The organism is Bartonella sp. AC10YNML, assembly GCF_042196825.1.
In the GTDB taxonomy this organism is placed as follows: domain Bacteria; phylum Pseudomonadota; class Alphaproteobacteria; order Rhizobiales; family Rhizobiaceae; genus Bartonella.
The window spans coordinates 1-56,553 of record NZ_JBHIRA010000012.1 but is presented as its reverse complement, the minus strand read 5'-3'; the positions used below and the strand labels follow the sequence as shown (position 1 = coordinate 56,553).

Below are 56,553 nucleotides of genomic sequence, written 5' to 3'. Positions count from 1 at the left end.
TTCTTATACAGTTTTTACCCACACGCCAGCTTCGCTTGTGACGTGCAAGCGAATGGTTTTGATTGATTCAAGATAAACAGATTTGAAATGAGACAATCTTACGATATTCGGGATTCTTATTCAATATGAATAACGATTAACTATCATTAAAATCAATATATTATATGATATTACACAAAGTAACTTTGAGAATAGAGATAATTTTTTTGCCTTTTAAAGGGGGGTATAAGCTTACCTATAAGAAAGAAGAGAAAGGCTTTGGTGAAGAGCCATTGATGTCTCAATTTGTGCTGCATTTTATAAGGTTTAGGTTTGAAAGTTTATCTCTGAACAGTAGCAAAAAAGAGAAACGTTTTTTAAAGAATAAAAAGTTTTTACACGGTATGCATCAATATAAATGTGTATGGTTATTAATGGATTTTTATGCTGAAGTTTCTTATAGAAGAGAGCAGTATTATTTGGATAATATGCTCTCTTTGATTGGTAATCTTTTGTGTTAAAAGATATAGGTGAGGTGCGATGGATCATTTTTATGTTGTGGAGAAGGATTGATGAGTTTTTTTCGTTGTATTGGCCGTTCTGCCTTATTTATGTTGGATCCAGAGCAAGCACACGGTTTAGCGATTCTCGGGCTGAAAAGTGGATTAAATGGCTGTCAAAAGGTTATCGATAAACGTTTGTGTATAACTGTTGCTGGGCTTGAGTTTGAAAATTTTATTGGTCTTGCTGCGGGGTTTGATAAAAATGCAGAGGTTGTGGATGGTGTTTTTCGTTTAGGATTTGGTTTTACAGAAATTGGGACAGTGACACCAAAGCCTCAGATTGGAAATTCTAAACCACGACTCTTTCGTTTAAAAGAAGATGAAGCAATTATTAATAGAATGGGTTTTAATAATGATGGACATCAAGTTGTTTACAACAGATTGCGCGCGTGTAAAAAAACTGGTGTTGTAGGCGTTAACATTGGAGCCAATAAGGATACGGTTAATAAGATTGGTGATTATACTGTTGGTATTGCTCATTTTTATGATGTTGCTGATTATTTTACGGTTAATATTTCTTCTCCTAATACACCAGGCTTACGTGATTTACAGGCCCGTGACAGTTTGCATCTTTTGTTGAGTGCAATTTCGCAAGTGCGAAATGAGCAAGAGAAAAAGCATGGATTCTCCATTCCCATTTTTTTAAAAATTGCTCCTGATTTATCAGAGAAAGAATTAGATGATGTTGCTGAAGAAATAAAGCTTTCTAATTTTAATGGGCTGATTGTTTCTAACACAACTCTTTCACGCCAGGGGCTTAGCAATAGTCACCTCAGCAATGAAGAGGGAGGGCTTTCTGGACGTCCACTTTTTGAACGTTCTACTATTGTGCTTGCAAAAATGCGTCAAAAGTTAGGGAAGGAGATTGCAATTATCGGTGTTGGCGGTGTAAAGGACGCACAAACTGCTTTGGAAAAAGTAAAAGCTGGTGCAGATTTGATTCAATTATACAGTGGGATGGTTTATGAAGGTCCAGATCTTGTCATAACTATTCTGCAAGAGATTTTGCAGATGATGCAACAAGATGGAGTTGATAACATAAAAAGCTATCGTGATCATAGTCTTGAGCATTGGGCAAAATTTCCTTTGTAAAAAACGCTTTTTTCTTCACAAAAAATTGCGAGATTTTTTTAAAGGGGCTTGCAAACTTTGTTGATTTTCCTTATGTCACATAAGCAAAGGATAAATGCTTACAAAATCGTGAACAGTTATGGTACATTTTCTTTTTATGCGGTTGTAGCTCAGTTGGTTAGAGCGCTGGTTTGTGGCACCAGAGGTCGTAGGTTCAAATCCCACCAACCGTACCAAAAAATTTTATTGGAAATACTGAAAATGGATGTGCAAGACGAACAAACGCTTGCTAAGAGTATTGTATCACCGACTGTAACTGCTTGGGGGTATAATGTTGTACAAAAAACGCATGGCATTCCAAAAAAAACAATAAGGCGCATTGCGCTTCTCCTCTTACCTTAATGCGTTTTCATTATGCATCTTTTACACAAGATTTGCGATGGAAAGATTTTACGGAACAAATCAATTGTTTTGTTTAAAAGATCCGAGCTTCATACACTTTTCAATATGGAAGGGTATTCACAATGTTTGTTGTGATGAAGCAATTGCTATCTCTTGGCATGCCACTGGCTGTTGGGTTTATCTCTCAGATGATGATTTCCTTCACAGAAGCAGCGCTTGTAGCGCATTTAGGCGTGCAAGCCTTGAGTGGTACAATGTTAGCTCTGAGTATATTTAGTTTTGTTATGTTGTTTGGGCTAGGTATTATTACCGCGGTTGCACCAAAACTTGCGGAAAGTTTTCGTAGACAAGATAGATATGCATTAAAGGCATGGTTTGATCAAGGAATAGGGCTTTCCCTTTTGATTGGAACGGTGAGTGCGATCATTTTACTCAACACGAGGAATATTTTGTGTTTTCTCGGCCAAGATGGGACAATTGCCAATATAGCGCAGGAATATAATAGTGGTGCTGCTATAGGAGTGGTGTTTTTTTATCTTTATGTGAATAGCCGGGGATTGCTGTCAGCAATTGGTAATCCACAGCCTTTAACCTGGGTTATGCTTGCAGCTATCATCGTGAATTTTTTTATCTCTTGGCCGCTTATTTTTGGTATAGGTTCTGCGAGCGGATTAGGTGTCTTTGGTGCTGGAGTTGCGAGCAGTTTGATCCGTATTTTAATTGTTATCGCTGCGGCAATAATTTTGTCCCGCAATTCTGCTTTTCATTCTTTTCGCTTTAATTATTTGAGACCAAAGTTAGAGATTTCACGAATAATAAAATTGCTGCGAGTAGGGCTACCCATTGGTATACGTATTCTTATTGCGGAAGGCTTTCCTTCGGTCATTGCATTTATGATTACGGCTTATGGGGTCGAATCTTTGGCTGCACATACGATAGGGATGCGTATCGATATGCTTATTTCTGTGGTGGCTTTGGGAATTTCCAGCGCAGCTGCGACAATAGCAGCGTGGTATAGAGCAGATAGGAATAATATGGCTCTAAAACAGTTGCGTATAAGTGTCACAGTTTTTGCTGTAGCTTATGTCTTATTTTTATCAGTGGTTGTTTATCTCTCTTATGAATTTATCCTTACAACTATCTTTAATATTTCTTCAGAACGCGTTATTGTTTTCTCTTGGGAGTTGCTTCCATTCATCTTATTGTCTTTTGCTTTTGGCACTTTAGGAGCTATGCTCAATGGCATACTTGTGGGTTTGCTTGATACGTTTTGGTCAATAATTGTTGTAGCAATAAGTTATTGGGGGTTAGGCCTATTGGGGGGAGCGCTAATGGCGCATTTTTTTGAATATGACTTTATTGGCTATTGGCTTGGCATGATTGGTGCAAGCTTAATCGTTTCTATCTTTAATTATATGCGCGTGGGTTATTTAATAAAATGCAATCCTATGTTTGGGGTAGAGTGAGTGTTATAAAAGCGCTTGTAAAGCACTAGCTGTGAAGGCATAGCTATTCACCGTCCATAGAGGATGTTTTACTTCTATGGAGATAACAATATAGGTTACAAAACTTGCTTAATATTGAAAAGAAGTGCCTTTGATTGTAGCCTCAATATTCTTTATTGAATTTTAAAATAATATGGATTTATTAAAATCATTCGGCTTCAATTTAAGAGTAAGTTCGGTAGATTGGAAGAGTTTAATACCTTAAAAAATGACGAGAAAAAATGTGTTTATATTCATACGCCGTTGAGGAGGCATTTAAAAAAGTTGTTGTTTTTATAAGTTATTACAATACAATCAGCGGTGCTGAAGTGCATGCATTTGTTAAAACAATTGCAGTCGCTAACGGTGTTATTTTTGCAAATCCTGTTTATTACAGGTCTTATTCAGAGACTTTGAAGAATGCTCTTGATAATTTAGATTATGATGCTTTTTGGATAAAGCTTTTGGTCTTCTCTCTCATGACAATACAACCAAAAATGCGCACTGCCCTGTGTATATTTGGTACTAGTTGTGCATATGCTTTATGGACAGGCACTGCAATATCAAGTTGCTTCAGCTAAAGATGGTTTTGCGTTTGAGAATGAAAACCGTACATGGAGACTTAGCAGCGTAAATGTACGGGCTCGCTGCGCACATCTTGTTGATGAGATATATATTTTTAAACAATAAGGGTGGAGGATATGATCAAAAATGATAGGAAATACCGTTATTTAGTCGTTGGTGGTGCAGGACTGTTGGCTTCCGTGTGCCGGTCATTAGGGCTAAATAACGTGATTATTGCAGCGCGTTTTCGTTCTCATCAATCCAAAATCGAGTTATTTCAGATAAGGGCTAAATGTGTATCTTGGAGATTATTATAAGCCATAGGTACAATTTTTAAAAGGGGTACCACTATGGACGTGCTTGAAATATTGCATATTATGGGGGCATTCGCCTGCACATGCATTTTCGTGTAGGTTGAGATTGAGCTTTTGGCCTTCTTACCGAAGCCGCTTGCGTATTGTTTATGTTTTTGGTTCTAATGCAGAGGATAAAATAATCTCTGGATGTGCGCATCACAATAAGATTGATTCCACATCTGTAAAATTAGGTCAGAAAAGGCGATCATATGGCCGGCGGTGGTCAATGAGAAAAGTCTTTATGATCATGTGATTTGTGAGAGCCGTATTGAGAAAGAGTTTGCGCAAAATCTCGATAACGACTCTGATGTAAGATTGTTTTTTAAACTGCAAAGAAGTTTTAAAATAGCTACTCCCATTGGCTCTTACACGCCTGATTGGACGTTTTTTTTAGAGCGGGATGGCGAACAAAAGCTTTACTTTGTGCTGGAAACAAAAGGAACGAATAGCGAGTTTGATTTGCGTCTTAAAGAAATGCTGAAGATTAAATGCGGCAAGGCGCATTTTACCGCCCTTGAGACTGGTGTGGTGTTTAACGAGGCACCGGTGATGAGTTGGCGCGATTCTAAGCGGGGGATGGTAGTAGAGAGAGTAGGGGGGCTGTGGTAGGAGTGGGCGGTACGAATGAGGCTGTCTTTAGTTGCGTACCGACAAGCTAATTTTGTGCTTTGCGAAATTCGCCAAGGCTTTTGGACGTACCGCGTTTATCGCGTAATAAAATCTTATGAATATCATGCAGAAGGCGCGCAGAAACGGGTGATTGCGTGTCTAGCTTCCCAATGCCGTAATTAAGTACAGCCACATAATGAGATAGCTCTTCAATATCATCAGTCGTACTGATACTTTTTTTTTATTTTCAAACAATAATAGGTCAGATGGTAACGATTATGTCCTTTTTATCTGAGAAAAGAGTAGCACCGCTTGCGTATATGTACGAGTAAAAGTCAATCAACATTGGTCTGAGGTAAAAACCGCCAATTATTTCTAATACACCTAAGGATTTCATAGCTTGCTCTAACGGTTTATATAAAACCGCCCTTTTAAAAGATGGATTGGGCGGCAAATTTATTGGGATATAGGCTTTATGAATCTCTCGAACTAAGCTTTCTACTATGCAGGTCCTAAGGCGTGATTGCATATATGGTCGTATCTGTTGCTGCGTTGTGTAGGCAGAGATCCTAAATTAGGAAAGGAGGGCTGCTCTTTTAATTACAAAGGAAGAATACGGCGCGTAAGTGAAGCAAAATGTATTTTGAGGAGCAGTAAAGGGGTGAGGCATTTGATGTCCAGCGGGTGATGGATTAACTGGAGTATACGTAGGCATTGCTAGGGCGGAGTTTTTAGTTAAGAATTGCACTTCGTACGCTATAAGCTCTCTGCATCCTTCATATAGGCGTTGGATCATCGCCCAATGCAACGTAAAGGGGCTGTTTTGTCTTTAGCGTTTGTTTGGCTGCTTCTATAGTGCCGCTGGCTCTATCAGCCATTATGGTGATAATTTTCTCGTCCAAAGAATAAATCAATCGATTGCGTAATAGGGTATGTGTGCCTTTTTTGACCGTGTCTTTTTTTAAAAGCAGCTGTTACCTCGTGGCAGGGTTGGGGGTGTTTATATGATCAGCCTGCCAAAGAAATGGAAGCGTTATCGCGATAGCCACCAATAGTAGTCCAGCGATAAAGGTGGCAGCAAACTGCAATGATATAAAAGAACCAAGGACGCCGACCAAAAAGCTTCCGACCGGCGTTCCAGCATAGCCTATCACCCGAAAAGCAGAATTAGCTCGCCCGAGAAGTTGCTTTGGTGTGAGGCGCTGCCTGAAGGCGGTAACACCAATAAACCATAAGCTTGCTCCAATGCCAGCGATAAAGGTGACGCCCCATACGACGACAGCACTTTTTGAAAAGGCTGGAATCAGCAGCAAGACAACCGTTCCTAAACCGTCAGTGAGAACAGCTAGGCGCACCGGAGCATAGCGTATACGCGGCGCAAATAGGGCACCTGCCATTGTTCCAAGTGCGTAGGCTGCAAACATCACGCCATATTGGCTGCTATGTAGGCCCAGATACCGACTGTCGGTAACGAAGAAGATGAATGAGGTTAGGAATGCTCCAAATACCACCGATAGAAAGAATGTGAGTAATGTAAGGGAGGTAAGATGCCGATTTGAAAAAATGAAACGAAAGCCGGCAATGATATAACGGAAAGTGATGTTTTCTTTATCAGGTGTTGGCGATGTCGGAACAGCATGGCGAGCGGTAAAAATCAATGCGATAAAAAGCACGATTAACAGGCCGAGAAATAGCAGTGTGCTATGCGCTAAAATGCTGCTTGTTATGACAGGGGCAAGAAAATAGGAGACCCCGAAATCTAAAAACAAGACAATAGAGTAGAAGGTCATCAATCGCTCTCCCTCCATGATAAGTGGTGGAATCGTCATTATATAAGCTTCGGCAGAAACGACGATGAATCCAGCAATGGTTGCATAGAAGAAAATTTGTTCGGCTGGAGTAATCTGTATCATGAGCAGTATGAACAGGACAATATGCAGTAGCATGAAGATGAAGAGAGCTGAGGTGGCAAGTTTTATTTTGTCGCAGCGATCAAGTAAAACGCCTGCAAGGATGCCGAAAATTGGCCACGCTAATGAGAAGAGACCTTGCGCCCAACTTACTCCGACTACGCCATATCCAGATTGTCTTGCTAATAGCGGGATGGCAGTGCGCAAAGCACCGCTGAGTAAGGCGAGCAGACTAACGGTTAGGCAAAAATAGCGTATGTTCTTGTTGGAAAAAAGCGTGAACATTCTGTTCTCCTTAAGATGCCACACAGGTTTCCGCTGGTCCATCAAGTACGGCGGTTGTATTCAGCATGTTTGCGACATAGCCGTCCAAGATATTCCTATCTGCCTGAGGGAGAAGAAAATACATAAGGTTGGAATACCATTGCCAACCACGCTGAGTGAGCTGGAGATCGTTATCACTTTCTGCGATGAGACCTGCATCTATGAGCTGTTGTAGGTTATTGTATACAAAAGAGGGGAGTGCGGTCCAGTCAATTCTTTCTTTTTTTGCATAGCCGTTATAAGGTAGCCGCATACACAAAGCCTTGGAGGCTTGTTGCTCCGCTGATACCCAATTGTAGTATACTTTGGATTTGCCTTTAAGTTGTATGTCGGTAATGTATTCGCTTCGACTGGGATTGGCGCGTGTGACGAGTGAGCCGAGAATCGACAGTGCTGACGCCCCAAAGCCAACCACATAATCATCATGATAACCATGCAAATATTTGTGATAGCGGAAATGATTAGCTGAACTCGTTTTAGCGAGCGTTAGAGGAGTGTTATTGGAAATTTTGATATAGGAATGCCCATTACACGGCGCATAGCCGCAGCTGCGCATAACGATGTCGCTAAATAATCGAAGCATCTGTCGATGCTGTAGGCTGGACGGTTTCAACCCTTTTTGTGCGTAAGACTTATGCAGTTGCGACGTGATAGCCAGATTGTTGATTGCATAGAGGTTGATGGTTTCAGGGTGAAGCTCGCTTGCTTGCTTCAAATCGTATAATAGTTCTTCGGCTTGTTGGCTGTGCATGCCATATAGTAGGTCTAAACCGACATGTCCAATTATCTCTTGTGACCAAGCTACGGTATTGTTGATTTGTTCACGTGTTGAGGTGAGGTTAAACAATGATCGGAAACGCTCAATGAAACTCTGTATACCGAAGCTGATCCGGTTAACGCCGATCTCACGGGCAGCATAAAGTTTATCACGTGTGACGCTTTTCGGTTCGCTTTCCAGTGTAAGCTCAGTTAAGGAAGAGAGCTCAAATTCGGCATGCAATACTTTTCCGATGTGGCGGATATTATCTGCAGACAAAAGCGACGGTGTGCCGCCCCCTATATAGATGCTGCGGATGGGCCCTTTAAGCGAGCGAATGAAATTTCCTTTGTTTCTGATCTCTGTGGTAAGCGCTGACATATAAGATTCGATTTGCTTAACGTGCTTGTAGGCCCCTTTCTGAAAGGGACAGAAGGAACAGATGGTTTCACAAAAGGGAATATGCAAATAAAGAGAAATGGTACGCGCTTGTGGAATCTGCTTACTTTGCGCTAGCTTATTAAAGTCTAGGTAATTGTAAAATTCATTTGAAATAGTGCGAAATAGCGGATATATGAAGTTGTAAATCGGCTTGGGTTGATTGAATTTCACAAAAGGATGATCCACGAGTTGCATAGCTTATCTCCCCCAATTTCTTAACTCGCACTATATTATTGACGGGCGACTAGTGATCCAATCGCTTGAGTGTATTACCAAAGATTTTCACGGAACATAATGAATCCTCCTTTTGTAGAAGTTATATATATTATACATATAACTTGTTATATGAACAGGATAGCTTGTTTAAGAGGCAATGGAAAGATAAAAAATGTCTATTTATAAAAGAACTTTCTCTTGCAGTCTTATGGTCTGATATTGTAATTGGTACCCTGTTTTACGTGGTCGGGCTATGAATGCCTAGAGCGAGAAAAAGCAGGGTATTTTAATGGACGTGCGGGACATCATTGTTATGTTGCTGGGTCTTGGAATTTGCGTCTGGTTATGAAATATCATTAGCGCAAAAAGATGGTTTTAAAGGTAGAGATTTTAATATCTCTGTAAAACTTCGAGAAGAGATAGAATTATCTATTAGAAAACATATAAATGTCCAGTGTGATAATATTATCGAATGACATGACATCATCGCTCTTGCTCGCCATTTTGACATATTACCTAAAATCTCATTGAGATTGTGTCATGTACTGGCAAACGGGGATAGATCGCGTTTTGGTATGACTGCGACGAAGTTACGTGCTGCATTGTCTTTGCTAGAATCCAATAGGATTAGGCTTAATAGGATGCATTTGCATGGGGGCGTGTGCTCGGTCTGCACAGTATCACGAGATCATAAGTCAAAGTATGTGAAAGCAACTGATACAAAAAAGATTTTACGATGGTGGAAGATCGACGATGAAGGACGTTAGTTCAAAGAAAATTGATATTATTGTGTTTTCATATCCTGATTTTTGGGCTTTTGAGATATAAATAACACACCTCTTAGTGGGCTGGAGATTATCAAATGTTGAATCACGCATGGCGCAATTAGCAAAAAATCCTATCTATTGGATTTGGTATGCTCTACTGGATTCTTAGCTCTAAATATTGTGTGCGAAGTGCAATGTCAAGCGGTGGGAATTGATATAAGTGCAGAGTCGTACCATCCGCTCAGAACAAGGTTGATAGCTCTGTTATGCAGGCGATGGTTAAGTTTTATGTCGGAAATGTTGAGCGTATGACTTATCCTGAAAATACATTTACGCATATTATGGCGGGGTGAGTGTTTGTAAGCACTAGCTGTAAAGGCTACTCACCATCCTAGAGTGTTTACTTCTATGTGGATAACAATAGAGTTACAAAACTTGCTTCATATTAAAAAAGTTTCTTTTCTTTTAATTAAGCATTGCTACAACCAAAAGGAAATTAAATATCTCGTCTTTATTATTCTCGCCAATGTTTGCTTGTATATGATTATTTGAATCGGAATTAGGTTATGTTCCCTATGGTATTTCGCACTGTTTTATATAAGGAGAAGGTTCGACCGATGTATCGCGTGCAGTACCAATTTTCACTATGGTGATAGGATAGCTTGATGGTGATAGGATAGCTTGTTGAGCGTAAAATTCTTTTACCTTGATGAATCTTATAGTATTCTTCAAAAATATCAGTTGATAAATTTTTTTTGTGTCGTTTATGCATGGGCTGATACAATAAAAATAGGACTTAATTGTTTTTAAAGTTGGTATGTTATGGCTGTAAAAAATGTTAAACAAACGAAAAGTAAGAATTTTAAACCTGTCTCTCGTTTTCTCAAAAGTTTACGTGGTGTGAATAATTGGGAACAGGTTTCACAATGGCTTTCTTTTCGTAAGGTAGAGGATATTGAATGTATTACGCCTGATCAAGCGGGAGTTCCACGGGGTAAGATGATGCTTTCTAAAAAATTTACATCGGAAACATCATTGGCATTGCCTTCAGCAGTTTTTATGGCAACAATTTCAGGGGATTATCCTGAAGATGGTCATGGTTTTGAATATCCTAAAGCAGATGGTGATTTACGCCTTGAGCCTGATCTTTCTACGTTAAGCATTGTGCCATGGGAAGATGCTCCTACGGCACAGGTGATTTGTGATCTTGTGTATCAAAATGGTCAGGTTGTGGATTATACACCACGCAATGTTTTACGAACGGTGGTTCATTTTTACACAAAAATGGGTTTAAAACCAGTTGTTTCACCAGAAATTGAGTTTTATTTGGTACAAAAAAATCCCGATCCTGATTACCCTTTAGTTTCACCGGTTGGTCGTTCTGGGCGTTCAATTGGTGGAGGGCAAGGCTATTCAATTGCTGGTGTGAATGAATTTGATGATTTGATTGATGATATTTATCATTTTTCAGAGGCACAAGGATTGGAAATTGATACACTCATTCATGAAGAAGGAGCAGGTCAGTTTGAAATCAATTTACGTCATGGTGATCCTATTGAATTAGCGGATCAAGTTTTTATGTTTAAACGAACAATTCGTGAAGCAGCACTGAAACATAATATGTATGCGACATTTATGGCAAAACCCATTCAGGGGCAGCCAGGTTCTGCGATGCATATTCACCAATCGGTCGTTGATAAGAAAACGGGTATGAACATTTTTACACAGGAGAATGGTGAAGAAAGTGTCTGTTTTCGGCATTTTATTGGTGGATTGCAAAAACATATGCCAGGGGTTCTTGTGATGCTTGCGCCTTACGTGAATTCTTATCGACGTCTTGTACCTGATAATTCGGCTCCTGTTAATTTGCGGTGGGGATATGATAATCGGACGACAGCTTTTCGTGTTCCTCGTTCTGCTCCTCAAGCGCGGCGTGTCGAGAATAGGCTTCCTTCATCAGATGCGAATCCTTATTTAGCTCTTGCAGCTTCTTTAGCGTGTGGTCTCATTGGTTTACAGCAAAAAATTGAGCCAGATGAGCCAACGACAAATAATGTGAATGCTGATAATATTGAGTTACCGCGTGGACTCATTGAGGCAGTTAATTTGTTTGAACAAGATACAGCAATACATGCTATTTTAGGGGATGTGTTTGTCAGTACTTATGCTGCAATCAAACGACAAGAGTTTGAAACTTTTATGGAAGTAATTAGTCCGTGGGAGCGTGAATATCTCCTGCTGAATGTTTAAATTTTATGACAACGATTGATGATAATCCAATTTCTCCAGGAATTTCTTGGTATGAAGATACTTTAAAAGAGCGCCCCTCTTATCCATGTTTTGATGAATACAGACAGTGTGATGTGGTCATTATCGGAGGTGGATTTACGGGACTTTCAGCTGCTTATCATTTAGCCAAAGCTGGAGTGGATGTTGTTTTGTTTGAAGCATCACGTTTTGGTGATGGCGCTTCAGGGCGCAATGGTGGTCAATTAGGAACGGGGCAACGGCAGTGGGTAGAAACATTAGAGAAAAAATATGGTTTTGAGCGCAGTAAGGTTCTGTTTGATTTAGCAGAAGAAGCTAAAAAAGATATTTTATCGTTATGCGCGATGCCTGATTGTCAGTGTGATTTGATAGTAGGACAACTTTCTGTGACCCATAAAAGGCGTGATCTTCTCTCTTATCAACGGCATATTGAGGTGATGCAACGTTACGGTTATCAGGCTCTTACTTTTATGGATAGGGCTGAAACATCTAGGCGACTTGGATCGCTTTTTTATTGTGGTGGTATTTATGATGCGGATACCGGCCATATAAATCCCTTAAAATTGGTTGTTGGATTGGCAAAAAAAGCCCAAGATGCTGGTGCTAAGCTTTATGAGAAATCACAAGTAACGACCATAAGGCGCAAGCAAGCCCATTGGAAAGTGATAACAGAAAAAGGCAGTGTAACAGCAGAACATGTTTTACTTGCAACAAATGGGTATAAACTTGGTCTGGAGCGTTTTATTGAAAAAAATATTGTTTCTATTCGCTCTTATATTGGAGCAACGGATCCATTACCAAAGCATAGTTCAATTCTTATAGGGGGGGAATCGGTTGATGATTCCCGTTTTATGGTTCGCTATTTTCGCAAAAGCATTGATAATCGTCTCTTATTTGGTGGTGTAGAAAGTTATGATAATAAGCATCCTCTAAATTTAGATGAACGTATAAAACGGCAAATTGTTGAAATTTATCCTCAATTACATTCTATCAATTTAAGCCATCGGTGGGGAGCAACGGTAGCGATTACAGTTGAGCGCATGCCCTATGTTCGCCAACTTTTCTCAAGGATAACTTATTGTGGTGGTTATTCAGGGCATGGCGTTATGTTGGCTCCTTTCGTGGGAAAATTATACGCAGAATGGTTAACTGGAAAATATGAACGTTTTTCCTATTTCCAAGACTTAAAGATTTCATCTTTTCCGGGGGGACGCGTTTTGCGTTATCCGCTTATATTTTTAGCAATGCGTTGGTTTTCTTTAATGGATCGCCTTTAATGGAAACATTGCTTGAAATGAAGAAAATTAATGGCTTATTTAGTATCTGTCTGCTTTAATGATGAAAGCTTTTATAAGTGATATGGGATTTCATAATCGAATGGAAAATAAACAAGTTCATGGTGCGTAAAATTATTCCAGTTTCTTCCTTTGATTGTATTGTTTTTGGTGGCAATGGTGATCTGGCGTCGCGCAAGCTTTTGCCGGCTTTGTATCATTGTCAGTGTGCTGGGCAATTCAATGAGCCAACACGTATTATTGGGGTTTCGCGCACTTCCCTAAGTCGTGAAGAATATCAAAATTTTGTCCGCATTTCTTTAGAAAAACATATCCATCCAAAAGATCTAAATTCAACAGAACTCAATCGTTTTCTTGCACGTTTAAGCTATGTTTCTGTTGATGTTTCCTCGAACCGAGGATGGGAGGATTTAGCCCTCCTTCTGTCACAAGATTCAGCGGATATTCGAGCTTTTTATTTGGCTGTTGGTTCGTCACTTTTTACTGATATTGCGATGAAGTTGGGAAAAAATAATTTGGTGACAGCACAAACACGGATTATCATTGAAAAACCAATTGGTTGCGATGTAAAAACAGCTATTTCACTTAATGATGTATTTGCAAGCGCCTTTAATGAAGAGCAGATCTTTCGCATTGATCATTATCTTGGGAAGGAAACTGTTCAAAATTTAATGGCATTGCGGTTTGTTAATACACTTTATGAACCGCTATGGAACTCCAATTATATTGATCATGTTCAAATAACCGTTGCTGAATCTTTAGGGTTAGAGGGGCGTACAGAATACTATGAAAGCACTGGTGCTCTACGCGATATGGTTCAAAACCATATGCTACAGTTACTTTGTTTGGTTGCGATGGAAATACCATTTACCAACAGTGCTAATGCTGTGCGCGATGAAAAACTTAAAGTTTTACATTCTTTGACACCGCTTGATGTCCATAATGTAGGGCAGCATACTGTACGTGGGCAGTATCTTTCTGGTCTATCAAATGGTATATCTGTAGAGTCTTATTTTGATGATCTGGGAAGAGCGAGTGAGAGCGAAACATTTGTTGCGCTTAAGGTTAAGATTGATAACTGGCGCTGGGCCAATACGCCTTTTTATTTACGAACAGGTAAGCGTATGTTCACGCGAATGTCTGAAATTGTTGTCGTTTTTAAACCTATTCCTCATAATATTTTTAATGTGGATTTAGATGAAATTTTTTCTAATCGGCTTGTAATTCGTCTCCAACCTGATGAAGGTGTAAAACAATGGTTGATGATTAAGGATCCAAGTTATGGCGGTATGCGGTTTCGTCACATTCCATTAGACATGAGTTTTGCTTCCGCATTTTCTGAACGTAATCCTGATGCTTATGAACGTTTATTAATGGATGTTATTCGTGGAGATCAAACACTGTTTATGCGTCGTGATGAAGTTGAGGCTGCTTGGCGTTGGATTGATCCAATCATTGAGGGATGGGAAACAATAAAACAGCCTGTTCACAGTTATAACGCTGGTTCGTGGGGGCCGTCTGCTTCGATGAGCCTCATAGAACGTGATGGACGTATATGGAACAATTTAGTTTAGAGCAATAAGTATGTATAGAATGAATATTGATCGTTTAGACTTTGAAACCCCTCAGACTTTAGCTTTGGCATTAGCAGATCGAGTAGCCGCAGAGCTTAGTATATCTGTTCTTGAGCGTAATAGAGCAGTTTTAGCGGTGTCTGGTGGTAAAACACCAGAATTGTTTTTTCATTATTTGTCAAAAGCGGATATTGATTGGCAAAAGATCATTATCACTTTGGTCGATGAACGTTTTGTCCCTACACACGATGAACGTTCAAATGAACATATGGTACGGTGTCATTTGTTACAAAATTTTGCAGAAAAAGCACGTTTTGTAGGGCTTTATCATAAAGCAATTACTGCTGAACTTGCTGCTTTTTCAGCGGCGAGTCGTGTTAATACTTTGCCTAAACCCTTTGATGTTGTTGTTTTAGGAATGGGGGAGGATGGACATACGGCTTCTTTTTTTCCTGATGCTGATCGTTTAAAGCAAGCGCTTGATTTACGAACACAAGCACTTGTTTTACCCCTTCATGCTAAGAGTGCTGTTGAACCAAGACTCTCACTAACTTTGCCAGTTATTATGCAATCTCGTTGCATTATTCTCCATTTCGAGGGTCTTCAGAAACGCGATTGTTTTGAGGAAGCTTGTCAAGATGGGGCTGAAACAGAAATGCCTATTCGGGCAATTTTGCGTAATTCCCCTCATCTCGTTCAGGTTTATTGGTCGCCTGCAGAAAATGAAATAAGTGAATCAAAATATGCGACACAAGGTGAATAAAACGTAATCTCTCTCAATGAATGAGGGGAAGAAACAATGAAAGGGGGAGAGAAATATGGCACTTTCCAAGACAATTGCCACAGTTACACGAAGGATTTATGAACGTTCTCGATCAACACGAGAAATTTACTTAGATCGTATTGCAAAAGCACAAGTTCATCGCCCCAAACGGAGTTTTTTAGGATGTGCCAATCAGGCTCATGGCTTTGCTGCTTGTGGTGCAATAGATAAAGAGCGTTTGAAGGGAAATATCGTTGGGAATATTGGCATTATCACGGCATATAATGATATACTTTCAGCACATCAACCTTTTGAAAAATTTCCTCACTTAATTAAAGAGTCGGCCCGTACGGTTGGTGGTGTTGCACAAGTTGCAGGGGGTGTTCCCGCGATGTGCGATGGTGTTACGCAGGGAAATGCGGGGATGGAGCTTTCCCTTTTTTCGCGTGAAGTAATTGCAATGGCAACAGCTATAAGCTTATCACACGATGTCTTTGATGCAGCATTGTATCTTGGGGTGTGTGATAAAATTGTGCCAGGTTTATTGATTGGTGCCCTAACATTTGGTCATTTACCAGGAATTTTTATAGCTGCTGGTCCTATGACAAGTGGTCAAGGTAATGATGAAAAAGCGAAGATACGTCAACTTTACGCCGAAAATAAAATAGATCGTCAAACACTTCTAGCATCAGAAGCACGTTCTTATCATGGACCAGGAACATGTACATTTTATGGAACAGCTAACTCTAATCAGGTGATACTGGAGATGATGGGGCTTCATATGCCGGGAGCTTCTTTTATTAATGCGAATACACCGTTGCGTGATGCTTTAACAAAAGAAGCCACGGAACGTGTACTTGAAATGACAGATCTTGGTGATCATTATAGTCCACTTGGTATGATCATTGATGAGCGTTCTTTTGTGAATGCCATTGTAGGGTTAAATGCAACAGGGGGATCTACCAATCATACGATTCATTTGATTGCTATAGCTGCGGCTTGCGGTATTCAGTTGACATGGCATGATATTGCAGAAATTTCATCCGTTGTGCCTCTTTTAGCGCGAATTTATCCGAATGGTTTGGCTGATATCAATCATTTTTATGCAGCAGGGGGGATAGGATTTATTATCCGCGAGCTTATCGAGGCAGGTTTAGTGCATGAAGATGTTTCTACGGTTTGTGGTCAAGATCTCAATGCTTATGCAATTGAAGTGAAGCTTTCTGCTGATGGACGTGTGGTGCGTGAAGCTGCTCTCAAGGAAAGTGGTGATCATAAGGTGTTAGCAGGATGGAGAAAACCATTCCAGCCTGAAGGGGGTATTCGCGTTTTATCGGGAGATTTGGGAACAGCTATTATAAAAGTTTCCTCTGTTAAACCAGAGTATTGGCAGATTAAAGCACCAGTCTTTGTTTTTAATGATCAAGAAGAACTACAAAAATCTTTTAAATCTGGAGCGTTGCATGATAAAGATTTTATCGCTGTTATTCGCTATCAAGGACCAAAAGCCAATGGTATGCCAGAGCTTCATAAGTTAACGACCATTTTAGGCGTTTTACAAGATCGCGGTCAAAAGGTAGCATTGATAACCGATGGTCGTATGTCAGGGGCATCAGGAAAAATTCCTGCTGCTCTCCATGTGACACCAGAAGCAGTGGATAATGGCCCCATTGCACGTTTGCAGGATGGTGACATTGTTTTCCTTGATGTTCATGGGGGTAAATTAACTCTTTTGGAAGATTTAGCAAAATTTAACGCGCGAACAACCACGCCTCCTGATCTTTCAAAAAATGAACATGGTGTTGGACGCGAACTTTTTCATGTGTTTCGTCAATCCGTTAATCGTGCAGATCAAGGGGCATCTGTTTTTATGACATGACGAATGTAAAAATGGTAAATCATGTGCAATGAAACCATGCAAAATGAATTGTTACAATTCTTAGAATTTTGGTATAGGAAGATTGTGTGATCGCGCAGCGGCTTTGAGTGTATTAACCATAAGCATGGCAATTGTCATTGGTCCAACGCCTCCTGGAACAGGGGTGATCGCAGCAGCTTTTTCTTTTACATTTTCAAAATCGACATCACCAACAAGACGTGTTTTTCCTATACCTTTTTCTGGTGCAGCAACGCGATTAATACCGACATCAATAACAATTGCACCATTTTTCACCCAGTCTTTTTTAATCATTTGTGGGCGGCCTACAGCAGCTACGAGAATATCAGCGCTTCGACACACATCATCAAGGTCACGGGTACGACTATGGGCAATTGTCACAGTGGCATTGGCTGCTGTTAAAAGGGCAGCCATAGGTTTTCCAACAATATTAGAGCGTCCAACAACGACAGCATCAAGTCCAGATAAATCTTGCCCACATTGTTGTTCAATCATCATCATGGCACCAGCTGGTGTGCAGGGAATAATAGCATCTTCAAGTGCATTTGCCGCGAGTTTTCCTACATTAATATAATGAAAACCATCAACATCTTTTTGAAAAGCAATGGCTTGTGTTACGCGGTTTGTATTCATATGAGCAGGGAGAGGCAGCTGTACCAAAATACCATGAATTTTTGGATCAGAGTTTAATGTTGCAATAAGTTGAAGTAGTTCTTTTTCTTGGGTTTCTTTGGAAACGACATGTTTGATTGAAAGAAACCCACATTCTTCGGCTTTTTTATTTTTTGAGGCGACATATACTTGACTTGCGGGATCATCTCCAACAATAATAACGGCGATACTAGGTTGTATATTATAGTGACGGCGGAGCTTTGTTGTTTCGGCCTTAACTTTTACGATAATCTCTTCAGCAAGTTTTTTCCCGTCGATAATATTATTCATTCAGAGATCCTTTCGGTAAGGCTGTTTGTTTTTTTGTAAAGCATTTTCTAATGATACGATAGAGTTTTATAGCAATAACGGTAAGAATGGTTTGATAAGGTTGTGGATTTATAGTTTTAGAAGACTTTTAAATAATTGCTTTATAAAGAAGCAGCAACATTGCTGTTTGAATAAACTTTGGATAAAGAATAAAAATAATGAAGATATAAGGTGAATTATAAGGATATAAAAAATCTTTTAACGATCATTTAATTTTGTATTTAATCTGTTATAGGGGGATAACTGCAGAGGGATGTTGTGCACATCAGAATAATAAAATTTTTGAGCGGAATTTTTATTACAATTATCTTTTTATTTGGAGTGGGGATTCTCGTTTTACCTTATCTTGTCTCTACAGATGCGATTCGTATTCATTTAGCACAGGATTTGAGTGCATGGACGGGTTATAATGTACAACTGCGTGATCCACCGCGGTTACATCTTTTCCCTTATCCTAAAGCATTTCTTTCCGGCGTTACTTTAACATCAAAAATGGATGATGTTACGCCATTATTGGAAGCTGAATCAATAGAAGTTGATCTTTCTTTAATAGATCTTCTTTGGGGACATGTTTCTTTTTCCGAGACGCGGATTGTGCGTCCTCAATTTGTTATGGAAAAGCCCGTTGAAACAATGGCAGATTTTTTTGATAGATTTTCTCGCTCACAAGGTGCATTAGGATTGGCAATACGCAATGCGCGTGAAATATTAAAAAATAATCCTGAACATCCAGAGCTAGAGCATCTTTTGAAACAACCTTTTGGGAGGATTGTTATTGAAAATGGTGTTCTTGTGTATCACGATAGTTTTTCGGGAGTAGCAGAAAAAATAACAGGATTAAATGCGACTTTAGATTGGGCTGAATCGACTGAGGAAGTACGCTTGCGTGCAGATGCTCGTTGGCGCGGAGAATTTACAAAGTTATCAATTGATGCTTCTCAAGCATTGCTGCTTCTTGCAGGAGGGAAAAGCCAGATTAAGGCAAGTCTCAATTCTGTGCGTGGGGGAATAACGTTTACAGGACAGGCTCGGTTATCTGAATATTATATTTTTGATGGAAAGGTATCGATGCGTTCTCCGGGATGGAATCAGACATTGTCTTGGATTGGTGGGAATCAGTTTTGGGGACATAAATTAAAAATACCCATTGTATGGGAATCTCATTTTTTAGCGCAACCAATGCATATCCAAATGAATAATGTTACCTTTACGATGGGGCAAACTAGTGCGCGTGGGGCTTTAGAACTTGATTTCCAAGATTCTGTACCAAATATTATGGGCTCTTTAGCATTTGATAACTTAGATTCTAGCACTTTAGGCTCAATGTTTTTTTCAAGCAAAAAGAAAAATTCATTTTTTGATATGACAAATTTTGATTGTATTGGGGTGGATGTACGACTTTCTGCACCACAAACTAAAATAGGGAATATTTCACTCACAAATTTAGCTGCTGCAATACAAATAAAAAATGGGCATGGTATTTTTGATCTTGGGCATGCGAATATTTGGGGTGGATCCATTCAAAGTAATATTGAAGTTACGCCAGTTGGACAGAAAGTGCGTATTGGAGGAAATATTTCAGGTGCTTCTATTGATATGCAGGAAGCTCTAGAAGCTTTAGGATTTATTCCATTTATACAAAGCAAAACGAATTTTACTGCAACGATACAGACACTGGCTGATTCTTGGATGGAAGTTTTTACAAAAATGCAGAGTGAATTAACATTAAAGATGTCTTCTGGTCGGCTATTAGGGTATGATTTGAATGAATTACAAACAAGACTTTCAAACAAACAACAATTTCTTTTAACAAATGATGATTCTCTTTCCACAACTTTTGATCACTGGGATATCCAGACAAGCTTTTCAGAAGGTGTGATGAAAGTGACAGAGTCATTGATGCATACAGCAGACTTGAGTTTATCCATTCAGGGAGCTATTGCAACTGCTATTTCTCAAGGGAAGCAGAATGAATTGATACTACAGGCACAATTACGAAAAAATTATAGATCAGACACTTTATGTAAAGATGTTCAATGCCTTGCTAACAGCCTTGCATGGCCTTTTACATTTTCTCTGAGCTCTAAAGGACAAGATCATGGTAATTTTTTAATTACAAAAGCCACTGATACAGATTGAGTATTGTTTTTCGTCTATACAACATTTTATTTTATAATTATAACTCATCCGTTTACAATTTAAAGTTGTTTTTAAACTTAAATAAGAAATTCCACTATCGTAAGATTCTCTCATTTTAAATCTATTCGTGATAAAGTCATAAAAATCGTCCTCTACGTTATAAGCGTGGTTGGTATGTCGATAAATGAGTGAAGAGAGGAAGAACAACGCTTCTTATAAAATCTTTTAAATACAAGAGATTCATAATATTGATGCAAGTCTTAGAAGGTTGCTAGCAATATTTTGTTACACTAAATTTTTAAGGGATGTCGGTCAGTGCTTATTGAATCTCAGAAGAAATACCATAGCCATCTTTGGTAACTGTATGCTTCCCGTCGGCTCCAACAGAACCAATTCCCACTGTAATCAAAATAAAGGCTAAGAGGGTTGTAATCGTAATAATTGTAGCTTTTTTAGCAGACATATCTTTTTCCTCCACGGATGCATCAATGACCCAATTCAAAGATGAACGGTGTATTATCTAAACTTTTATGAAAGCAGAATCACTTAAAGACCGATAGGTTCCTATTATCATCTCATAAAGCTAAAAAAACTCTATAAATTTTTCATATATTATAGTTCTATAGATATATTTTTTTCTTTTTGTTATATATTTTTCTTCATTTTCTCGATGATGATAGTGAGCTTTGGCAAAATTTTTATGCGCATAAATTATAAACTTAAAAGATTATTTATTAGACAGACATTGGCTTTGAATGAAGAAATAAAGATAGAGGGGGCGCAAGCTTTTTATCTTGTGCATGTTTTGCGGATGAAAGAAGGAGCAGAAATTTTACTTTTTAATGGACAGGATGGTGAATGGCTTGCTAAACTTATCATTGTAAAAAAAAAATTTGTTGTGGTTCAGCTTATCCATCAAGAAAGATTACAAACGAGGCATTCTAATCTTATTTATTGCTTTGCTCCACTTAAAAACGCGCGGTTGGATTATATGGTGCAGAAAGCTGTTGAAATGGGGGTATCGATTTTGCAGCCTGTTATAACGCATCATACGCAGGTTACGCGTATCAATATGGCGCGTATGGAAGCCAATGTTATCGAAGCTTCTGAACAGTGTGGCATTTTATCTCTGCCTGAATGCGTATCTGCTCTATCATTAGCAGAACTTTTAGCACAGTGGGATGAGACACAGCCTTTATTCTTTTGTGATGAAGAGCATAAATCGCATAATCCATTACCTTCTTTTAAAAAGCGTGACGTTACAACACCTGGTGTTCTCATTGGACCAGAAGGTGGGTTTAGTGAAGAAGAGCGGAGCTTTTTAAAAAAACATCCTTTTGTGGTTCCAATATCATTAGGTCCGCGTATTTTACGCGCTGACACTGCCGCTGTCGCTGCTTTGGCTCTTCTTAATGCTACCGTGGGGGATTGGGCAATGGATTGAGAAGTCTGTAAAATCATTCTAAACAATTCATTTAAGACGATGATAGGATATGATAAGTTATGGCGCTTGATATAACCGATGAAAGTGAAATTTATAACTTAGATTCCTTGGTTAGCTATTTCCAAGGGGGGTATAAACCAGAAGATGATTGGCGTATTGGTACAGAACATGAAAAATTTCCGTTTTATAGAGATGGTTTTCTTCCTGTTCCTTATGAAGGTGAGAGAGGAATCCGAGCGCTTTTAAAGGGGATGCAAAGCGTTTTAGGATGGGAACCTATTTTAGATGAAGGGAATATTATTGGGCTCGTAGGATCAGGTGATCAGGGGGCTATTTCTTTGGAACCTGGGGGACAATTTGAATTATCGGGTGCACCATTAAAAACAATAGGTCATACTTATAACGAGTTGATGCAGCATTTAGCTCTTCTCAAGAAAATTTCAGAACCATTAGGGATTGGTTTTTTAGGTCTTGGTGCTAGTCCAAAGTGGACTTTGGCTGAAACGCCGAAAATGCCTAAGTCACGTTATCAGATTATGACTGATTATATGCCGAAAGTGGGGCATAATGGTCTTAATATGATGTATCGCACATCAACGGTTCAGGTTAATCTTGATTTTTCATCTGAAAGTGATATGCGGCAAAAAATGCAAGTATCTATGAAGTTACAGTCTATTGCGACCGCATTATTTGCAAGCTCACCTTTTACAGAAGGACGTCCGAATGGCTTTTTATCTTGGCGTTCTGAAATTTGGCGTAATACGGATAATCAGAGGACAGGGGTTCTCCCTTTTATATTTTCTGAGCGCTTTGGTTTTGCTGATTATGTTGAATGGGCCCTTGATGTTCCAATGTATTTTGTTGTTCGTGATGGTCGTTATTATGATTGTACACACATAACGTTTCGTCAGTTTATGAATGGAGCATTAAAAGGACAAGTTGCAAATTCAATTCCAAATATGGGAGATTGGATTAATCACCTATCAACGTTATTTCCTGAAGTCCGCTTAAAAAGATTTTTAGAAATGAGAGGAGCGGATTGTGGTTCTTGGAAGCGTATTTGTGCGTTGTCAGCTTTTTGGGTTGGGCTTCTTTATGATAGAGAAGCACTTAATGAGGCGGAGGCTTTGACAAAAGATTGGTGTTTTGAAGAAGTTTTAGAGTTGCGCCAACGCGTTCCAAAAGAGGGGTTAAAAACTCCTTTTCGTCAAACCATTCTGTTAGAATTAGCACGTCAAGCCCTTGCTATTGCACGCAAGGGCCTAAAAAATCGCAAACAGTATGATGCGAATGGTTTTGATGAAACAAATTTTCTTAATCCTTTAGAAGAGGTTGTTGCAATGGGGCAAACAGATGCTGAAAAATTGTTGTCCTATTACTATTCTATTTGGAATGAGTCTGTAGAACCTGTATTTTTAGAATGTGCTTATTAAATTTGAGGCAAAGACATTTTGTACTTTTTTAAAAATGCATATCACTGTGGTGGCTCATTCACTCACTTATCTTAGAAAGAATATTTCCCCTTGCTTTCAACATTGTCTCGTAAATGATACAATACAAAGATCTCTTAGTCCCTATTATTTTTATATCCAGATTAATACTGTCACGATATTTCCGTAACCTCAATCTTGTATCTTTATCTTAGAGATGGATCATAAGAGATATATTTAGCTTGTTATCAAATATTTTTATCCACTTGGCTCATCACGCTTATGAATAAGTCTGAAAACAATATTTTTCACTTTTTAATAAAGGAATAAAAATATTATTTGTGTTTAATAATCTTATCCAATATTAAATTATTATCATTCAATATACGATGTTTATATGAATATGAAGTATTTTTTATGTGGAACAAAATACAAAAATTTAGTTGTTGTACAGGCAAGCTGCAAATACTTATTTTGTTCGCTAAACATAGAGTGGGCTGCTTAACTTTTTGTTGCTTCCATTTTTTATTAGCCAGATCTTATAAGGATTCTTATCCCTTTTTTTATCATTATACGATATAATTACGCTGTCATTATGCAGACAATAGCTGTATTTTTAAAACGGGTAAGGAAATTACATGTTATTATTTTCTCTGGACGCATAATTTGTTCTTTTCGGTTAATGGGAGTTGGAGAATCTAGAAATTTTTTTCCATATTCAGCCATCAGATCATGAAAGTCTTCTGCAAGTTTTGCGAGAAAAACATCTTTTTTCAATGAATCAAATGAGTATTGTATTTGATTAGTGAGCAGATCTTCATCTTTGGATTATTTGCCAAACAACAGCAAAACGTCCACAAAAGGCAAGTATTGTGTGATAATGCTTTAAAATATCCAATTGTGGAGGTTCAATTTGTAGTTCTATTAAATATTTTTAAAATCATACCTTATCATATTCTACAGATGTAACAGGTTTTGTCTTACTTTGAAAGACTTTTATAACTTCTTTTGCTATTTCCTTTTTTTCACGATATTCTAAGTCTTTATGGTTTTGACTGATAAAGTTCATTGTACGGATTCAAATCGTTCACTTTAGTATATCCAAATGATATTAATACAGCAAACAAAAGTATCAATAGAGAAGATACAACAATAAATGTTATGGTACGCTTCATGAGTAATTTAACTCCTTATCTTCAATAAATAGACCGATATTAAATACGTCTATGATGACGATTGATATCATTTAGTTTTGTTATATCAACAGGATATATGGTATTTTTGTTGGTATTGTGTTTTAGGGTGTGTTGAGTAATGTTTTATATTATTAGTTGTATTGCATTTTATAGGTATTGTGGTTTTCGAAGTCTTCACATTTGAGATTTTTTTGTTATTGAGAGGGCATATTTTTATGTCTATAAAGAGAATTTCGAAAAACAAAAAAGCTTCCATTGAGAGCAGAGAAAGAATGTGTAAAAGGTGTTATCCATAAAATAATTATATTTGAAGTGCTGATCAAAATTGTTGAGAGTGCCGTCCATAAAATTGGCAAGAGTGGCTTGATCTTGTATTTTTCAGAAAAGTTATGAATGTTCGATTATTAATTAACCATTGTTTGGAAAGCTCTTTTCAATTCAAAGAGCAAAAGAGAGTGATAAGGGCATTTAGAGTGATAAGATATGTTGGAGTTATTCAGTATTAAGATGCTATGAGTGCTGTTTATATTTCTCTTTTTAAATTATTTAATGAGAGTATAAATTTAAATAATAGGAAAATAATTTTATTTATTTTCTTTAAACATTTATTAGTAGATAAAAAATTCTCTTTTAATCTATAAATTGAAAAATAATGGTTTTGTAAAAACCTTGTAAGTTTTATACTTTAACTTTCAAATATCATGCATTGATTTTGAGGTATGTATGTTATTTACATCAATCATAAACAATAGTGGATATAGACTGGGCATAGACAATGACATTTAATTTTTTTATCAATTTATTTCTATTTGTTATTTTTTTATTGTGGATTGCTCAGAGTAAGAGAATGCAATGGAGTCTTTCACTCCGTGTTATGCTAGGGCTTATCCTTGGCTTGATTTTTGGTAGTATTTTACAGTTTGTTTATGGAGAGGGTGAAGGCACTTTATTGAAATCCGTTGAATGGTTTAACATTGTTGGTGAAGGCTATATTTTATTGTTACAAATGATTGTTATGCCACTGGTTTTTGTCTCTATCGTTTCAGCGGTTGCTCATTTACATTCTGTTTATGCTGTTGGAAAGATGAGTATAATAACAATTTCAATATTGCTTTTTACAACGGCTCTTTCAGCATTGGTTGGCGTGCTTGTGGTTAATTTCTTTGGATTAACAGCAAATGGTTTGGTGCATGAAGGGCAAAATGTTTCTGCTATTCTTGAAGGTCATATTTCTCAACTTGGAGATATGAATATACCAAAGATGATTTTGTCTATGATTCCTAAAAATCCATTTGCTGAATTGAGTGGAGCTAAACGTACGTCAATTATCAGTGTTGTGATTTTTGCGTCATTTTTAGGTGCAGCGGTTCTTCTTTTAAAGAAAGATGAGCCAGAAAAAGGAGAAAACGCGCTTTTATTTATTCAAGTGGCACAAGCTTGGATTATGCGGTTGGTCCGTATAGTGATTGCTTTGACGCCTTATGGTATTTTTGCTCTTATGACGAAAGTAGGAGCGATATCACGTATTTCAGATATTTTAAATTTACTGGTTTTTATTATTGCCTCTTATGTCGGTATTATCTTAATTTTTGGTATTCATGGTGTACTGCTTGGCATTTCTGGGATTAATCCCTTTCGTTTTTTCAAAAAGGTTTTACCGGTTTTAACATTTGCTTTTAGCAGTCGTTCAAGTGCTGCAAGTATTCCTTTGAATATTGAAGCGCAAACGCAGTGGATAGGAGTTCCGCAATCCATTGCGAGTTTTGCAGCTTCTTTTGGGGCAACAATTGGACAAAATGGTTGTGCCGGTCTTTATCCAGCGATGCTTGCGACCATGATTGCACCCTCTATGGGTATTAATCCTCTTGATCCTACTTGGATTGCTACGCTTGTTGGGATTGTAACGTTGAGTTCTATTGGTGTTGCTGGTGTGGGGGGAGGGGCTATCTTTGCTGCATTGATTGTTTTACCAATTATGGGATTTCCTGTTACTTTGGTTGCTGTACTCATCTCTATTGAACCGCTAATTGATATGGGACGTACTGCTCTAAACGTAAGCGATTCAATGGTAGCTGGAACAATTACCAGTCAAATGTTACGAACAACGGATAAAAGTATTTTAAAAAAATGATTTTAGGTTATGTTTTTTTAGATTGTAAAACATCTGTAAGAGATATTTGCGCTGAACCAGGTTGTAGGGGTTTTTGTTGATTGGGATGAGGGGCCCAACCAGAGAGCCAGATGAAAGAAAAATGTGCACGAATACGTCCATCAGGATCACTAAATCGTTGTGCATAGATTTCAGCTGCGCGGAGAAAAAAACGTTTGGATACAGGGCGTCGTGAACGATTTATGTGTGCATTTTGCATTCCCATAGCTTTAAGATCGTGCATAAGATCAAACATTGTATTATAACGTATTGTGATATCTTCAACGTCTGCTACAGGAAGGGCAAAGCCAACACGCTGTAAAAGAGCGCCTGCATCACGAATGTCGGCAAAAGGGTAGACCCTAGGGCTTGCTCCATCATAAATTTCACTTTCAGCTTGCAGCAGGCTTTCGCGCAATTCTCTTAATGTACCAGCTCCTGCCATAACAGCAAGAAATAAGCCATCTGGTTTAAGAGTATTTTTTATCTGGCTTAGAACACCAGGGGTATCATTGGTCAATTGTAATGAAAGAAGTGAAACAATAAGGTCACAGTAACTTTGAGGTAAATCAAGAAATTCTCGATGACGTAAATGAAATTTTTTATCATGGCTTTGATAAAGCGTATCGGTTTCAATACGTTCTATGGAACAAACTTTTCCAGACTTCATTAAAGCTTGCGCAGCAAGGTCTGTATGGCTGTGTAAATCGAGAGCTAATGTAAAGAGGCGATCAACAGTACTAAGACGTTTATAGAGATCTTCTGCTATGTGAGAGAGTAAAAAGTCATATCCTTTTTTTGCTTTTTGGAAAGCGCGTTTGCGGAATTGTTCAATGCGGTTATGATCAAAAATTAAAGGATGCGACATATTGTAGAACACTTTCTCTCTATGAAAGAATATATTTTGAAAAGGTTCATTATTTGTGCAAGCTCTGTCAAGTTTATAATATGAAAGAAAATAAATTTATAGAAGGTAAGAGTTTTTAAAGGAATTAAAATTATAAATTGAGGAAATACAAAGAAACTTTTGTTCTACGGGGAACTTGTAAAAGCCTAGATTTATAATGTTGTACTTTCGAGAAGCGGCGTTAAATAGCAACGATATACTAAGTAAATGCATTGAACGCTTGAAAACAATGCTTTATCCTCCAATTTGTCCTGGATGTAAGCAAAATGTTTCTACTTATGGTACGATTTGCTCCGAATGTTGGAAAGAACTTCAATTTATCACAAAACCTTATTGTCCTGTTATGGGGACTCCTTTTGTTTGTGATATGGGGGAGGGGTTTCTCAGTGGTGAAGCACTTCGTAATTCTTATCCTTTTTCACGTGTTCGCTCGGTCATTGTTCATAAGGGGCTTGCACGAACTTTAGTAACGCGTTTAAAATATGGTGATCATATAGAATTGGCATCATTTATGGCCAAGTGGATGATGTTTGCTGGACGCGAGGTTATTGATGATTGTGATGTTATTATCCCCATTCCATTGCATTTTCGTCGTTTTTGGGAGAGGCGTTATAATCAATCTGCTGAGCTTGCACGTTATATTGCAGAATCACAAAAAAAGCTTTTAAAACCGGGGTGGCTTGTTCGTTGTCGGCATACCCGTCCGCAGGTTAGTCTTTCTTCAAGAGAGAGAAAACTTAACGTAAAAAATGCTTTTAAGGTTTCGCATAAGGTTAAAAAATACCTTAAAGGATGTTCTGTTTTACTGATTGATGATGTTTTTACAACGGGTGCAACAGTTACGGCAGCAGCCTCTGCATTAAAAGATGCAGGTGCACGACAGGTTGATGTGCTAACATTTTCGCGTGTCCTCAAAGAAGATTCTATTTATCCCTCTTCTTAAGAGAAACTTGAAGTGAATATTATAAAAAATATTGGAGGAAACTATTATGAAAGAGATAATAATTTATACACGTCCCGGTTGTCCTTATTGCATAAAAGCTCGTGATTTACTTGATAAAAAAGGCGTAAAATATACAGATATTGATGCTTCTACATCCCGTCGCCAAGAAATGGTACAGCGCGCAAATGGACGTAATACATTTCCGCAAATTTTTATAGGTGATTATCACGTGGGCGGTTGTGATGATCTTTATGCTTTAGAGGCTGAGGGAAAGCTCAATTCTTTATTACAAGGCATACAATAGTTGTAAATGAGATATTCTTAAGACCGTTTTGCGAGAAGGAGGTAGTTAACGTCCATGTCTTTTGAGCGATTCCAGCTGTCGTTTAATGGGTTATAAGTAATACCTATCTCATCAATGACAGCTAGAGCATTTTGTGATAAGAAATTTTTAAGTTCTAGAGGTTTTAGGAATTTTTTATAATCATGTGTTCCTTTAGGAAGCCAACGTAGGATATATTCAGCGCCTACAATAGCAAGCCCCCATGCTTTCCATGTGCGGTTGAGTGTCGAGACAAACATCAACCCTTGTGGTTTCAGCATTTTTGCTGTAGCTTCTATGAAGAGATTAACGTCAGCGACATGTTCAACAACTTCCATATTAAGGATGATATCAAATTTCTCTCCTTCGTTGGCGAGTGCTTCTGCCGTAGTGGTACGGTAATCAATTAAAAGATCATTTTGGGTTGCATGAATTTTTGCGACTTCAATATTCGTTTGTGAAGCATCAACGCCTACGACCATAGCGCCAAGACGTGCCATTGGTTCACATAACAAGCCTCCTCCACAGCCAATATCAAGAATTTTCAAATTCTCAAAGGGTGTAAGTGAAACAGGGTCACGATTAAACTCTAAACAGATTTTTTCTCTGATGTAAGCAAGGCGTGTTGGGTTAAATTGGTGAAGAGGTCGAAATTTTCCTTGTGGATTCCACCATTCTGTAGCAATACGTGAAAAGTGATCAATTTCACTTTGATCAATAGTTGTCCGCGTTTTATCTATCATTTTGCTTTCCTTTTATTTTTTAATGATCACGTCAAGTAGATTTTATAAAAAGTCAAGAGAAATTAATATAATCATAATGAAACTTGCACAAATGATAGATATTCGCTATGTCGAGTAAATGATTAGTTGATAGAGCATCTTATTCTCGTTACCGTTTGAGATAAGAGATGTAAAGATAGAGTATTATTAATGGCGCGCATTGTCATGAAATTTGGTGGAACATCTGTAGCAAACATTGAATGTATTCATAATGTTGCAAGGCATGTCAAAAGAGAGGTTGATGCAGGTAATGAGGTTGCCGTTGTCGTATCTGCGATGGCTGGTAAAACCAATGAACTTGTTCAGTGGACGTGTGATGCTTCGCCTATACATAGAGATGTTCGTGAATATGATGTTGTGGTTGCTGCTGGTGAACAGGTTACTTCTGGTTTGTTGGCTTTAACACTTCAAACAATGGGCGTGAATGCACGTTCATGGCTTGGTTGGCAAATTCCTATTCATACAGACAATGCGCATGGCCGTGCACGTATTACTGATATTGACGGATCTTTTTTAATAGAGCATTTTCAGGAAGGTCAGGTTGCTGTTATTGCTGGTTTTCAGGGGGTAACTCCGGATAATCGAATTTCTACCTTAGGACGTGGGGGATCAGATACAAGTGCTGTTGCTATAGCAGCGGCTGTACAAGCTGATCGCTGTGATATTTATACGGATGTGGATGGTGTTTATACAACGGATCCACGTATAGAACCGAAAGCGCGTCGTTTACCAAAGGTAGCTTTTGAAGAGATGCTGGAAATGGCTTCTCTTGGTGCAAAAGTTTTACAGGTTCGTTCTGTTGAATTGGCAATGGTTCATAAGGTTCGTACCTTTGTGCGTTCAAGTTTTGAGGATCCTGATGCTTTAGGCATGGAGGATCCAATGAGTTCTTCTGGAACACTTATTTGCGATGAGGATGAAATTGTGGAACAACAAAATGTTACTGGTATTGCTTTTGCTAAGGATGAAGCACAAATTTCCCTTCGTCGGCTTGCCGATCGTCCAGGGATTTCGGCAGCAATTTTTGGCCCCTTGGCTGAAGAGCGCATTAATGTTGATATGATTGTGCAAAATATTTCTGAAGATGGCTCAAAAACTGATATGACTTTTACTGTACCATCAGCAGATGTAGAAAAAGCCGTTGCTCTTCTTGAGAAAAATCGTAAAGAAATTGGATTTGATGTTCTGCAATTTGAAAGCGATCTTGCCAAGGTATCTGTGATTGGTATTGGAATGCGCAGCCATGCAGGTGTTGCTGCTACAGCTTTTAAGGCTTTGGCTGAAAAGGGTATTAATATTCAAGCAATCACCACCTCAGAAATTAAAATTTCTATTTTGATTGATAGTGCTTACACTGAACTTGCGGTTAGAACATTACATGCTGTTTATGCTCTTGATAAGGGGTGAGCATTTTTTAGCTCCAATAAAGTTTCAATAACGTAAAGCTTTAATATATATTAATAATTTTTATTAAGGATAACTTATATTTTGAACTTAAATGAGAACTATTCAATACAGCAAAATGCTCTCATTTTAAACTTATTCGTGATCTTGAAAACGGGAAGACAGTTTAACACTGGGAGACTATGAAGTTGTAAAGGTAAAAATCAATACTCATCTTTACGCTTATAAAGGAGAAAGTGAGCCGCACTAAGGCTATTTTCAGTTTCCAATATTGTGCAACTTTTGCTTTGAAATAAGGAAACCTTCCGGTATTTTGCTTTCTTACCCGAGTGATAAGACGACAAATGATCCTTAAAAATATATTTGCTCAAAAAATAATATGTTTTTTAAAGAAGGCTAGGATTAAAGCTGTTGATAATACTGACAATAAAGTCAGTAACGAAAAGATGGATTTGTTGGAAAAATGAGCTACGGGATTACTTAACTAATTATTGGGTCTGCTTGCTATGTTGACGTTATAAGTGATAGGTGAGGTTGGAAGAACTGTTGTGGCTATAAAGGGCAGTAAAAAAATTATATTATTTCAATAAATTAACGTCTATATACTTTATTATAAAAACAGCAGCTTGTAAGAATTGTAATGATGGAGTTAAGGTGTTTGAAACAACTCTCTATAATTTTTATACAAACAGTTATGGTGAGAAAGTTGTTTTGTGTTGATTAACTCAATATACCTTATTCATGTGCATTGAGTAGCCAAGATTTCAGTGATAGCTTCAAATGAAGATATATTATTTACATTACTATTAATTATTGTTTCTTATTTTTTCGTTATAATTAAATATAACATATTGATTTATAATAGGAATTCATTGTTTCTTTATAGTGGATAATAGCTTTGATGAAAGATCGCTTCTCCTATCACAAATCCCTTTATATTAAATCAATTAAAATTATTTCTGTGTACGCTACAAGTGGGACTGGTATATGAGTAAACTTTATTGAAGAAAGGAATAAAAAAACGTCTCTTATGAATTCTCTCAAGTGTCAAGAGTTGTTGACATGAGAGGTTGGCAAAATAGTACGATGATGTCAGTTTACATCTTCATAGATGTAAAGATGAGGTAAAACAACGGCTTTTACGTTCAATATTGTCCAAATCCAACAAATGAATAGAATCACTTTTTAAAAAGCTCGTATAAAAGTCTATTTTTAATTAGTTTATTGGGAACTATGAGCAACGTCTTTATTGCGCTTAATATAAATAAATCCATATCCTAGACCGATAAGAGCAGATAAACCAGAGCCACAAAGTACTCCAATTTTTGCAGCATCAAGAAGGATAATATTTTTAAAAGCAAGCATTGAAACAAAGATAGACATTGTAAAGCCAATTCCTGCTAAAAAACCAATGAGTAAAATACCTGTCCATGTCATATGAGGAGGGAGGCGGCATAGACCTGATTTTACAGCTAGATAACTGGCAGTGATAATGCCAAGCGGCTTACCGATGAAAAGCCCAATAACAACACCAAGAACAATCAAGAATGATTTATCGGAAGAAAGGTCAAAGTTTGCAAAACTTACTCCTGCATTTGCAAAGGCAAAAATCGGCATTACACCGTATGCAACCCATGGATGCAATGCTTTCTGAACACGGGTTACTGGAGCAATTATGGCACGCTGTCCTTTGCGCATTTTTTTCAATGCGGTTGAAATATGATGGAGATCTGTTTTAATATTTTTTTCTTGAAGAATTTGCATAGCATTGCTGAGCGTGGTGAGTGGCGCTACAAGAGTCCGAGTAGGAAAAACGGGAGTCATCATCCCTAAAATTACACCAGCAAGTGATGGATGAACGCCTGTTACCATTAAACCCCACCAGATGATTGCACCAGGTAAAATGTAAAGCCATGCTGATGCAAGCCCAATCCATTGAAAGAATAGCACTAGAGCAATACCTGCTCCTGCAATCATTAAACCACTAAGATCAATGTTTGTTGAGTAGAAAAAAGCAATAATAAGAACAGCTATAATATCATCAATAATCGCGAGTGATAGAAGAATGATATGAAGATTAGAAGGAATTTTTTTTCCAAGAAGAGCAAGAATACCGAGAGCAAAGGCAATATCTGTTGCTGTTGGTACGGCCCAACCATGTATATGCCCATCATTAAAGTTGAAGATAAAATAAATAATTGCAGGGAAACAAACACCCCCTATTGCAGCAACAATTGGTAAGATTGCTTGTTTAAAATCGGCAAGAGCACCTTCATGAATCTCGCGTCGGATTTCCATTCCAGCAACGAGAAAAAAAATAGTCATAAGAGCATCATTAACCCAAAAATGCAAATCCCATGAAAGAGTGAAATGCCCCAAATTAAAACCAAGAGGTGTATGCCAAAAAGATTCATAGAGATCAGCATATTTAGAATTGGCAAAAATGAGTGCAGAAGCAGCAGCTAATAAAAGAACAATACCACTAAGAGCTTCAATATGGAGAAAACGCTCGATAGCAGAAAGCGCTTGATTGGTGACACGAGAAGCGCGATTAGGCAAGCGATTTGAAGATAAATCAGACATGAACAACTCCAAGTATCGACAATTTTATAATTCTATATTCTCTTATGTAAATGACTCTATGTGAAGCCTTCTGTATCATATAAAAGCAAAAAGAGGAATAAAGTTCTTAATTTATAGACAAGATCATCATGTTTAAAGCACAAAATGTTCAAGGCGATGCTTCATTTTTAATAGTGAGATCTACTTTGCTTAAAGCCTTGGATAGATCATTTTGTAAAGCAGATTCGAGATCAATTATTGTGAGCCCTTTATTATCTTTTGCTTTAATTTTAACGCTCAATGTTTGCGGATTTTTAGCAAATTCACCTAAGGATTTTGAAATTTTTTCTGCTTCGTCATGATTTTTTAACAGAATGTTAGGGGTCTGCGTCATCATTAGATAGAAATCGTCATAGAGTTCCTTTTTAAGATCATGTTTGCTGTCATTAAGAGTTTGCGCAAGATAAGAAAAAAGCTTATCAATGAAACCTGCATCCTTATATTGTAGATCAATTTCATTGATGCCAAGGTCTTGAGAAGCAGCAATCATTACATTTTTCTGACCAGAAAAAAGCTTTTCATCAACATCAATAACCTTGGCTGATATGTACCCAGATCCAACGTCTTTCATATCGAAAGACATTGCATCAAGAAGGAGCATACGTTTTTTTTCATCATAAGAAATATCAATTTTTCCTGAAATATTAAAGCGCTCAAAGTTCAAATTTTTGAAGAGTTCTAAGTCTTTTTCATTCATTTTTTTAGGTAAAACGGAAAGGTTATTGAGGGAAAGAAAAAGTTTTTTAGGGATAGGTTGTTTCCACAAGCTTGGTTTGAATTGGAATGATTCGAGTGTTGCTTTCAACTGTGGTATATCAACGGTGACGTTATCAACTTTGGCATCGGCTGAGGTAATGGCGAGCAATATGTTTAGAAGTAGACCATTTTGTGCTATTTTTTCAGCGGTTTTATTATTCTCTTTTTTTGCATTAAGATAAGCTTTGATCAATTTTTCAGGAGTTTGTTCAAATGGCTTCATCTTTAAACCAGATGTTTTAAACTGTTGGAGAAAGAAAGAGCTGTTTTTTTCTGCTTCTTCAAAAATATCAACGCTTATATTATTCAGAGCAATGGGACCAGTAACGGTTTTACCTTGATTGAGAGTATTGTTTTTTCCAAAGATGATAGAATAGGCGTAGTTGATGTCGATATCATGGGCTTTTATTGTATCACTTTTAGCCATAAGCTGCATCTGTTTGGCACCATTGACTGCAACTGTTTTAAGATCCATATTTTTGATACTAACTGAACGGATATGGCCATTTCTAAAATCAGAAAGCTGGAAATTATTGACTTCAACCGTTTCTGTTTGCTTATTTTTATTTTCTATAGAAAGTTGTATATTGGGAGCAATAATTGAGGAAAGCTCAATACGCATCATTGTTTGTAAAAGACGTGATGAGAGTGTTCTATCTTTTTCTTTTAAGAATACACTCCTAAGAGAGATTTTAGGAATTTGCACATGAATATTATTATGCTTTAAATCAACATTATAGAGTGTGAAAGTTCCAGGAATAAAGGAAAGAGGAGGACGGGCAGAAATGGCACCAATTTTAAGTGATGTACCGGCTGGAACGGGTAATGTAACATTTTTCAAATTGACTTTACCTAAGATGCTCACTTCAGATGTTTCGGCTTTTATGGAATGACGGGCTATTTCTTTTCTTACAAAACTGTCAAGATAGGGTTTTGCAATATAAAATCCACCAACCATTATAATTGCCAAGATAGCAACAAATCCAATAATGCAAGTGAGCCAATATCTGAGGTTACTTTGATACCCACTATTAAGATTGACCATTCTTTCTTCTTTCATTTTTATCACTCTTTGAATTGAGAGTGAAGATAAATTCTTTTAAGCAACGACAAAGGTTTAAATATAGCGTGTACCAGTTTCAACAATTATCTACGCTCTATATTAGAGTTATTCTCATCTTTTTTGCAATATAGCTTTATCAACTTTTATCAATTTTCTTTGGGTTCAGCACTTTATAGAAAAGCACGCATAATAAGGAGAGGCAAGTTTATGCGCATCATAATTTTTTATCACTTTAAAATTATCCTAAAATATTTCGATGTCTGCTTTTATCTTGCTGCTGTTTATAGGAATATTTAAAACATAAAAAATATGTTCTTGTTCATTATAATTTAATGGGGAGAGGTAAGTGTTATGACAGAAAATCAAATAATGGCTTTTTCGATCATTGGTCTCATGATGGTTGTTTTTATTTGGGATCGATTTCGTTATGATCTTGTTGCTATTTGTACGTTATTAATAGCTTGTGCTCTTGGTCTTGTCAGTCCGAAGGAAGCTTTTAGCGGTTTTAGTAATGATATCGTTATTATCGTGGGGAGTGTGTTTGTTGTCAGTACAGCCGTATCGCGCTCTGGTATAATGGAATTTATTATTCAACGGGTATGGCCAGATGTGAAATCGGTGCGTCTTCAATTAGCTTTTTTGGTTATTTCTGTTGTCGTGTTATCAATGTTCGTTAAAAACATTGGTGCTTTGGCTATTATGCTTCCGATAGCTTTTCAGTTTGCTCGTCGTTCTCAGGTTTCTCCTTCTGTCTTTTTGATGCCCATGGCCTTTGGTTCTTTATTGGGGGGGCTTATGACACAGATAGGAACATCTCCCAATGTTGTTATTTCAGCGATGCAAGAACGCTTAGCAGGAACACCTTTTACGATGTTTGATTTTACACCAGTTGGTGCGGTTATTGCGACGGCTGGTGTTTTATATTTGGTCTTGTTTTATTGGCTTTTGCCTGTGCGTGTGCGTTCAGGTGTATCGTTTGATGATGCCATTGATATTCGTAATTATGTTGCAGAAGTGCATATTCCAATAAATTCACCGATTGTGGGAAAAAATATTGTTGATTTGGTTAAGCCATCAAGTGGTGATGTTATGGTGATTCAAATCATCAGAAACAAAGTATCTATTTCACCATTACCAGATTTTGTTTTGTCTGAAAATGATATTATTTTGCTGGAAGGATCACATACAGGGTTAGATAGCGTGATGAACTCTGCTCGTTTAGAGTTTTCTAAAGGGCGAACTATTGCTGCAGGTGATAAGGACAGTGATATTGATATTATTGAAGCCGTCATTACCCATAATTCACCTCTTATCGGTATTAGTGCGAAAGAGTTTTCCTTATTTGATCGCTATAATGTAAATTTGCTTGCGTTAAGTCGTCAGCATGAAAGGGTGCGGGGAAGACTTGATGATATTATTTTCCATCTTGGAGATGTGATTGTTTTGCAAGGACAGGATGCAGTTATTCCAAATTTGTTAAGGGAATTGAAATGCTTACCCCTAGCAAAACGAAATATTGTGTTTGGAAATTTACGACATGGTTTTATATCTTTGGCTATTTTATTTATAGCAATTATTTTTACAGCTTTTCATATTGTTCCAGTTGCTTTTTCTTTCTTTTCTGCTGCTGCTGCAATGGTGATCTTTCGTGTTTTGCCAGCGCGTGATTTGTATCAGGCATTAGATGGTCCAATATTAGTACTATTAGCGGCTCTTATTCCAGTGAGTGAAGCGTTAGAGAAAACAGGATGTACGGAGCTCATTGGTCAATGGCTGAGCCAATTGGCAATATTTTTCCCGCCATCCGGTGCTTTAGCGCTTATGTTGGTGACAGCTATGTTGGTTACGCCATTTTTGAATAATGCAGCAACAGTGATGATGGTAGCACCAATTGCATCAAGTTTTGCTCATTCTCTCCATTATAAGCCTGAAGCTTTTTTAATGGCTGTTGCAATCGGTGCAGGTTGTGAATTCCTTACACCTATCGGACATCAAAGCAATATGCTCGTGATGGCGCCAGGAGGATACCGTTTTAGTGATTATCCACGTTTGGGTGCTCCATTGGCGGTGTTGATCGTTATTATTGCTGTTCCAATGCTTATGTGGGTTTGGCCATTACAATAAGATATTTTCAGAAGCTTTGAGTATCTATTACAAAAGGTTATTAATTGTATAAAGATAAATTGAAGGGATACACTTTCTTTGGCAAAATTTTATGAAAACTTCGCATTGATCATTCAGAACGTCTTTCAAATATAGTTGATAAATTAGGTTTATCTGTGTCATTTTTATCTTCTGTAGAAATTGGTAGAAAATCTGTTCCAGTAGGCATGGAAGAGAAAATCATAGAACTCTATGCTTTAGATCAAGAAAAAGCTTCTCTGTTAAAAAAGAAGCCTATCTTTGTCGAAAGAATTTTACAATCAAACCTTCTAATCCGTTGCAACATGAAACTGTTGTTGCATTTATGCTACTTTTAGATGTCTTATTTTAAGGGGCGTTAGCAGATTTCAAAGAAATGTTAGAAACACTCCATGAAGTATGCTTTTTGTAGAGGCTATTGCGAAATTCTATTCCCCAACTTTTATTTACGCATCCCTCATATTAAAAAAGATATATAAATACAGTAAGCTAGATGAATAAAGAATGGTATTAAAATCCTATAATCGAATACAATACAATGATTGTGTTAAAGACTTTAAAAGATATCTTTCATATAATAGAGAGGGAAGGGTGCTGAAGATGGTAGGCAATCATGGATAATATTAAAGCAGTGATTTTTTTATAAGATTCAAAAGTTGTGATGTAAGCTTAAAGAACATTTACATCGTTTTTGACTAAGACAGTTGCAAAAATCCAATTGATTTGGTTACATGTCAATTTGAAATAAATAAATCAGTAATTTAAAGATTTTAGTTGATTTAGGCTACCATCTTTGTCCATTTATGCGTAAAAGCGCAGAGAGTAAATTTTTACAAGGTATGATATATGTCGTATGATAGTTTTATTGCTGAAGTTAATGCTGAATTTCGTCAGGAAAAGGCGCTTGCTTTTTGGAGACGTTATGGTTTTTCAATTATTGGAGCAGTCCTTCTTTTCATCATCATGATAATTATTTATCAAATTTATCATCATGCACAAATAAAGAAAGCTGGTTATATTGGTGACGCATTTATAAAAAGCCTTAATTTTGCGGATACACGTCATTTTGATAAAGCGATAAAGCAATTGGAGAATGTTAAAGACTCTAACTTTGGAGGATATCCTTTTCTTGCTCGTTTGCGGGAGGCTTCTTTACTCATGGAGCAAGGTGATATGATTAAATCAGTGGAGATCTTTGATTCTGTTGCATCGGATGAGAAAGCACCACAGATTTTGCGGAAAGTTGCAAAAATTCGAGCAGCCTATATTTTAGTTGATACAGGAACTTTGGAGGATGTCAAAAAGCGCGTCAAAGAGATGGCAAGTGATACCGATCCTATGCGTATGTCTGCAAGAGAAGCTTTAGGCTTAGCTGCTTATAAGTCGGATAAAATGGATGAGGCGGTTTATTATTTTAAGAAAATTTCTGAAGAAGGTGCTTTGGGTTTAAAAATAGCAGATCGGGCTCGAATGATGCTTGAGCTCATACAAGCCGAGGGCAAGACAAATAAGGAATAAATTGATGAGCCTTACCATTGCTATTGTTGGTCGTCCCAATGTTGGGAAATCAACACTTTTTAATCGTTTGGTTGGGCAAAGGTTGGCTTTGGTTGATGATAAGCCAGGTGTAACACGTGATCGGCGTATTCATGCGGCAAAACTTCAAGATCTACGTTTTGATGTGATTGATACGGCTGGGCTGGAAGAAGCAGGTGATCATACACTTGAGGGGCGTATGCGTTCTCATACAAAAGTTGCAATTGATGAAGCTGATCTTATTTTATTCGTATTTGATGCAAAGAGTGGAATAACACCAAGTGATTTAAACTTTGCTTCATTGGTTCGCAAATCAGGAAAACCAATAGTCCTTGTTGCTAATAAGTCTGAGTCAAGAGCGGCAACGGGAGGAGAGTATGAGGCGTGGTCATTAGGTTTGGGGGAGCCGTGCCCAATATCGGCTGAACATGGTTTGGGAATTAGTGATCTTCGTGATGCAATTATAGAGGCTGTTGGGGCTGAACGCGCTTTTGACAATAACAAAGAAGAAGATATTACGATACGGCCTGCATCTGTTGGTGATGATATAAACAATTTGGAAGAAGAGGGGCTTATGTACGATGAAAATAAGCCTATTCGGATTGCAATTGCGGGGCGCCCCAATACAGGAAAATCTACTCTTATCAATAGTATGCTGAAACAAGAGCGGTTATTAACAGGACCAGAAGCAGGACTTACGCGTGATTCTATTTCTGTAGATTGGGAATGGCGTGGTCGTCATGTTAAACTGTTTGATACTGCGGGTTTGCGTCGAAAATCGAAAATTCAAGAAAAGTTAGAAAAATTATCCGTTGCTGACACTTTGCGTGCTATTTGTTTTGCAGAAGTGGTGATCATTGTTTTTGATGCAACGATGCCTTTTGAAAAACAGGATTTACAAATTGCTGATCTTGTGATTCGTGAAGGGCGTGTTCCAGTTATTGCTTTTAATAAGTGGGACCTTATTGAAAATAGTCAGGCTACATTGATTGATTTGCATGAAAAATGTGCACGATTTCTTCCTCAAGTTCGTGGTTTGAGGGCTGTTCCTTTATCGGGACAATATGGTCAAGGAATTGATAAACTTATGGAAAATGTGATGATGATGCACCGTGTATGGAATCGTCGCATTTCGACAGCTAAATTGAACCAATGGCTTGAAACTGTTGTGGCACATCATCCACCTCCTGCGGTTTCTGGACGTCGACTTAAGGTTAAATACATCACACAGGTTAAGACACGTCCTCCTGGATTTATGATTTCTTGCTCGCGCCCCAAAAGTATGCCCCAGTCGTATTTGCGTTACCTTGTCAATGGGTTGCGTGAAACATTTGATATGTTTGGTATACCAGTTCGCATATCATTACGAGCCTCTGATAATCCTTTTGCGACACGTTCCAAGAAGAAATGATAACTCTTTAATTTTATTGATAATCATTTATCATGAGCGCTATTGAATAGAGCTCTCTCATCTTGATAAAGGTCATTTATTTGCATGTCATGAGAAGAGTTTAATAGGGAGTATTTAAGAAAGAGTACATAATCCTCTTAATGGGTTATTATAAGTGCAAGAATAGATGCAATATGAGGGTAGGGGAATATAATTATGATGCTTGTTTGAAAAGCAGCATTAGATTATCGTTTCATAAAAATAAAGCTTATGAATAAGCGCTTTTGCTTACGATAGTTTGTTTGAATAAAAAGCAAAAATATTTGCTGAATCTACGGATATTCAATTGTAAAAAGCGAAGTTCATAAAAGTGGATTAAAATTGTATAAAGTGGTATGGTAATCGTATTTAAAATTTATTATGTTCTATTGGCTTAATCTATTTGAAATTTTAGATTTATTAATATCTTGTATTTAAAGGAACTTCTCTTAATATCCTCAAGCTCATTTCGTGGTGGGGCCTTTAATGGCGTATGTAAAATACTTTGCGAATAGGATCATATAGAAACAATTGATTATTATTATTTTCATAAAATAAAAAGTGCAAGTTTATTCGAATAAAAGGAGAAAACCAACGCTCTCATACTGTTTTTAGCTTTCTATGTTCTCTTTCAAAACTAGGACTGATATAACATTGGGAGTCGGAAAATAAGATGGTATTAGTTTACACCTTTTGTTAAACGTAAAAATGGTTGTTCTATGAGTTTTATATTATTCACGTGAACTTTTCGTTATACATTCACGGGTGCTGTCGTGAAATCGGTTTAGGTGCTTGGAATATCTTTTTAAGAAAGCATGTAAATTGAAAAATACGTTATTTCTGCAATAAAATTTATACGATAACTTGTGATAGATTTCTTTTAGTATCTTGACGAATAAATTCGGGAACAATATGATGCACACGGTTTTATGAAATGTATTCTTACGTTGCTTTTTAATTAAGGAGCCAATGATGGCGATGGGCGAGAAACCCGTTATGAGCTGTAAGGAGGCTGAAGAGGAAAAGCAAGGAGAGTGTCTTCATTCAGAGGATTTGGAATGCCGTAGTAGGAACTTAAGCGTAGCTTTAGTACGCAAGCAAGCATTAAAGAAGCGGGAGCATAGGAATAAGCGGGAAAAATCACAAGGAAGGATGGCAGGTGCAATTAAGCTTTCCAGTGAGTTTCTGGCAAGTGTTATAGTTGGTATTGTTTTGGGGTTGGGGTTTGATAAGTTAGCAGATTCATGGCCTTGGGGATTGGTATTTTTTCTCTTCTTTGGATTTGCTGCTGGTGTATTGAGTATTCTTCGGTCTGTGGGGTATGTTTCCTCCAGTCAATTAGGAAAAGAAGGCGTATTGCGCCAAGATAAACAAAATAAAGGGGCCAATGAGAGGTCCGATAAATGAGGTTGAAGTGACAGCGCACGCTCCAGATCCTATTCATCAGTTTGAGGTTTTAAGGCTGATTAAGATTTCCATAGGAAATATGGATTTATCGTTTACAAATGTATCATTGTTTACAGTCCTCACGGTTGTTGTAACTTCTATTTTTCTCTTTATTTCATCATCGAGTCGTGGATTGGTTCCAACGCGGATGCAGTCTCTTTCGGAAATGGCCTATGAGTTTGTAGCATCGACTCTGCGGGAATCATCTGGTGTGCAGGGAATGCAGTTTTTTCCTTTAGTTTTTTCTCTGTTTACTTTTATTTTGGTTGCTAACTTTATTGGTCTCTTTCCTTATTTTTATACGGTTACGTCTCAAATCATGATCACGTTTTCATTAGCAATGGTGGTAATTTTGACGGTGATTGGGTATGGCTTTTATAAGCATGGGGTCAGTTTTTTGAAACTGTTCGTTCCCAGTGGAGTTCCTGTTGTGGTTTTACCTCTGGTGACAATGATTGAGGTTATTTCTTTTCTCTCCCGTCCAATTAGTCTTTCTCTTCGTCTTTTTGCGAATATGCTTGCTGGTCATATTACGCTTAAAGTGTTTTCTGGGTTTGTTGTTTCAATGATTGGGGTAGGGCTCGTAGGTGTGGGTGGTTCGATTTTACCGCTTATTATGACTGTAGCAATTACTGCTCTTGAGTTTTTGGTCGCATTTCTTCAGGCTTACGTCTTTACGGTTTTAACTTGTATGTATCTTAATGATGCAATTCATCCAGGACATTAATAAAACTGGCGGTTTTCCGTCGAATAATGCAATTTCGCTTTAAAGGAGAATAACATGGAAATGGTGCTTGCAGCAAAATATATTGGCGCTGGTCTTGCTTGCTTTGGTATGGCTGGAACAGCTTTAGGACTTGGTAATATTTTTGGTAGCTATCTTTCTGGTGCATTACGAAATCCATCAGCAGCAGATAGTCAGTTTGGACGTCTCGTCTTTGGTTTTGCTGTAACAGAGGCTTTGGGAATTTTTTCATTGCTCATTGCTTTATTACTTCTTTTTGGGGTTTAATCATCATCAAAAGGGTATATCTGTTCTTGCATGAGGAAAGATTTACCCTTTTAGGCTCTTAACCAGAGAGATGCCAGAGAGATGTTTGTCAGTTATCATCGGTTATAGAGGGCTTTAATAAGCTATTTAAAGGATGAAAGAAGATGTTTGTTTCAAGCGCTTATGCACAGAACACTGAAACGTCGATAGAACATATTAAAAAGGTGGCAGAGCATGCAAATCGTGTGTTTCCGCCTTTTGATTTTGTGCATTTTGGTTCGCATTTTTTCTGGTTGGCAATTTCTTTCGGACTGTTTTATCTTTTTATCTCCCGTGTAATTGTACCACGTATTGGCGGTGTTATTGAAACACGGCGAGATCGAATCGCATCTGATTTAGATCAGGCAATGCGCATGAAGCAAGAAGCAGACATTGTTGTTGAAACTTATGAGCGGAAATTAGCAGAAGCGCGTTTGAACGCGCAGGCTATAGCGCAGGTAGCTAGTGAAGAATTAAAAGAAAAGGCAGAGCTTGAACGGAAAGAAATTGAAGAGAGTTTAGAGAAAAAACTCGCAGATGCTGAAAAACAGATAGCAAAAATTCGGGATAAAGCCATGCAAAATGTTGGTTCTATCGCTGAAGAAGTAGCTCTTGAAATTGTGAAAAAATTGATTGACGTTGATATCAACAAAGAGGCTGTTCGTTCAGTTGTTAAAACTGCAGATTATTGAGGAAGAAAAAGATGACTGATACTTTTTGGGCATTTGTTGGGTTAGTTCTTTTTTTGGCTCTTTTAGTCTATTTCCAAATTCCACAGAGGGTTATACACCATCTTGATGCGCGCGCGAAACGTATCAAAGATGAACTGGATGAGGCTCTGCGTCTTCGTGAAGAGGCACAGGAAATATTGGCTGAATATCAACGCAAACATGCAGAAGCAGAAAAAGATGCGCAAGAAATTATTGCAGCAGCAAAGCATGAAGTTGAATCTGTTATTGCTGAAGCCCGTGCAAAAGCAGAAGAATATGTAAAAAACCGCAATAAATTGGCAGAACAAAAAATTTCCCAAGCAGAAGCCGATGCTATGCGCATGGTTTCTTCATCGGCTATTGATTTGGCAATTTCTACAGCACGTACCCTTATTACAAGAGAAATAGATGCTAACAAGGTAGATGAACTTATTAAAGAGTCTCTTGAGAAAGAATCATTTATCAAAATGAAAACATATCTTAATTAATGATATTTGAGAGATAAAGAACAGTCTCTTTGGTTGCATAATTTTCTCAATATTAATTAGTATCAATATTAATTAATAAAAGTCATAAAAAAGAAAAATTTATCTTCATTGTTTTTATCAGTTAATAGGCTCTTTGATTTTAAATGACAAGTTTTGAGAAGTCTGCAACCGATTGTGTAACAATGTGAGTGCGTTTGAGAAGAGCAAGACGGTTAGCACGAACATCAGGTTTTTTATCATTCACCAATACTTTTTCAAAAAATATATCAATCAATTTTCCAAGTGGCGCTAGCACACTGAGGGCAAATGATAAATTTGTTGTATTGATGGGAGCAAGAACTTTTTTTTCTACTTCACAGATTGCATGATAGAGCTGTTTTTCTTCTTTCTCGACAAAGAGCTCAAAATTAATTTCATTCGCTATTTTTGTGCTTTTTTGAAATTCATTTTCAAGAATATTGGCAGTACGTTTTACAGAGGCTACAAAGTTCATTCCATCATGGGTGTTGATAAAAGCGATAAGCGATTCGACACGACGTGCAACCAATAAAAAATCATCAGAATCTTTATTTAAAACGGCTTCAAGGGCGTCGTAACGAGCGCCTTCCTCTTTTAGATAGATTTTCAAACGGTCATGAAAAAAGAATAACAGATCTGATAAAATATATTCTGTTTTTTCTGGAAGCAGATTCTGCAATTGTGGATTTTCTCTTTGAGAGATTTCATATTTATTTTTTTGTTGTAAGAAAAGATTCGTTGCTAACTGGAACAGTGGCATAAGATTGATTTTCCAATCTCGCGAAAGTACAAGCCTAATAATTCCCAATGCTGCTCGTCTTAACGCATAGGGATCTTTTGAGCCCGTTGGTTTTTCATTAATGAGCCAAAAGCCAACGAGCATGTCAATTTTGTCGGAGAGCATAACGGTTATAGCAAGTGGTTCTTGTGGAAGACGATCTGTTGGTCCTTGAGGTTTATAATGGTCTTCGATTGCTACAGCGACGTGAGGATCTTCCCCTTGAAGAAGGGCGTATTTTTGCCCCATAACACCTTGTAGTTCAGGAAATTCTCCGACAATTTCTGTTTGCAAATCAGCTTTTGCAAGGATGGCTGCACGTTTCGCTAAGAGAGGATCTGCTTGTATCAAAGGTGCAATTTTTTGTGCGAGTGTAGCGATGCGTTCTACTCTTGCACCTTGTGTACCTAATTTGGCGTGAAAAGTTACATTCAAATGATCAAGTCGCGCCATTCTTTGATCAAGAGGTTTTTTTATATCAAGATCAAATTTTTTTACAGAAGATTCCAATTGTTTAATATCGGGCAAATCACGCTGATCGGTTTGCCAAAAATGAAGTGCATCAGAAAGACGGGCACGGACAACCTTACTATTTCCTTTCGAAATTTCTTTGCCTTCATCATTTGCAAGAATATTAGAAACGAGAATAAAACGATGAGAAAGTTTTACTTTTTCTCCTTGTTTGCGGGTGACAAAACATTTTTGATTAGCTCGAATGGTCAAGCGAATAATTTCTGGAGGAATATCAAGGAATGATTTGTCAAAATCACCCATAAGGATAACAGGCCATTCAACAAGGCCAGAAACTTCTTCTAGGAGGGCATTATCTTGAACCAGTTCTAAACCGTTTGCAAAGCAAAGATTTTGAGCATCAGCTAAAATAATATTCTTTCGTCTTTCTGCATCCAGAATGACTTTGTGTGTTTCAAGTTGAGTAACATAGTCATCAAAGCGACGCACCTGGAATGGCTTTCCGTCACTTAAGAAACGATGACCATAAGTTAGATTATTGCTCTTAAGAGAACCAATTGTAAACGGAACAACATGTGTTTCGCCAATTTCTGGTCCGAAGATGCAAAGAATATTTTGTAAAGGTCTAATCCACTTCAAAGTACCACTTTGTGCTGAATCTTTTCCCCAACGCATAGATTTAGGCCATGGAAAGTTGCGGATAATATCCGGTAAAATATCGGCAATAATTTCTTCTGCAGCTCGACCTTTTTTAACAATTTTAGCAATATAAAAATGACCTTTTTTATCATCATGTCCAATATGCGCTTCAGAAACATTATTTAATCCTGTTGCACGTAGAAAACCATCAATTACATGCTGTGGTGATTTTATACTGGGACCTTTGCGTTCTTCATGGACATCTTTGGAGCGTATAGAAAGTCCGCGTACGTCCAATGTTAACCGACGAGGTGTCCAATATTCACGAGCGGCTTTATAGGTTAATCCAGCATTCACAAGTTGATCCGTAACAGCTTTTTTAAGATCAGCAGCAGCTTTTCGTTGCATACGTGCGGGTATTTCTTCACTGAAAAGTTCAAGAAGAAGATCAGACATTAGGCCTCTCCAGTATATATTTGTCCAGCTTCTGTGAGTAAGAAGGCTTCCCCACAACGGCGCGCGAGATTACGAACGCGAAGAATGTAATTTTGTCGTTCGGTTACAGAAATAACGCCACGTGCTTGCAAAAGATTAAAGATATGGCTCGCTTTAATACATTGATCATAGGCAGGAAAAACACAGCGATGGAATACATTTTCTTTATTTGGTTTTCCAGCATCAAGAAGTGCGCTGCATTCGCGTTCTGCATCGATAAAGTGCTGATGGAGCAGTTTTGTATCAGCAAATTCGAAGTTGTAATATGAGTATTCCTGTTCTGCCTGTAAAAAAATATCTCTATAACTTATTTTGTTTTCTCCCTCTAAACCATTAAAGTTAAGGTCATAGACGTTATCAACCCCTTGGATATACATCGCTAGACGCTCAAGACCGTATGTGAGTTCCCCTGAAACTGGAGCGCATTCAATGCCGCACACTTGTTGAAAATAAGTAAATTGAGAGACTTCCATTCCATCGCACCAACATTCCCATCCAAGCCCCCAAGCACCAAGAGTGGGACTTTCCCAATCATCTTCAACAAAGCGAATATCATGCAGTTTTGTATCAAGCCCGATAGCTTGTAGCGACTTTATATAAAGTTCTTGTAGATTGAGCGGAGAGGGTTTGAGAAGCACTTGGAATTGATAATAGTGTTGTAAACGATTTGGATTCTTACCATATCGGCCATCTGTTGGACGTCGAGAGGGTTGGACATAAGCAACTTTCCAAGGGCGTGGCCCTAGAGAGCGTAATGTTGTTGCTGGATGAAAAGTCCCAGCTCCGACTTCCATATCGTAAGGTTGCAAAATTGCACATCCATAGTGTGCCCAATAATTTTGCAAAGTTAAGATTAGTCCCTGAAAAGAACGTTTGGGGTTAAGATGTTCAGGCAGTTTCACGCTTTATACTCTTTATATTGGACTAAACAAAAAAACAAAGTAATTTTAGTTTCTCTATTTATTATTCATGTGGTTTATGGTTAAGCATCGTTTATTGCAAACCAAATTTCAACTTTTCTTGAATTTGTTCAGAATTTTCTGGTTTTCCGTCAATTGCGTGGTTCCATTGAAAGATTGCTTCACGTTTACGTCCAACTTTCCAATAGGCATCCCCTAAATGATCATTCAGTGTTGGGTCTTCAGGTTGTAATCTGACAGCATTTTCTAATATTTGCACTGCTTTATTATATTCTTTTAGTTTATAATAAGCCCACCCTAAAGAATCGAGAATATGACTGTTGTGAGCTTGCAAAGCAGAGGCTTTTTGTAGCATACGGAGCGATTCTTCAAGCTTCTCACCACGTTCCACAAGGGAATAGGCTAAATAATTAAGAACCTGCGGTTGATTTGGGAAAAATTCAAGTGATTTTCGCAAGTCAAGTTCTGCTTTTGGCCATTGCTTTAAACGTTCAAAAGCAATACCACGCTGATAAAAGAGTTTCCAATCGTCCTGCTGAAAGTTTTTTATCTTTGTAATAGCGTAGTCTAGAGTTTTAATAGCCTCAAGAAATTTATTGTCCTGCATATAAAAAGCAACGAGCGTTATCAAAATATTACGATCATTGGGAAATTTTTTATTTAACAATGTGAGTAATTTTATTGCTTCTTTGTAATTGTTGTTATTGGCAAGAAGGAATGCAAGATGAAGTTGTCCATCTTTATAATAAGGAGATTTAGGGGATAAAGCGCGATAAAGTTTAATTGCTTGATGTGGATCGTTCAATTTAGCAGAAATGTGTGCGAGCTGAAACAGTGTTGCGTCATTTTGAGGGTATAAGGCGAAAGATAATTGCTTAAAAATACGTGCAATTCGCCCTGAGTTTTTGTAGTTGAGGGCTGTTCCAAAATTATATAATACCTCGGCTGCTCCTTGTTGAGGTGTTTTAATAACTCTCTCTAAGAAAGAATTTTTTTCAATTTTTTCTTGAAAGTTTTTAAGGACTTCTCGACCTGACAACATTTGTTCGCCATGCTGGATTGTTTGAAGGGCTTGGTTGCGCATATTATGGCGCAATTGGAATGAGGCATAGGCTATGATAATACGCTCATAAGTATTAGGAGCGATAAGAGTTCCCTGTTTGTTACTCAGTGCTTTAATGAAATATTTTTTTGCATCCTTTGGCCGTTCTGCAAGGTCGCTCATAAGTGCTAGATGATAAGATATAAAAAGATCATACCAGACAGGACCTTTGAGTTTCTTAAGATCATCGATTGCCTGAGATTTGTGTCCAGATCCAAATGTAATCCAAGCGCCGATGAGTTCAGGTATTGGATTATTGGACGTAGGAAGTTCCTTTAATTTCAGAAGAGCCTTGGCATTCTTATAATCTTTTTTGATGAGACTTTCTACTGACAAAGTTAAGGAAACAAAGGGAGTTATAACATCGTTCTCTTTGAGTTTTTGGGCTTGTTGGACAGCTTCTTTAAAGTTTCCGACCGAGAGCATAGCTTCAAGGAGCTCTTTTTGTGTTTCAATGTTATCAGGTTGATAAACCAGTGCTTGTTTAAAATAATTGATAGCAAGTTCTGTTTTATTTTCATGATTTGCAACCCTTCCAGCTAAATAAGCACCTGTAAATGAGCTTGTATGAGTTGCTGCACTTATTTTACTGTAGGTGAGGGATGGCATCAGCATGATACCCACGATAAAGAGGGCAAAAAGTCGAGATACCGTTGCAGAGCACATGGAGCTAATCCTTTTCAAGATAATCAATTGATGGTGTTGTTTATAGATCATATCTCATTACTTTGTTGAGAAATACTGCGATTCTTGCAAAGAATTCAGTTTACGCGCGCAATACAAAATTCAACAGTCTCAACGAGAGCATTATAAGCAAGATTTTCATTCATGGGAACAAGAGCATCAATTGCATATTTTCCATAGATGCGTGCTTGTTCTATTGTATCTGTGATACTATCATACTTTTCCATTAAGTGTTGTGCGTGTGCGAAGGATTCATCATTATTATTGCCATCTTCAAGTGCCTTTTTCCAGAAATCTTTTTCTAGCATATTCCCACGCTCATAGGCGAGAATAACAGGCATTGTGATTTTTCCTTCTCTAAAATCATCCCCTATATTTTTTCCTAAGTTTTGAGCACTACCGCTATAGTCAAGTGCATCATCAATTAATTGGAAAGCTAAACCTAAGGATGTTCCATATTCACGTAATGAAGAACGCTCTTTATTTCCATAGCCAGCAATAATGGGTCCTACTTCAGCGGCTGCTGAAAAAAGTGCTGCTGTTTTTGCATCGATGATTTTGAGATATTCTGAAGGGCTGGTTTTTATATTTTTTGCGGCAGAAAGTTGCATAACTTCTCCTTCAGCAATAATTGCAGCAGCGTTGGCTAGGACAGAGAGCGCTTCTATGGAACCGACATCGACCATCATTTTAAAGGCCTGCCCCAATAGGAAATCACCAACAAGTACACTTGCTTGATTCCCCCAAATCATACGTGCTGTAGATTTTCCACGTCGTAAATTACTTTCATCAATCACATCATCGTGTAGTAATGTTGCTGTATGCATAAATTCAACAGCTGTTGCGAGTTTTATATGCCCGTCACTTTGATAACCGAACATATGAGCAGAAGCGAGCGTAATCATTGGGCGTAATCGCTTTCCACCTGATGAAATAAGATGGTTAGAAATTTCAGGGATCATCTCAACCTCTGATTTTGCCATAGAGAGAATAAATTGATTTACGCAATCCATATCTTTTTGAGTAAGATTGACAAGAGATTGAAGAGAAATTTGATTATTTCTTATTTGTTTTGGTTTGATAGCTGCACTCAATGTGTTTACTCCTAGAGTATTGCAATGGACATATATAAAATTTACTTTATTCATTAGCATAAAGGGGGTTTGGTTTTGACTCAAGCTTTTGATGTCGTTTAAAAGTGTTAGCTTGGAATGTTATTGGCAAGAAATGTTCTTTAGCGAGTGTAATCTTATTGTTATAAAATAATAAAAAATTTAAAATAGCAGCTGAATGGCAAAAATGCAGTTTATAAAGGTGAGCATTAGGCTTTTAAATGGATAAAGCAGCGAATCAGAGTGGTGAAACAATTGACAGTTTTCACCGCGGGAAATTTTATTTGGTTCAACCCCATAAATATGGTCATCGTTCTGGAATGGATGCGATGTTATTAGCTAGTTTGGTTCCAAGTGATTTAAAGGGCAAGGTTGTTGATTTAGGTGCTGGTGCTGGAGCTGCAGGGTTAGCTGTTGCTTCGCGTTGTCTGAAAGTTCATGTTACCTTAGTTGAACGTTCGGCTTTTATGATATCTTATGCTCAAAAAACGCTTATGCTAAAACAAAATAAACAATTTGCTGGCCGCATTTGTTTGCTAGAAGCAGATGTTACTTTCAAAGGGAATGAACGTATAAAAGCAGGTTTGATAGATAATAGCTTTGATTTTGCGATTATGAATCCACCTTTTAATAATCCTACTGATCGCAAGACACCTGATCAACAAAAATCTGAAGCACACGTTATGCCTGAAGCGATGTTTGATAATTGGTTGCGGAGTGCAGCAGCGATTGTCAAGCCAGGTGGATACTTAGGGCTCATTGCACGACCACAATCACTAGTAGATATTTTGCGTGCTTTAGAAGGGCGCTTTGGTGGTATTTGCATCGTTCCTGTGCATGCACGTGCAAAGACAGCAGCAATTCGTCTTTTATTTTACGCAAAACGAGGAAGCAGAGCAGCTTTATCTATTTTACCGGCACTGGTGATACATGAAGATAATGGTCATACTTTTTCACCACGGATTGATGCAATTAATAATGGATATATAAGCTTGTGGGAACTTTTGTAATGGTATCTTGTGTTTTTCAGTTTATTCTTTAAAGTCTACACTTTGTTACTAGGGAGGTTTAGCTTTTGTATGAAATTATATTTCTGGTTGTAATGTGGGGATTGATTGGCGCTTTTGGATGGTATCGCGTTGTTCCTTTTTGTTGTCCTGTCCTCTTTAATTTTTCTTAACTTATAAGGAGATTTTGTTTTGATTGACGTTATCAAGAAACTTATTCCCCATCGTTTTTCTTCCAATAAACTAGAAATTCCTGTCGTTCGCCTTCAAGGGGCGATTATGGATTCATCAGCATCTATATCTCGTACGCTTTCCCTTAGTAGATGTGCTAGTCTTTTAGAGAAGGCTTTTGCGTACAAAAAAGCACCGGCTATTGCCCTTATTATCAATTCTCCTGGAGGTTCACCTGTACAATCGCGTTTAATCTTCAAGCGTATTCGTGATTTGGCAGAAGAAAAAAATAAAAAGGTTCTTGTATTTATTGAAGATATAGCAGCATCCGGTGGTTATATGATTGCTTGTGCAGGAGATGAAATTTTTGCAGATCCTTCTTCGATTGTTGGTTCCATTGGGGTGGTTTCAGCTTCCTTTGGTTTTCCGGAACTTTTAAAGAAAATTGGTGTGGAACGGCGCGTTTACACAGCAGGAAAGAACAAGGTTACACTAGATCCATTTCAGCCTGAAAAAAAGGCGGATATTGAGCATTTGAAATCTCTCCAACTGGAAGTACATCAAACTTTTATCGATTTAGTTAAAGAGCGGCGTTCTACAAAATTATCAAATGATTTGAATCTCTTTACAGGAATGTTTTGGAGTGGAAAAAAAGGCGTTGAACTTGGTTTGATTGACGGATTGAATGATGTACGTTCTGTTATTAAGGAGCGCTTTGGTAATGATGCAAAACTTCGACTTATTATGCCTCCAAAAAGTTTTTTAAGCCCTAAAACGCATTCAGGAGTGACTGCTCATACAGTTTATACAGCAGTTGACAGTGCGTTGATGGCAGCAGAAGAGCGGGCACTTTGGCAGCGTTACGGTTTGTGAGGCCAAAAATCATTCGAGAGGAGATTTTATCTAAAAACAGATGATAGAAGAAAAAAGGCTTGAAATGATACGAAAGTTTATTTTGTATAAGAATTCTTCATATTTATTACTTATTTAGAAAATGATTAAGAATATTTCAAGCTATTTATAGGGTTTATGCTACAGGTATGAATGAAAGGGGCATATTTATAAAAGAACTCTGTATAGGTTAATATTACGTCATATGATATCACATGTAAAAGCTTCGATCCAAAGACATTCTTATGTATTTACACCCATTAAATTGAATTTAGCTTTGCATGTTGTGGGGCAACGTGCTGATGGTTATCATTTAATAGAAAGTTTGGTTTATTTTAGTCTTAGCGGTGATTGCTTACACTATGCGTCTTGTGAAAGTGACCAGTTTGTTTTAACGGGGCCATTTGCAAAAGGGCTTGTTTCTCATTCAGATAATTTGGTTATTCGTGCACGGGATTTTATGCATAAGACTTTTCCTGAAAGTGCTCAACCTGCGTTTTTTCGACTTGTAAAAACATTACCTGTTGCCTCAGGTATTGGTGGTGGCTCAGGTGATGCTGCTGGGGTTGTAAGCATGTTGTATCAACAGTGGAATCTTGATTGCCCTTATGAAAAATTAGCAAAAATGAGTTTAGTTCTTGGTGCTGATGTACCCATGTGTCTTTTTGCATTAGAATATCAGCAGCCACTTTTGGTTAAAGGGATTGGTCAAAAGATTATACGATTGCAAGAGGCTTGTTCACTGGCAATGGTATTGGTTAATCATGGACAAGAGATTTCAACACAAGCTGTTTTTAAAGCGTTAGAGAAGCGTCATCATCCTTCTTTAAAAATTGATTCAGTCGCTTTAAAGACTGTTGATTCATTGGTTGAGGTTTTACAAGAAACGCGTAATGATCTTTTTTCTCCGGCATTAAAAATGGCACCTCAGTTAGCCGAAGTGTTATCTGTATTAGATGAATGTGGGTCTCTTTTTTCTCGTATGTCTGGAACGGGGGCAACTTGTTTTGGCATTTTTAAAAATCAACAAGCAGCGCAAAAGGCAGCTCTTTTTATCAAATCAATGTACCCAAATTGGTTTGTAAAACCGATCATAACTTTAGGAACTATTTGAGAAATAAAAACTTTTATTTTGTCTTGATTCTACTATACATAATGAAAAGGGTAACTAAAGAAATCTACTTTTTGTTTTTTAAACAAAATGAATACATGCTAGAATAATTTTTTAGAAGAAAAATGGACAATAGGATACTCTTTATCTCATGGTTTGTTTTTATCTTTTGTGTAAGAATTCGCAGAATGTTTGAAGAGCTATTTAAAACTGTAATGCTTGCAAAAAATAAGCAGGCTACAGAAATAAGTGTATATTTGTTGTATTTGTGATTTATCAAAGATGTTTAATGTGCCACTTCAACCAAATTTTTCGTACGAATTGGATTTGCAAAAACAGGGTTTTTTTCATATAGCAGGTGTTGATGAAGTAGGACGGGGGCCTCTCGCTGGACCTGTGGTAACGGCAGCAGTTATCTTGGATAAAGATCGTATTCCTAATGGGTTAAATGATTCAAAAAAACTTTCTTTTCTCCAACGAAATAGATTTTATCATGAAATTTTGCAAAGTGCATTAGCGGTTTCAGTTGCTAGTGTTTGCGCTCGTGCAATTGATCAATCTAATATTAGACAAGCAACTTTAGAAGCAATGCGTCGCTGTATTAAAGGATTAGCTGTTTCAGCCCACTATGTACTTGTTGATGGACGTGATATTCCCTCTGGGTTGTTTTGTCCTGCAATTGCGTTGATTAAGGGCGATCAGCGTTCGGTTTCAATTGCAGCCGCATCTATTATTGCGAAGGTAACGCGTGACCGGATGATGAAATGTGCAGGACAAGTTTATAAAGGCTATGGTTTAGAGAAGCATGTAGGATATGCAACGTTAGTTCATCGTACGGCTCTTAATAAATATGGTCCAATCGTAAGATTACATCGTTATAGTTTTGCACCACTAAAAGAGTGTAAAAAAGGCAATTAAAATCAATAATTTATTACAAGAGTAAGGGATTTTATAATCATTGATTCTGTTATGTTTTTTTGGGTGTCTATCCCTAACCTTTTTGAAGCTTTTTTATCACTTATTCCCATCCATTTTTTCCAGATATAGAATCAGATATTTCTAACATGGGCTTGACTCTTATTGTTATTAACCGTATAGCAACGATATACGACAAGGGGCGGTAATGGCAATTGTGAGTTTTAAACATAAGAGCTTAAAATTATTTTATACAACAGGTTCCACAAAAGTTATTTGATCAGATCACGTAAAAAAATTACGCGTTATCTTAACGGCTTTAACAAGTGCTACTACGTCTGAAATGTTGAGAGCGCCTGCCTTTAAAATACACCCTCTTAAAGGTGAACTTACAGGGTACTATTCTATATGGATGAATGGAAATTGGCGTGTTACTTTTCGCTTTATAGGAACAGATGTGGAGCTTGTTGATTATCAAGATTACCATTGATGAGAGGAATGAAAAAAAATGATGCATAACCCCGTACATCCGGGTGAAGTTCTGAAAGTAGCTTTCTTAGAAGAAATGGGGATAACAATACAAAAATTAGCTGATCATCTCCATATGACAAGAGCTTCTTTATCAAGAGTGATTAACGGACATGCTTCTATAAGTACCGAGCTTTCTATTAAATTAGAATTAGCTGGTTTTAGTAAAGCAAAATTTTGGTTGGATATGCAAACAAACTATAATTTATGGCAAACAATGCAACAGGAACAACCACCTATTTCTCCTCTTGTTTCTGATACACTTCAAACGCCGCTTTGATTTCGTTAATAATTTTGATGGTGCTTTGGTTTGTTTTTTTAGCTTCCGCCTATTGCTCTAACTTTTTTGTAGCTTTTTGATTGCTTCTATCGCAAGTCGTTTTCTATCGGCTGTTTTGGTACAAAGGGATGCCATATTATCTTCTGTCCAACCAAAAAGCGCTTTCATTTGTGAAACTTTCGCGCCCGCATTTGCTGCACGTGTTGCTGCTAATTTTCGCAATCCATGGGCTGATTTTTAACCCGTCTTGCGGACCGCATGCAGGCGTGTTTTTTAATCAAGGACCATAAGTTTTTATTTTTAAGCGGGGATAATTTACCAGCACTTGAACTTCATAAGCACGACTGTTCTAACTGGGAATTCACGTTAGAGCCACGCACGCAATACGGCATCATTGAAGCTTCTTATTTTGATCGCTCAACAGGGCAACAATGCCAAGTCAAGCATCAGACAGGGTTTAGCGGGCCTGTGCGGCGTCTTCGCAGTTGTTATCCATGTCAAGAGGAAGCTTTATCTGCCGCCGCTTCCGAGTCGGATCGCTTATGTCGTGCTGTAGGCAGTGGTTCTTTGTCTCTTGCAGGACGCCCTGAAATCATGGCGGATCAACCTCTCATCCTTCAAGGGTTTCGTGGGCAAATCAATGGACCATGGAAAGCCGCTACCGTCACACATCGTTATGAAAAACAAAGCGGATACACAACAGAAATCACACTTGAGGCACCAAACAAGGGAAAAGAAAGCAATGAGAACATTGAACATGCTAAAAACAGAAAATCCAAGAGATAATTTTGCTTCTTCTTTTCGTCAACTTCCCCATAATATTGAAGCGGAACAGGCATTACTTGGAGCAATCCTGATTAATAATAATGCACTCGATCGCGTTTCAGACTTTCTCAAAGCAGAACATTTTTTTGAAACGCTACATCAAAAGATCTTTGAGATTGTCTTACAAATTATTCAAAAGGGCCATCTTGCAAACCCCATTACAATTAAGCCCTATATCCAAATGGAAGAAAAAATTGGAGATATTACTGTATACCAGTATGTTGTTCGCTTAGCCACAGAGGCAGTCACTATTATTAACGCTGAAGATTATGGACGTGTCATTTACGATCTTTTTATCCGCCGGTCTTTGATTAATCTTGGCAATGAAGTTGCCAATACAGCTTTTGATGCGCCTCTGGAGTTCACACCTTCCCAACAAATTGAAACGATTGAAAATCAATTATTTGAGTTAGCCGAAAAAGGAAAATATGGAGGTGGGTTTGAAAA

At 37.7% G+C, this 56,553-nt stretch carries 47 protein-coding genes, 1 tRNA gene and 4 pseudogenes; 36 read left to right on the top strand and 16 right to left on the bottom strand.

All coding sequences use genetic code 11. The features are described from left to right. Positions 1-206: 206 nt before the first annotated feature. From ACFINA_RS07030 to ACFINA_RS07000, 7 genes are all read left to right on the top strand, one after another. Complete coding sequence (locus tag ACFINA_RS07030; RefSeq protein WP_375606464.1) at positions 207-500, top strand: hypothetical protein; 294 nt, start codon at positions 207-209, stop codon at positions 498-500. A 51-nt stretch (positions 501-551) separates the two neighbouring features. Beyond that, complete coding sequence (locus ACFINA_RS07025; protein WP_375606463.1) at positions 552-1,634, top strand: quinone-dependent dihydroorotate dehydrogenase; 1,083 nt, start codon at positions 552-554, stop codon at positions 1,632-1,634. A gap of 138 nt (positions 1,635-1,772) precedes the next feature. Beyond that, positions 1,773-1,849, top strand: a tRNA-His gene (locus ACFINA_RS07020). A 25-nt stretch (positions 1,850-1,874) separates the two neighbouring features. Continuing rightward, positions 1,875-2,015 carry a hypothetical protein gene (locus ACFINA_RS07015; RefSeq protein ID WP_375606462.1) on the top strand — a complete coding sequence of 47 codons (141 nt, stop codon included), beginning with the start codon at positions 1,875-1,877 and terminating at the stop codon, positions 2,013-2,015. Between the two features lie 122 nt (positions 2,016-2,137). Next, the gene (locus ACFINA_RS07010) at positions 2,138-3,481 is read left to right on the top strand and encodes an MATE family efflux transporter (protein ID WP_375606461.1); all 1,344 of its coding nucleotides are present in this window, start codon (positions 2,138-2,140) and stop codon (positions 3,479-3,481) included. Positions 3,482-3,741: 260 nt separating this feature from the next. Next, positions 3,742-4,080: an NADPH-dependent FMN reductase gene (locus ACFINA_RS07005; protein ID WP_375609061.1), complete on the top strand. Its 339-nt coding sequence runs from the start codon at positions 3,742-3,744 to the stop codon at positions 4,078-4,080. Between the two features lie 558 nt (positions 4,081-4,638). Further along, the gene (locus ACFINA_RS07000) at positions 4,639-5,028 is read left to right on the top strand and encodes a hypothetical protein (RefSeq protein WP_375606459.1); all 390 of its coding nucleotides are present in this window, start codon (positions 4,639-4,641) and stop codon (positions 5,026-5,028) included. A 46-nt stretch (positions 5,029-5,074) separates the two neighbouring features. Here ACFINA_RS07000 and ACFINA_RS06995 read toward each other — a convergent pair whose 3' ends face one another. The 4 genes from ACFINA_RS06995 to ACFINA_RS06980 form a co-directional block, all read right to left on the bottom strand. After that, entirely contained in the window at positions 5,075-5,221 is a 147-nt protein-coding gene (locus ACFINA_RS06995) for a hypothetical protein (RefSeq protein ID WP_375608561.1), read from the bottom strand. 583 nt (positions 5,222-5,804) lie between these two features. Beyond that, the gene (locus tag ACFINA_RS06990; RefSeq protein ID WP_375614153.1) at positions 5,805-5,930 is read right to left on the bottom strand and encodes a hypothetical protein; all 126 of its coding nucleotides are present in this window, start codon (positions 5,928-5,930) and stop codon (positions 5,805-5,807) included. Positions 5,931-6,002: 72 nt separating this feature from the next. Then, positions 6,003-7,223 carry an MFS transporter gene (locus tag ACFINA_RS06985; protein WP_375608562.1) on the bottom strand — a complete coding sequence of 407 codons (1,221 nt, stop codon included), beginning with the start codon at positions 7,221-7,223 and terminating at the stop codon, positions 6,003-6,005. 10 nt (positions 7,224-7,233) lie between these two features. Then, positions 7,234-8,655 carry a coproporphyrinogen-III oxidase family protein gene (locus tag ACFINA_RS06980; RefSeq protein WP_375615296.1) on the bottom strand — a complete coding sequence of 474 codons (1,422 nt, stop codon included), beginning with the start codon at positions 8,653-8,655 and terminating at the stop codon, positions 7,234-7,236. Between the two features lie 1,610 nt (positions 8,656-10,265). Between ACFINA_RS06980 and ACFINA_RS06975 the strand changes: the two genes are divergently transcribed. From ACFINA_RS06975 to edd, 5 genes are all read left to right on the top strand, one after another. Further along, complete coding sequence (locus ACFINA_RS06975) at positions 10,266-11,693, top strand: glutamine synthetase family protein (RefSeq protein ID WP_375606455.1); 1,428 nt, start codon at positions 10,266-10,268, stop codon at positions 11,691-11,693. 5 nt (positions 11,694-11,698) lie between these two features. Further along, positions 11,699-12,988, top strand: a complete 1,290-nt coding sequence (locus ACFINA_RS06970) for an NAD(P)/FAD-dependent oxidoreductase (protein WP_375606454.1) — start codon at positions 11,699-11,701, stop codon at positions 12,986-12,988. Between the two features lie 119 nt (positions 12,989-13,107). Then, positions 13,108-14,580 carry a glucose-6-phosphate dehydrogenase gene (zwf, locus tag ACFINA_RS06965; RefSeq protein WP_375606453.1) on the top strand — a complete coding sequence of 491 codons (1,473 nt, stop codon included), beginning with the start codon at positions 13,108-13,110 and terminating at the stop codon, positions 14,578-14,580. A 10-nt stretch (positions 14,581-14,590) separates the two neighbouring features. Beyond that, the gene (gene pgl / locus ACFINA_RS06960) at positions 14,591-15,343 is read left to right on the top strand and encodes a 6-phosphogluconolactonase (protein WP_375606452.1); all 753 of its coding nucleotides are present in this window, start codon (positions 14,591-14,593) and stop codon (positions 15,341-15,343) included. Between the two features lie 55 nt (positions 15,344-15,398). Beyond that, entirely contained in the window at positions 15,399-17,222 is a 1,824-nt protein-coding gene (edd, locus tag ACFINA_RS06955) for a phosphogluconate dehydratase (protein ID WP_375608566.1), read from the top strand. Positions 17,223-17,282: 60 nt separating this feature from the next. On the opposite strand, the gene folD is transcribed toward edd, so the two are convergent. Further along, positions 17,283-18,182, bottom strand: coding sequence for a bifunctional methylenetetrahydrofolate dehydrogenase/methenyltetrahydrofolate cyclohydrolase FolD (gene folD / locus ACFINA_RS06950; RefSeq protein ID WP_375606450.1), 900 nt, complete (start codon positions 18,180-18,182; stop codon positions 17,283-17,285). Positions 18,183-18,479: 297 nt separating this feature from the next. Here folD and ACFINA_RS06945 point away from each other — a divergent pair, with 297 nt between their 5' ends. Continuing rightward, positions 18,480-20,360 (top strand): AsmA family protein, encoded by a 1,881-nt coding sequence (locus ACFINA_RS06945; protein WP_375608567.1) that lies wholly within the window; start codon positions 18,480-18,482, stop codon positions 20,358-20,360. Between the two features lie 319 nt (positions 20,361-20,679). Here ACFINA_RS06945 and ACFINA_RS06940 read toward each other — a convergent pair whose 3' ends face one another. Continuing rightward, entirely contained in the window at positions 20,680-20,823 is a 144-nt protein-coding gene (locus ACFINA_RS06940; protein ID WP_375606448.1) for a hypothetical protein, read from the bottom strand. A gap of 237 nt (positions 20,824-21,060) precedes the next feature. Here ACFINA_RS06940 and ACFINA_RS06935 point away from each other — a divergent pair, with 237 nt between their 5' ends. Continuing rightward, positions 21,061-21,804 carry a 16S rRNA (uracil(1498)-N(3))-methyltransferase gene (locus tag ACFINA_RS06935; RefSeq protein ID WP_375606447.1) on the top strand — a complete coding sequence of 248 codons (744 nt, stop codon included), beginning with the start codon at positions 21,061-21,063 and terminating at the stop codon, positions 21,802-21,804. Between the two features lie 59 nt (positions 21,805-21,863). Then, positions 21,864-23,237 carry a glutamate--cysteine ligase gene (locus ACFINA_RS06930; RefSeq protein WP_375606446.1) on the top strand — a complete coding sequence of 458 codons (1,374 nt, stop codon included), beginning with the start codon at positions 21,864-21,866 and terminating at the stop codon, positions 23,235-23,237. 579 nt (positions 23,238-23,816) lie between these two features. On the opposite strand, the gene ACFINA_RS06925 is transcribed toward ACFINA_RS06930, so the two are convergent. Continuing rightward, a complete protein-coding gene (locus ACFINA_RS06925) occupies positions 23,817-24,011 on the bottom strand; it encodes a hypothetical protein (RefSeq protein ID WP_375615295.1) in 195 nt (64 codons plus the stop codon). 1,194 nt (positions 24,012-25,205) lie between these two features. Here ACFINA_RS06925 and ACFINA_RS06920 point away from each other — a divergent pair. Continuing rightward, positions 25,206-26,561: an L-cystine transporter gene (locus ACFINA_RS06920; protein ID WP_375606445.1), complete on the top strand. Its 1,356-nt coding sequence runs from the start codon at positions 25,206-25,208 to the stop codon at positions 26,559-26,561. 7 nt (positions 26,562-26,568) lie between these two features. Here ACFINA_RS06920 and ACFINA_RS06915 read toward each other — a convergent pair whose 3' ends face one another. Further along, positions 26,569-27,447: a methyltransferase gene (locus tag ACFINA_RS06915; RefSeq protein ID WP_375606444.1), complete on the bottom strand. Its 879-nt coding sequence runs from the start codon at positions 27,445-27,447 to the stop codon at positions 26,569-26,571. Positions 27,448-27,643: 196 nt separating this feature from the next. Between ACFINA_RS06915 and ACFINA_RS06910 the strand changes: the two genes are divergently transcribed. Next, the gene (locus ACFINA_RS06910; protein WP_375606443.1) at positions 27,644-28,429 is read left to right on the top strand and encodes a ComF family protein; all 786 of its coding nucleotides are present in this window, start codon (positions 27,644-27,646) and stop codon (positions 28,427-28,429) included. Positions 28,430-28,475: 46 nt separating this feature from the next. Next, positions 28,476-28,733: a glutaredoxin 3 gene (gene grxC, locus ACFINA_RS06905; RefSeq protein ID WP_375606442.1), complete on the top strand. Its 258-nt coding sequence runs from the start codon at positions 28,476-28,478 to the stop codon at positions 28,731-28,733. A gap of 17 nt (positions 28,734-28,750) precedes the next feature. On the opposite strand, the gene ubiG is transcribed toward grxC, so the two are convergent. Then, the gene (gene ubiG / locus ACFINA_RS06900) at positions 28,751-29,494 is read right to left on the bottom strand and encodes a bifunctional 2-polyprenyl-6-hydroxyphenol methylase/3-demethylubiquinol 3-O-methyltransferase UbiG (RefSeq protein WP_375609070.1); all 744 of its coding nucleotides are present in this window, start codon (positions 29,492-29,494) and stop codon (positions 28,751-28,753) included. 189 nt (positions 29,495-29,683) lie between these two features. Here ubiG and ACFINA_RS06895 point away from each other — a divergent pair, with 189 nt between their 5' ends. Then, entirely contained in the window at positions 29,684-30,940 is a 1,257-nt protein-coding gene (locus ACFINA_RS06895) for an aspartate kinase (protein ID WP_375615294.1), read from the top strand. Between the two features lie 1,218 nt (positions 30,941-32,158). Here ACFINA_RS06895 and nhaA read toward each other — a convergent pair. Both nhaA and ACFINA_RS06885 read right to left on the bottom strand, forming a co-directional pair. Beyond that, the gene (nhaA, locus tag ACFINA_RS06890) at positions 32,159-33,520 is read right to left on the bottom strand and encodes a Na+/H+ antiporter NhaA (protein WP_375606439.1); all 1,362 of its coding nucleotides are present in this window, start codon (positions 33,518-33,520) and stop codon (positions 32,159-32,161) included. A 148-nt stretch (positions 33,521-33,668) separates the two neighbouring features. After that, positions 33,669-35,375, bottom strand: a complete 1,707-nt coding sequence (locus ACFINA_RS06885; RefSeq protein WP_375615293.1) for a hypothetical protein — start codon at positions 35,373-35,375, stop codon at positions 33,669-33,671. Positions 35,376-35,729: 354 nt separating this feature from the next. Between ACFINA_RS06885 and ACFINA_RS06880 the strand changes: the two genes are divergently transcribed. The 9 genes and pseudogenes from ACFINA_RS06880 (at position 35,730) to ACFINA_RS06840 (ending at position 44,159) form a co-directional block, all read left to right on the top strand. After that, positions 35,730-37,502, top strand: a complete 1,773-nt coding sequence (locus ACFINA_RS06880; protein ID WP_375606437.1) for an SLC13 family permease — start codon at positions 35,730-35,732, stop codon at positions 37,500-37,502. A 104-nt stretch (positions 37,503-37,606) separates the two neighbouring features. Then, a pseudogene (locus tag ACFINA_RS06875) lies at positions 37,607-37,872 on the top strand (XRE family transcriptional regulator). A gap of 494 nt (positions 37,873-38,366) precedes the next feature. Further along, a complete protein-coding gene (locus ACFINA_RS06870) occupies positions 38,367-39,038 on the top strand; it encodes a tetratricopeptide repeat protein (protein ID WP_375615292.1) in 672 nt (223 codons plus the stop codon). A gap of 4 nt (positions 39,039-39,042) precedes the next feature. Further along, the gene (gene der / locus ACFINA_RS06865; RefSeq protein WP_375615291.1) at positions 39,043-40,467 is read left to right on the top strand and encodes a ribosome biogenesis GTPase Der; all 1,425 of its coding nucleotides are present in this window, start codon (positions 39,043-39,045) and stop codon (positions 40,465-40,467) included. A 990-nt stretch (positions 40,468-41,457) separates the two neighbouring features. After that, on the top strand, positions 41,458-41,892 hold the full coding sequence (locus tag ACFINA_RS06860; RefSeq protein ID WP_375615297.1) for an AtpZ/AtpI family protein: 435 nt from the start codon (positions 41,458-41,460) through the stop codon (positions 41,890-41,892). 7 nt (positions 41,893-41,899) lie between these two features. Beyond that, positions 41,900-42,658, top strand: coding sequence for a F0F1 ATP synthase subunit A (locus tag ACFINA_RS06855; RefSeq protein WP_375606478.1), 759 nt, complete (start codon positions 41,900-41,902; stop codon positions 42,656-42,658). Positions 42,659-42,712: 54 nt separating this feature from the next. After that, on the top strand, positions 42,713-42,943 hold the full coding sequence (locus tag ACFINA_RS06850) for a F0F1 ATP synthase subunit C (protein ID WP_005773968.1): 231 nt from the start codon (positions 42,713-42,715) through the stop codon (positions 42,941-42,943). 143 nt (positions 42,944-43,086) lie between these two features. Next, positions 43,087-43,653 carry a F0F1 ATP synthase subunit B gene (locus ACFINA_RS06845; RefSeq protein ID WP_375606433.1) on the top strand — a complete coding sequence of 189 codons (567 nt, stop codon included), beginning with the start codon at positions 43,087-43,089 and terminating at the stop codon, positions 43,651-43,653. A gap of 11 nt (positions 43,654-43,664) precedes the next feature. Next, entirely contained in the window at positions 43,665-44,159 is a 495-nt protein-coding gene (locus ACFINA_RS06840; protein WP_375606432.1) for a F0F1 ATP synthase subunit B, read from the top strand. A 139-nt stretch (positions 44,160-44,298) separates the two neighbouring features. On the opposite strand, the gene glyS is transcribed toward ACFINA_RS06840, so the two are convergent. From glyS to ACFINA_RS06820, 4 genes are all read right to left on the bottom strand, one after another. Continuing rightward, a complete protein-coding gene (gene glyS / locus ACFINA_RS06835) occupies positions 44,299-46,521 on the bottom strand; it encodes a glycine--tRNA ligase subunit beta (RefSeq protein ID WP_375615290.1) in 2,223 nt (740 codons plus the stop codon). After that, positions 46,521-47,462, bottom strand: coding sequence for a glycine--tRNA ligase subunit alpha (locus ACFINA_RS06830; RefSeq protein WP_375606430.1), 942 nt, complete (start codon positions 47,460-47,462; stop codon positions 46,521-46,523). The genes glyS and ACFINA_RS06830 overlap by 1 nt, the downstream gene beginning before the upstream one ends. A gap of 91 nt (positions 47,463-47,553) precedes the next feature. Further along, positions 47,554-49,248: a tetratricopeptide repeat protein gene (locus tag ACFINA_RS06825; protein ID WP_375610078.1), complete on the bottom strand. Its 1,695-nt coding sequence runs from the start codon at positions 49,246-49,248 to the stop codon at positions 47,554-47,556. Between the two features lie 95 nt (positions 49,249-49,343). After that, positions 49,344-50,420 (bottom strand): polyprenyl synthetase family protein, encoded by a 1,077-nt coding sequence (locus ACFINA_RS06820; protein WP_375606428.1) that lies wholly within the window; start codon positions 50,418-50,420, stop codon positions 49,344-49,346. A gap of 179 nt (positions 50,421-50,599) precedes the next feature. Between ACFINA_RS06820 and ACFINA_RS06815 the strand changes: the two genes are divergently transcribed. From ACFINA_RS06815 to ACFINA_RS06790, 6 genes and pseudogenes are all read left to right on the top strand, one after another. Then, positions 50,600-51,388, top strand: a complete 789-nt coding sequence (locus tag ACFINA_RS06815; RefSeq protein ID WP_375615289.1) for a tRNA1(Val) (adenine(37)-N6)-methyltransferase — start codon at positions 50,600-50,602, stop codon at positions 51,386-51,388. Positions 51,389-51,577: 189 nt separating this feature from the next. Beyond that, a complete protein-coding gene (locus ACFINA_RS06810; RefSeq protein ID WP_375615288.1) occupies positions 51,578-52,429 on the top strand; it encodes a S49 family peptidase in 852 nt (283 codons plus the stop codon). Positions 52,430-52,652: 223 nt separating this feature from the next. Beyond that, entirely contained in the window at positions 52,653-53,561 is a 909-nt protein-coding gene (locus ACFINA_RS06805; protein ID WP_375614431.1) for a 4-(cytidine 5'-diphospho)-2-C-methyl-D-erythritol kinase, read from the top strand. Positions 53,562-53,840: 279 nt separating this feature from the next. Beyond that, complete coding sequence (locus ACFINA_RS06800; RefSeq protein ID WP_375615287.1) at positions 53,841-54,476, top strand: ribonuclease HII; 636 nt, start codon at positions 53,841-53,843, stop codon at positions 54,474-54,476. 205 nt (positions 54,477-54,681) lie between these two features. Continuing rightward, a pseudogene (locus tag ACFINA_RS06795) lies at positions 54,682-54,963 on the top strand (type II toxin-antitoxin system RelE/ParE family toxin). 18 nt (positions 54,964-54,981) lie between these two features. Next, positions 54,982-55,281, top strand: a complete 300-nt coding sequence (locus ACFINA_RS06790; protein ID WP_375615286.1) for a HigA family addiction module antitoxin — start codon at positions 54,982-54,984, stop codon at positions 55,279-55,281. A 57-nt stretch (positions 55,282-55,338) separates the two neighbouring features. Here the strand turns inward: ACFINA_RS06790 and ACFINA_RS06785 are convergent. Next, a pseudogene (locus ACFINA_RS06785) lies at positions 55,339-55,518 on the bottom strand (integrase); the annotation flags it as partial. Here ACFINA_RS06785 and ACFINA_RS06780 point away from each other — a divergent pair. After that, positions 55,516-56,067 (top strand): annotated as a pseudogene (locus ACFINA_RS06780) (phage late control D family protein); the annotation flags it as partial. The pseudogenes ACFINA_RS06785 and ACFINA_RS06780 sit on opposite strands and share 3 nt — an antisense overlap. After that, positions 56,039-56,553 (top strand): DnaB-like helicase N-terminal domain-containing protein (locus ACFINA_RS06775; protein ID WP_375607585.1); only part of this gene is annotated, 515 nt, incomplete at its 3' end. The pseudogene ACFINA_RS06780 and the gene ACFINA_RS06775, both read left to right, overlap by 29 nt.

Bases quoted from the DNA above. Each gene is read 5' to 3' on its own strand.
- ACFINA_RS07025 (WP_375606463.1), top strand. From the start codon at position 552: ATGAGTTTTTTTCGTTGTATTGGCCGTTCTGCCTTATTTATGTTGGAT.
- ACFINA_RS07015 (WP_375606462.1), top strand. From the start codon at position 1,875: ATGGATGTGCAAGACGAACAAACGCTTGCTAAGAGTATTGTATCACCG.
- ACFINA_RS07010 (WP_375606461.1), top strand. From the start codon at position 2,138: ATGTTTGTTGTGATGAAGCAATTGCTATCTCTTGGCATGCCACTGGCT.
- ACFINA_RS07005 (WP_375609061.1), top strand. From the start codon at position 3,742: ATGTGTTTATATTCATACGCCGTTGAGGAGGCATTTAAAAAAGTTGTT.
- ACFINA_RS06985 (WP_375608562.1), bottom strand. From the start codon at position 7,223: ATGTTCACGCTTTTTTCCAACAAGAACATACGCTATTTTTGCCTAACC.
- ACFINA_RS06980 (WP_375615296.1), bottom strand. From the start codon at position 8,655: ATGCAACTCGTGGATCATCCTTTTGTGAAATTCAATCAACCCAAGCCG.
- ACFINA_RS06975 (WP_375606455.1), top strand. From the start codon at position 10,266: ATGGCTGTAAAAAATGTTAAACAAACGAAAAGTAAGAATTTTAAACCT.
- ACFINA_RS06970 (WP_375606454.1), top strand. From the start codon at position 11,699: ATGACAACGATTGATGATAATCCAATTTCTCCAGGAATTTCTTGGTAT.
- zwf (WP_375606453.1), top strand. From the start codon at position 13,108: ATGGTGCGTAAAATTATTCCAGTTTCTTCCTTTGATTGTATTGTTTTT.
- pgl (WP_375606452.1), top strand. From the start codon at position 14,591: ATGTATAGAATGAATATTGATCGTTTAGACTTTGAAACCCCTCAGACT.
- edd (WP_375608566.1), top strand. From the start codon at position 15,399: ATGGCACTTTCCAAGACAATTGCCACAGTTACACGAAGGATTTATGAA.
- folD (WP_375606450.1), bottom strand. From the start codon at position 18,182: ATGAATAATATTATCGACGGGAAAAAACTTGCTGAAGAGATTATCGTA.
- ACFINA_RS06940 (WP_375606448.1), bottom strand. From the start codon at position 20,823: ATGTCTGCTAAAAAAGCTACAATTATTACGATTACAACCCTCTTAGCC.
- ACFINA_RS06935 (WP_375606447.1), top strand. From the start codon at position 21,061: ATGCGCATAAATTATAAACTTAAAAGATTATTTATTAGACAGACATTG.
- ACFINA_RS06930 (WP_375606446.1), top strand. From the start codon at position 21,864: ATGGCGCTTGATATAACCGATGAAAGTGAAATTTATAACTTAGATTCC.
- ACFINA_RS06920 (WP_375606445.1), top strand. From the start codon at position 25,206: ATGACATTTAATTTTTTTATCAATTTATTTCTATTTGTTATTTTTTTA.
- ACFINA_RS06915 (WP_375606444.1), bottom strand. From the start codon at position 27,447: ATGTCGCATCCTTTAATTTTTGATCATAACCGCATTGAACAATTCCGC.
- ACFINA_RS06910 (WP_375606443.1), top strand. From the start codon at position 27,644: ATGTTGTACTTTCGAGAAGCGGCGTTAAATAGCAACGATATACTAAGT.
- grxC (WP_375606442.1), top strand. From the start codon at position 28,476: ATGAAAGAGATAATAATTTATACACGTCCCGGTTGTCCTTATTGCATA.
- ubiG (WP_375609070.1), bottom strand. From the start codon at position 29,494: ATGATAGATAAAACGCGGACAACTATTGATCAAAGTGAAATTGATCAC.
- ACFINA_RS06895 (WP_375615294.1), top strand. From the start codon at position 29,684: ATGGCGCGCATTGTCATGAAATTTGGTGGAACATCTGTAGCAAACATT.
- nhaA (WP_375606439.1), bottom strand. From the start codon at position 33,520: ATGTCTGATTTATCTTCAAATCGCTTGCCTAATCGCGCTTCTCGTGTC.
- ACFINA_RS06885 (WP_375615293.1), bottom strand. From the start codon at position 35,375: ATGAAAGAAGAAAGAATGGTCAATCTTAATAGTGGGTATCAAAGTAAC.
- ACFINA_RS06880 (WP_375606437.1), top strand. From the start codon at position 35,730: ATGACAGAAAATCAAATAATGGCTTTTTCGATCATTGGTCTCATGATG.
- ACFINA_RS06870 (WP_375615292.1), top strand. From the start codon at position 38,367: ATGTCGTATGATAGTTTTATTGCTGAAGTTAATGCTGAATTTCGTCAG.
- der (WP_375615291.1), top strand. From the start codon at position 39,043: ATGAGCCTTACCATTGCTATTGTTGGTCGTCCCAATGTTGGGAAATCA.
- ACFINA_RS06860 (WP_375615297.1), top strand. From the start codon at position 41,458: ATGGCGATGGGCGAGAAACCCGTTATGAGCTGTAAGGAGGCTGAAGAG.
- ACFINA_RS06850 (WP_005773968.1), top strand. From the start codon at position 42,713: ATGGAAATGGTGCTTGCAGCAAAATATATTGGCGCTGGTCTTGCTTGC.
- ACFINA_RS06845 (WP_375606433.1), top strand. From the start codon at position 43,087: ATGTTTGTTTCAAGCGCTTATGCACAGAACACTGAAACGTCGATAGAA.
- ACFINA_RS06840 (WP_375606432.1), top strand. From the start codon at position 43,665: ATGACTGATACTTTTTGGGCATTTGTTGGGTTAGTTCTTTTTTTGGCT.
- glyS (WP_375615290.1), bottom strand. From the start codon at position 46,521: ATGTCTGATCTTCTTCTTGAACTTTTCAGTGAAGAAATACCCGCACGT.
- ACFINA_RS06825 (WP_375610078.1), bottom strand. From the start codon at position 49,248: ATGTGCTCTGCAACGGTATCTCGACTTTTTGCCCTCTTTATCGTGGGT.
- ACFINA_RS06820 (WP_375606428.1), bottom strand. From the start codon at position 50,420: ATGCTAATGAATAAAGTAAATTTTATATATGTCCATTGCAATACTCTA.
- ACFINA_RS06815 (WP_375615289.1), top strand. From the start codon at position 50,600: ATGGATAAAGCAGCGAATCAGAGTGGTGAAACAATTGACAGTTTTCAC.
- ACFINA_RS06805 (WP_375614431.1), top strand. From the start codon at position 52,653: ATGATATCACATGTAAAAGCTTCGATCCAAAGACATTCTTATGTATTT.
- ACFINA_RS06800 (WP_375615287.1), top strand. From the start codon at position 53,841: ATGTTTAATGTGCCACTTCAACCAAATTTTTCGTACGAATTGGATTTG.
- ACFINA_RS06790 (WP_375615286.1), top strand. From the start codon at position 54,982: ATGATGCATAACCCCGTACATCCGGGTGAAGTTCTGAAAGTAGCTTTC.